We start from the raw sequence: 55,925 nt of genomic DNA on the forward strand, positions 1-55,925 counted from the left end.
CACGAGGTCGGCGAGCGGGTGTGGGCCTGGCTGTTGCCGGACGGCGGGTTCGGTTGGAGCAACGCGGGTCTGGTCGTCGGCGACGGGGCATCGCTACTGGTGGACACGCTGTTCGACTTGCCGTTGACCCGCGAGATGCTGGACGCGATGTCGCCGCTCACCGCGGGCGCACCGATCACGGACGCGCTGATCACCCATTCCAACGGAGACCATACCCACGGCAACCAGCTTCTGGACCCGTCGGTGCGGGTGATCGCCGCGACGGGTACCGCAGATGAGATCGCCCACGGGATGGCGCCTGAGATGCTGGTGATGGCCACGAACGCCGACCTCGGCCCCGTCGCGACGCCATACCTGCGAGAACGGTTCGGCCCCTTCGATTTCGGCGGGATCACGCTGCGCAACGCCGATCAGACCTTCGACGACCGGCTCACCATCGTGGTCGGCGGGCGCGAGGTGCAGATACTCAACCTCGGTCCGGCACACACCGCCGCCGATTCGGTCGTGCATGTGCCGGATGCCGGCGTGCTGTTCGCCGGGGATTTGCTGTTCATCGGCTGCACCCCGATCGTGTGGTCCGGCCCCATCGCCAACTGGGTCGCCGCGTGTGACGCCATGATCGCGCTCGACCCTGTGACGGTGGTGCCGGGCCACGGCCCAGTGACCGACCTGGAGGGAATCCGCGGCGTGCGCGGATATCTCGCCCACGTCGCCGAGCAGGCTGAGACCGCTTATCGCAAGGGCCTGTCGTTCGTGGAGGCGGCCGACGCTATCGATCTCGGCGAGTATGCGAGCTGGCTCGATGCCGAACGCGTAGTGATCAACGTCTATACGCGATACCGCGAACTCGACTCCGACACGCCGCAATTGCCGGCGATGGGACTGTTGGCGATGCAAGCTGATTGGTTGGCCAAACACGGGTAGGGCAGTGCCGTGACCAGCTCGAGGTTGATGTCGTCGGGGTCCTGGAGAGACAACGCCAGGTAATGCTACGCGAGATTGCCCGAAACCCTGTGGCCGGATGGCCGACTAATTCTGATTTCGGTTGCAGCACAGCGTGGTAGCTGATCCGCAATTGTCTCAGTGACTACGTAGCTTGGCGATCAGCTTGTCTTTGGTGAGCGCTGAATAGCCGGTGACGCCCAGTTCTTTGGCGCGCTTTTTCAGATCGGCGACCGACCAGTCGTCGTAGGTGCCGGCTTTGCCGCCCTTGCGGCCTACTGCCTTCGTGCCGCGAGCCGCTGCGGCGTTGGAGATCCGCGCGGACTTCTCCTTCGAATTGCCTTCTTTGCGCAGATCTTCGTACATCTTCTCGTTTTTGATCGACGAGTTCGGCATCGTGCACCTCCATCAAACGATGTTCTACTGCGCAGAGGATTCCCGCGTCGCGCCTGCTGAAACCGGATGGCTGTTTGGGCAAACCCTGCACCGGGCAAACACTCCCATTGGTCATCCCCGATGCGGGCATGCGGCTTGAGCGCGGCCTCCCTGACAACCCTGATCAACTCTTTGGAAGGAACATGCATGTCTGACACCATCACCCTCGCTGATGCCCGATCGGTCATCGCCGCGGCCGAGAAGCGCGCCGAGGAAATTCATCAGCCGCAGAACATCGCCGTCGTCGACGCGGGCGGCAACCTCGTCTCGCATGTGCGAATGGACGGCGCCTGGCTCGGAAGCATGGACATCAGCATCAACAAAGCGTGGACGGCGCGGTCATTCGACATCGAGACAAAGGACCTTGCCGACAACAGTCAGCCCGGCGGACCGTTCTTCGGTATCCACGCCAGTAACGGTGGTCGGGTGATGATCTTCGCGGGCGGAATCCCCCTGCAGCGCAACGGAAAAATCATCGGGGGCAGCGGCGGAGACGGCGATCAAGACCAGACCGTTGCCGAAGCGGGTGCCAGCGCTCTCCAGGAAGGGACAACCACAAGCCATGACTGAACCGGAACTCACCGCCCTTTCGCTGGTGTGCAGCCTGAAACCCTCACCAGCGCCGTCAAGTAGCCAGCTCATCGCCGAGCATGTTCAGGCGGAACTGCAGAAGTACGGTGTCAGCAATGAGACGGTCCGGGTGGTGGACCACGACGTCAGGCCGGGTGTCGAGAAGGACATGGGCGACGGTGACGAATGGCCGGTCATCAGGGACAAAATTCTCGCGGCCGATATTCTCGTCTACGCGACGCCGACCTGGATGGGGCAGACACCCAGTGTGGGTCAGCGCGTACTCGAACGGCTCGATGCCGAGCTCGCCGAAACCGACGACGAGGACCGGCCGATCCTGCTCACCAAAGTTGCCCTCGTTGCGGTAGTCGGCAACGAGGACGGCGCGCACCACATCGTCGCCGATGTGTTCCAGGCGCTCAATGACGTCGGTTTCACCATCCCCGCCCAGGGCTGCACCTACTGGAACGGTCCGGCGATGGGCAAGACCGACTACAACGACCTCGACCAGGTGCCGGATGCCACCGCCTCGGCGACCGCCAATGCCGCCCGTAACGCCGCGCACCTGGCCCGCCTCTTGAAGGCCGCTCAATATCCGCCGTATCCGTCCTGACCTCGGGGGGCGTTCGCTTACGGTTGGCCTATGTCGGCCGTCGAATTGGAAACGCTCGAAGACAGCATTGCCGGAGTGACGTTGAACCGGCCGGCGCGGGGGGTGGCTTCTGCGCGGGTGCTGACCTGAGTGGAACCGGGGAGGCCTGGACGAACAACGCGCCGCACACGCCCGTGTTCAAGAACAGCTACGACGCCCAGGTGCGACTGGCCAACCTTTACCTCCGGCTCTACGAATTGCCGATACCGGTGATCGCCGCCGTCAACGGCGTTGCGGTCGGCGGTGGACTGGCATTCGCGCTGCACTCCGACATCCGGATCGCTTCGGAGAACGCCCGATTGGGCTCGGTGTTCATCAAGGCGGGGTTCTCGTCGATGGACATGGGCACCAGCTATCTGCTGCCCAAGATCGTCGGGGCGGGCGTGGCACGGGAACTGATGCTGACCGGACGCATCATCGACGCTGACGAGGCCTACCGCATCAAATTGGTGCACGAGGTGGTGCCGCCCGACGAGCTGATGGCGGCGGCACTGACGATGGCGCGCTCGATTGTCGAGAACAACGCGTTCGGGGTGTGGCAGACCAAGATCGGGCTGAACACCGCGCTGGATGCGCCGAGCCTGCGGCATGCGATCGAGATCGAGAACCGCACCCAGATCCTGACCGGTTTCACCAACAACCCGTTGGAGGCGGCCAAAGCGCACATGGAAAAGCGCGCGCCGGTGTGGGATCCGATGTAGCCGTTAGGCTTTGGCGATCACGTTCTCCGCGAACATCTCGAGGTTGCGGATCTTCGCGTCCAGCGGCTCGGTGTCTTGTCCCATGATGTAGGGGATCCGGAAGCCGACGATCACGTCGCTGACGCCTTTGTCTTCGAGACGCTTCACGCCGTCGAGAGTGAAGCCGTCCAGTGAGATCACGTGGATCTCAAACGGGCCGGTCTTACCTTCTTCCTCGCGAAGCTGTTTGACCCGCGCGAGGAGTCGGTCGAGTTCTTCCGGGTCGCCGCCGCCGTGCATCCAGCCGTCGGCGCGAGCGGCGCGCCGCAAGGCAGCATCGGCGTGGCCACCGATCAGGATGGGAATCGGTTGTGTCGGAGCGGGAGTCATCTTCGTCTTGGGTATGTCGTAGAACTCGCCGTGAAATTCGAAGTAGTCGCCGGTGGTCAGGCCGCGGATGATCTCGATGCATTCATCGATTCGCTTGCCCCGCTTGGCGAACGGCACGCCCATCAGCTCGTAGTCTTCGGGCCACGGGCTGGTGCCCACGCCGAGACCGACGCGGTTGCCGATCAGCGCGGCCAGCGAGCCGGCCTGCTTGGCCACCAGCGCCGGCGGGCGGATCGGGAGCTTGAGCACAAAGAAATGGAATCGCAGCGTCGATGTCACCGCACCCAGCGCGGCAGTCAGCACGAAGGTCTCGATGAAGGATTTGCCGTCGAGGAACTCGCGGTTGCCATCGGGTGTGTACGGATACTTCGAATCCGACTCGAACGGATACGCGACGCTGTCCGGGATGGTCATGCTGGCGTACCCGGCCGCCTCGGCGGCCTTGGCCAGCGGGATGTAGAACGTCGGGTCTGTCATCGCCTCTGCATAGCTGAACCGCACAGGGTCATAGTAGGGACGGCCGATGACGACATGCTCGAATCGGGCGTCAAGGCTGCTCGGCGCCGGATCCAACGAGCTGCGTCAGCGCCGAGCCGAACTGGCCAGCGGCATGCGATCTACCGCCGAGACCGCGGAGCAAGCGCGGGTGCACGCGCTCGAACGAGGCAGCCAGGCACACCAGACGCTGGCGCGCGTGCTAGGTCAACTGCAGGTGCGCAAGCGGATACGGGGGCGCGCCGACCCCGGCGATCGAGTGCGTGCCCTGCGGTGTCTCGTCGGTGATGCGAGCTGCTGCGGTGTGTTCGCCGACCGTCACGGTCAATTCGCGGGCGCGCACCAGCTCGGCGGGTATCGGGTCGAAAACTGTTCCCTGCCAGTGGTAGTGACCGTCAATCGGTTCGATATGGCCAGTCAGCGCCACTCGGACGTGTTCAGTGGTGTCGGCGGCGGATAGCGTTGCCGGACCGTCGTAGGAGTCGTCGTCTACGTCAGTCGACGACAGCTCGAATGCAGAGGTCTCCAGGTCCCGGGCGAGGCGACCCAGGTGAACCCGCTCGTTGAAAACACCCTGTGAGCTGCGGCGGACCTCGATCCGCCGGTGCCTTCCCAGCAGTTGCAGGCAGCCGACGATGTAACGCATTGCTGCCGCGGAATCGGGACCACTGAGCATGAAGTAGTTCGGGAAATTGTGCACCGCCACCCCGAGGTAGGGCTCGGCTCCGTCGGTCCACGCCTGCTGGATGGTCACGCCGCGGGCGCCCACCAGTGTGTGGTCCGAAAGGCCGGCGCGCACCGCGAATCCGGTGCCGTAGACGATCGCGTCGGCATCGTGGTGCACGCCGTCGACGGTGCGGACACCAACCGCCGTCACCTCTTCGATAGGCGAGGAGATCACTTCGACGCGTCGCCGGCGCGGGATGCGGACGCCGCGACGCAGCCGTGGCACGGCCCGGCGCGGCGCCAACGGGAAGACGTAGACCGTCGCGCCCGAACCGGTCATCCGGTCGATCAACTCGCCAGCACTGGAATCGGCGCCGATAACGGCAACCCGTTTACCGGCGGGATCGAAAGACGCGACGGGCATCGCCGCGTGCATGGTGGTACCGCGAAAGTCTCTGCGGCCCAGCACATCAGGCACCAGAGGCACAAAGGGCGACGCACAGGCGACCACGACGCGCCCGCGGCAGGTCTCGCCGTCTTCGGCGGCGAGCGTCCAAGTGTCGGTGGCGTCGTCGAACACCGAGCTGACCACCTCGCGGTCGAAAATCATGAAGTCATGGATACCGGCGGCCAGCAGCTCGTTGGCGGCGTGCGGGTCGCCGACGAGGACGACGCCGTGAATGCGCTGGGATACCGGCGTTTGGGTCACAGGAATTTGGTGCGCGTCCAACCGCGGCGCGCGAGCGGGCCCATCAACCCGACCTCGGAGAGAAACGCGGCCAACGGCGCGAATCCGGCCACCTGCACCTCTTTTCGGTGCGGGCTGTTGCGGGCGAGTCTGCGGGCCTCCCGGGCGTCGAGGCCGGCGCGGGCATACGGGACCTGGTTGGTGAACAGGTAGCGGAAGAACCACCCGCCCAGTCCATTGATGTTTCCGACGAACCATCGCTCCGGCCGGCGCATCTGAGGCGACCGTTTACGCAGTCCGTCGCGCGCGAACTGGATGTGACGTGCTTCTTCGGTGACGTGAATTCGCATGAGCCGCTGCACAATCGGCTGCAGCTCGGGGTCGTCCATCATCTGGCGCTGTAGTGAGTCGAAGATCTCCTCACCGATCAGCGCAGCGACCCAGAGCACCGATCCACGGAAGAAGAACGGCAGCGTGTTGATGATCATCCTGTGGTAGAGCCGCGGACGCACCGGCTTGGCCCCCACCCGCTCGATGGCCTTGCCGAACATCACCATGTGACGGGTTTCGTCACCGAGTTCGGTCAACGCGTAATGAGTTGCGCTGCTGGTGGGGTCGGTGTGCATGATCTTGCGCAGCAGCGCCTGGTTCAGGATGTTCTCGAACCAGATGCCCGCCGACAGCGTGTTCACCAATTCCTGGCGGGACAACTCAATGCGCTGAGCACGAGTCATGCTGTCCCACAACGGCGTTCCGTACAGCGACACCACGCGCGGGGGAAGGTAGAACTTGTCCGGGTCCAGGGGGGCGTTCCAGTCGATGTCGACCACCGGTTCGTAGGACTTCTTGACCGAGCCCTTGAGGAGACGGTCGGAAAAGTCTTCACGCCCGCGCCCCGCCGGCTTTACCGCACTGGTCATCATGCCGCTCCCTCACGCCGCGTAGCCCACGTCTTCATCGATGTATGTCCAGACGGTAGGGAGCGGACGCGGAGATGTCAATACCCGCGGTACCGGGTACTTGCGGTTCGACCAGATGGAGACGCCGCCCAGCACGGTTGGATTACAGACGCCCAGTTGCTAGGCCACGCGGAGTACCTTCACCCGCATGAGAGCCTTCGTCATCCGCGCCGCGGTCACCGGGTTCGCGCTGTGGGTGGTCACCAAATTCGTCCACGGACTGTACTTCGTCGGCGGCGACAACTGGCTGCAGCGAATCGGCATCATCCTGGTCGTCGCGGTGATCTTCGGTCTGGTCAACGCCTTCATCAAGCCGATCGTGCAGATCCTGTCGATCCCGCTCTACATCCTCACGCTGGGCCTGTTTCACATCGTCGTCAACGCGTTGATGCTCTGGATCACCGCGCGGATCACCGAGAACACCACGCACTGGGGCCTTGCGATCGACCAGTTCTGGTGGACCGCGATCAAGGCCGCCATCGTGTTGTCGATCGTCAGCTGGGTGCTGTCGCTGGTCGTCCGCACTTCCCGTCGCTGAACGGCACACTGGATACATGCCCGAGCTCCCCGAAGTCGAGGCGCTAGCCGACTACCTTCGCCAGCACGCCGTCGGCAAGGCGGTCGGCCGTGTCGACGTCGCCGCGCTGTCGGTGCTCAAGACCTTCGCGCCGCCGATCAACGCCCTGCACGGACTGACCGTCACCGGGGCCGACCGCTGGGGCAAATACTTGGGCATGCGGGCCGGCGAGCTGATCCTGATCACCCACCTGTCCCGGGCCGGCTGGCTGCGCTGGTCGGACAAGCTGTCCGCGACGCCGCTCAAACCGGGCAAGAACCCGATCGCGTTGCGCGTCCACCTCGGCCCACCCGGCGAGGCGCCAGGCTTCGACCTCACCGAGGCGGGCACCCAGAAGCGGCTCGCGGTGTGGCTCGTCGACAATCCGCAGACAGTCCCCGGCATCGCCACGCTGGGACCCGACGCACTCACCCTCAGTGCCGACGACCTGGCCAAGCTGCTCGCCAAAAACACCGGCCGGATCAAATCCGTCATCACCGAGCAGAAAGTCATCGCCGGGATCGGCAACGCCTACAGCGACGAAATCCTGCATGTCGCCAAGCTGTCGCCGTTTGCCACCGCCGCGAAACTCAATGAAGCCCAACTCGCCGCTCTGCACGACGCGATGGTGTCAGTGCTCTCCGACGCCGTATCGCGGTCGGTGGGCCAACAGGCCGCCACGCTCAAGGGCGAAAAGCGTTCCGGCATGCGGGTACACGCCCGCACCGGCTTACCGTGCCCGGTGTGCGGCGACACCGTTCGCGAAGTGTCGTTTGCTGACAAGTCGTTTCAGTACTGCCCGACGTGTCAGACGGGCGGCAAGGTGCTGGCCGACCGGCGGATGTCGCGTCTGCTGAAATAGACGTCGAGCGTCGACTTGTTGTTCCTCGTAGCTGCGATCCCGCCCAGAGACTCGACGTTCGAGGGGCCACCGCGGGCGTCAAGTCTCGCTCGTCGCCACCTCGGCTAAGGATCGCGGTACACCTCGCGTCGGTGAGCGACCCTGATGACAAGAATGCTCAGGACATCGTCCTCGATCTCGTAGACGATCCGGTAATCACCGGCTCGGACCCGCCATCGATTGCGTTGACCTACCAGTTTCGTGGCTCTGGGTGGTCGGGGATTTTCCGCCAACAGTGCGATGACGCCTTCGATACGAAGTCGGTCGCGCTTTTCGATTGCCCGAATCTCGCGTTCGACACGGCGCGTTCTGCGGACCTGATAGGTCACCCGATGCCGAGGTCCTGCTTAGCCAGTTCCCACGGAATCGTGTCGTGATCTTGATGCGAGTCGTGTTCGGCGAGTGCGCGATAGTCGTCGGCATCATCCAGATCGTCAAGAAGTGCCTCGAATGCCTGATATCCCATCAGCACAGCGATCGGCTGGCCGTGCCGGGTCAGCTTGATTGCTTTGCCGTGCACGGCCAACTCGTCGATCACCGCTGCGAGCTGCTCGCGCAATTCGGAGACCGGGATGACACCTGAGGCCATGAACGGCATTGTACAGCAACGTACAAAAGCTCTAACCTGCCCGGCCTCTCTCGGCGCGATACCGGCGGACCAGAGCATCGGTCGAACTGTCGGATTGCGTGGGCGGAGAAGCATCTTCGGTGAGCACCGGCAGTAGTTCTTTGGCCTGCGTCTTGCCCAGCTCGACGCCCCACTGGTCGAACGAGTCGATGCCCCAGACCACGCCCTCGGTGAAAACCTGGTGTTCGTAGAGCGCGACCAATTGGCCCAACACCGACGGGGTGAGCCGGGTCGCCAGGATGGAGGTCGTCGGCCGGTTACCCGGCATCACCTTGTGCGGCACCACATCTGCGTCCGTGCCCTCGGCGGCGATTTCCTCAGCGGTCTTGCCGAACGCCAGCACCTGGGTCTGGGCGAAGAAATTGCTCATCAGCAAGTCGTGCATGCTGCCGGTGCCATCCATGGTGGGCAGGTCGTCGGTGGGCTGGCTGAAGCCGATGAAGTCAGCCGGAACCAGCCGGGTGCCCTGATGCAGCAGTTGGTAGAACGCGTGCTGGCCGTTGGTTCCCGGTTCACCCCAGAAGATTTCGCCGGTGTCGGTGGTAACGGGCGTGCCGTCGGCGCGAGTCGACTTGCCGTTGGACTCCATCGTCAGCTGCTGCAGATACGCGGCGAAGCGGGCCATGTCGTTGGAGTACGGCAACACCGCACGGGCCTGCGCGTCGAAGAAGTCCGAGTACCACAACCCGATCAGGCCGAGCAGCGCCGGTGCGTTCGACTCCAGCGGCGCGGTCCGGAAATGCTCGTCGACAATATGGAACCCAGACAGGAAGTCCGCGAACGCTTCCCGGCCGATCACCGCCATCACCGAGAGCCCGATCGCCGAGTCGACCGAATAGCGTCCGCCCACCCAGTCCCAGAAGCCGAACATGTTGTCGGTGTCGATGCCGAACTCGTCCACCAGTTTCTTGTTGGTTGAGACGGCCACGAAATGCTTGGCCACCGCGTCGTCGCCGAGCGCATCGGTCAGCCAGCGTCGCGCCGCGGTCGCGTTGGTCAGCGTCTCCAGCGTGGTGAAGGTCTTGGATGCGATGATGAAAAGCGTTGTGGCCGGGTCCAAGTCAGCCAGCTTCGCGATCAGGTCGGCCGGGTCGACGTTGGAGACGAAACGTGCCGAAACGCCGGCATCGGCGTAGTGCCGCAGCGCCTGGTAGACCATCACCGGGCCGAGGTCCGAGCCGCCGATGCCGATGTTGACGACGGTGCTGATCCGCTTTCCGGTTGCACCGGTCCACTCGCCGCTGCGCAGCCGGTCGGTGAAATCGCCCATCGCGTCCAACACTTCGTGCACATCGGCGACCACGTTCTGCCCGTCCACGGTCAGGGTGGCGTCACGCGGCAACCGCAGCGCGGTGTGCAGCACTGCGCGGTCCTCCGACACGTTGATGTGCGTCCCGTCGAACATCGCGTCGCGGTGCCGCTCGAGTTCGGCCGCGTGCGCCAGCTCGATCAGAAGTCGCAGGGTGTCGCGGTTGATGCGGTGTTTGCTGTAGTCGATGTACAGGTCGCCGACGGTGACGTTGAACTCGCGGCCACGGTCCGGGTCGTCATCGAAGAACTCGCGCAGATGGGTGCCACCGATCTGCCGGTGGTGTTGTTGCAGCGCACTCCATGCCGGGGTCGCTGAGATGTCAGGGATCTGGTCAACCGCAGTCATCCCTCAGACCCTAGTCAGGTCGACCGGGCCGCGTCGGTGCCGACGCTGAAGGCACGGTGAACGGGTGGCGAACCGGCTTGCTCAGTGACCGAGCCGGCCGCGGCCCAGCCGCAGCAACAACATGGCCAGATCCTTGCCCTCGGCGCCGAGTTCGCTGTAACGCTCGATGACCTGCATCTCGCGGCTGTGCACCAGCCGGGTGCCGCCGGAGGCCATCCGCGCTTTGCCGATCACGCGGGAGACCTCGGCGCGGCGTTTGACCGCGGCCAGGATTTCGGCGTCGAGCCGGTCGATTTCCAGCCGCAGGGCGTCGATGTCGATGGGTTGTTCTGTTTCGATGGTCATGTCAGACTCCGGAATCTCGTTGTGTGGAGGTTGTTGCGGTGTCATCCGGTTTCGGGCCTCACACAAGAGACGAGCCCCGGATCCGGAAACGGACCGCGGGGCTCTGGGAAGCAGCTACACCACGGGCACCGTCGGCCGGTACCCGTAGAAAAATCGCCACTGCGCATTGAGCACGAAACGAGTGTGCCACTTGCAGGCGTTCCGGCGCAAAGGTGTCGGCAAACGGCGGTAGGTTGGACCAGTTATGAGTGTGCAGCACGTGGCCGAATCCGAAGGCGATCAACTTCTCGATGGTCTGAACCCCCAGCAGCGCCGGGCGGTGCTGCACGAGGGCTCGCCGCTGCTGATCGTCGCCGGCGCCGGCTCCGGCAAAACGGCCGTGCTGACCCGGCGGATCGCCTACCTGTTGGCGGCGCGTGACGTCGGACCCGGTCAGGTGCTGGCGATCACCTTCACCAACAAAGCCGCCGCGGAGATGCGGGAACGGGTCGTGGCGCTGGTCGGCCCGCGGGCCAGATCTATGTGGGTGTCGACCTTCCACTCGACCTGCGTGCGCATCCTGCGCAACCAGGCGTCGCTGATCGCGGGCCTCAACTCCAACTTCTCGATCTACGACGCCGACGATTCGCGTCGTCTGCTGCAGATGATCGGCAAGGACATGGGCCTCGACATCAAGCGCTATACACCGCGGCTGATGGCCAACTCCATCTCCAACCTGAAGAACGAACTGATCGACCCACAGCAGGCACTGGCCAACCTGTCCGAGGACGACCTCACCGACGACTTGGCCCGCACGGTGGCCGCGGTCTACGCCGAATACCAGCAGCGCCTGCGGGTGGCCAATGCGCTGGACTTCGACGACCTGATCGGGGAGACGGTCGCGGTCCTGCAGGCCTTCCCGCAAATCGCCGACCACTACCGTCGGCGCTTCCGGCACATCCTGGTCGACGAGTACCAGGACACCAACCACGCGCAATACGTGTTGGTGCGCGAGCTGGTCGGCCGCGACCTCGAACCCGGCGATGATGGTGTGCCGCCCGGCGAGCTGTGCGTGGTCGGCGACGCCGACCAGTCGATCTATGCGTTCCGCGGAGCCACCATCCGCAACATCGAAGACTTCGAGCGCGACTATCCGAACGCCACCACGATCCTGCTCGAGCAGAACTACCGCTCCACCCAGAACATCCTGTCGGCGGCCAACTCGGTGATCTCGCGCAACCCGGCCCGTCGCGAAAAGCGGCTCTGGACCGACGCCGGTGAAGGCGAGCTGATCGTTGGCTACGTCGCCGACAACGAGCACGACGAGGCGCGGTTCATCGCCGAGGAGATCGATGCGCTGGCCTCAGGCGGCGCTCTCACCTACAACGACGTGGCCGTCTTCTACCGCACCAACAACTCGTCGCGGTCGGTGGAAGAAGTGTTCATCCGTGCCGGCATTCCCTACAAAGTCGTTGGGGGAGTGCGGTTTTACGAGCGCCGCGAGATTCGCGACATCGTGGCGTACCTGCGGGTGCTGGACAATCCCGGCGATGCGGTCAGCCTTCGTCGCATCCTCAACACGCCGCGGCGTGGTATCGGTGATCGCGCTGAGGCGTGCGTGGCGGTGTACGCCGAGAACACCGGGTTCAGTTTCGCCGATGCGCTGGAGGTCGCCGCCGAAGGCAAGGTTCCGCTGCTGAACACCCGGTCGGCCAAGGCGATTGCGGGTTTCGTCGAGATGATGGACGAACTGCGCACCAAGCTGGCCTCGTCCGAAGGCGACCTCGGCGAGCTGATCGAGGCGGTGCTCGAGCGCACCGGATATCGCACGGAGCTGGAGTCGTCGTCCGACCCGCAGGACCTGGCCCGGCTGGACAACCTCAACGAACTCGTCAGCGTCGCACACGAATTCGCGACCGACCTGGCCAACGCCGCGGCGCTCGACGACGCCCCGGTGGACGAGGACGTGCCGGACACCGGTGTGCTGGCGCAGTTCCTGGAGCGGGTGTCGCTGGTCGCCGACACCGATGAAATTCCCGAGCAGACAGCCGGTTTGGTGACGCTGATGACGCTGCACACCGCCAAGGGGTTGGAGTTCCCGGTCGTGTTCGTCACTGGCTGGGAAGACGGAATGTTTCCGCACATGCGGGCTTTGGGCGATCCGACGGAGCTTTCCGAGGAGCGCCGACTGGCCTACGTCGGGATCACCCGGGCGCGTGAGCGGCTTTTCCTCAGTCGGGCCAAGGTTCGCTCGTCGTGGGGACAGCCGATGCTCAACCCGGAATCGCGTTTCCTGCGCGAGATTCCGCAGGAGCTGATCGACTGGCGGCGCACCGACCCGACTCCGTCGTTCAGCGCGCCGGTCAGCGGTGCCGGCCGGTTCGGCCTACCGCGTCCGTCGCCGAGCCGAAGCGGCGGGGGCAGCAAGCGTCCGCTGATCGTGCTGGCGCCCGGGGACCGGGTCACCCACGACAAGTACGGCCTGGGCCGAGTCGAAGAGGTGTCGGGCGTAGGCGAGTCCGCGATGTCGCTGATCGACTTCGGCAGTTCAGGGCGGGTCAAGCTGATGCACAACCACGCCCCGGTGGCGAAGCTCTAGCGCGTCAAGAAAGTCAGTCTTCGAGCAGCCAGTCGCGGGTGCGGGGCAGGAACGCCAGCACGGCGCTGCTGACCGGCAGAATCGGCAGCATATGGACAATCCAGCCCACCCGGGCATCCGCGATGAACACACCCAAATATGTCAGGATCGCGACGCCTGCCCCGGCAATGATCAGCCACCGGCTCAGCGGCTGGCGCAGCAGCAGCAGGATCACCCCGGAAATCGTGGACAGGGCGAACACCAGCGCCAAGAACGCGACCGCGACGCAGAAAAGCCGGTCGGAGTGCCACCAGCCAGCGATCAGGTCGGTCGCCACCACCGAGGTGGCCCAGCCGCTGACGATGCTGACCGCCGCCGCGGCCACCGCCGTAGTCCGGCTGGGCTCACCGAAAGGGGCGTGCGCGGGGGCCTGCGGAATTTTTGGCTGCTGAGGCGGGGCGGGCGGGCGCGGGATGTGCGTCGTGCGGGCCTCGTCGGCGGCCTGCGGCATCGGGCCGGTGGGCGCGCGCCGGATGATGCGTGTTTCAGGGTTCGATGGACGCGCTGCCGGGCTGGGATTGCTCGGGTCGGTCAACGGCTCAACCGGCGAAGGTACCGACGGACAGGCCGCGCTTCGCCAGCCACGGCACGGGGTCGACCCGCTGGCTGCCGCCCAGCAGAACTTCGAAGTGCAGGTGCGGGCCGGTGGAGTTGCCGCGGTTGCCGACGGTGGCGATCTGGTCGCCCGCCATCACCCGCTGACCGACGCTGACCATGGTGGTGTTGACGTGGCCGTAGAGCGTCACGGTTCCGTCGGCGTGGCGAAGCTTGACCCACATTCCGTAGCCCGCGGTCGGGCCGGCGGCGATGACGACGCCGTCGGAGACGGCGTGGATCGGGGTGCCGATCGAGTTGGCGAGGTCGATGCCGGCGTGCAGCACGCCCCACCGGTAGCCGAATCCGGACGTGAAGATGCCCTTGACCGGCATCACGAACAGCGGCTGCTGCAGTCGGGCCTCACGCTGCGCGCGCTCCTCGGCGAATGCGACGCCGTGAGCCAACTCGGCGTTGTGCACGGCGACGTTGGCGGCCGGTTGCACGGTGACCATCTGCATGCCGCCGTCGGAGGTGCTGATCGGTCCGGTCGCGGCGGATTGGGCGGCCAGAACCGTCTGCGCTTTGGAGTGCTCCGGGGCTTCGGTGGCGGAGTGAGCGGCGGCTGCGGCGGCGCCGGCGGCCAGTGAGCCGATCAAAATCCGGCCGCGAGTGGGTCCGCCGAGCTGTTTGCGGTGCTGCCCGCGACCGACAGGTGATTCGGCTTCGTCGCGGGCCCGGTTGCTACCCCGCTCGAGCGGGCTGAGGCGGCGCCCGGTTGGACTGGGCCCAGCGAGATCGAAGACGGTGAGGTTGTCCGTGTCGTCGAGATCATCGAGCTCGGGGGCGCTGAGGACCTGCGCCTCTTTCGCGAAAGCGGAGTTGTCGCTGAAGTCCGAATCGGCCAGTTTGCCGAATTCGTTGAACGGGATGATGTCGGTGACTTCGTTGCGGGGATTGGTTGACCTGCGCTGACGCGACGCCGAGTGGCCTCTTTGGACAGCAGCCGGAGCCGGGATTTGCTGGGTCAACGTGATTTGTCCTTCGAGCCGTAACCATAACGTTATCTGGACCCTGAGACGTTAACCGGCGGGCGCGAGGCATCGCAAGTTTAGCCAAAAGTCCACCCGGGAATGTGATTCGAATCACTCCCCGGCCCTCGGTGAGATCTGCCACATCAACCGATGCCGACGATGGAACCTTCTGGCCGTCTCGATACAGTTCCCGCAAGCGAGCAACGGAAAACCTCTGACTCGCTTGCACACAGGCCGACACACAGAAGTGAGCCCATGGATCTTTTCGAGTACCAGGCAAAAGAGCTGTTCGCCAAGCACAGTGTCCCAACCACACCCGGCCGCGTCACAGACACCGCCGAAGGGGCCAAAGCCATCGCCGAAGAGATCGGTCACCCGGTCATGGTCAAGGCGCAGGTCAAGGTCGGTGGACGGGGCAAAGCCGGTGGCGTGAAGTACGCCGCGACCGCCGAAGACGCTTACAACCACGCGAAGAACATCCTCGGCCTGGACATCAAGGGCCACATCGTGAAGAAGCTGCTGGTCGCTGAGGCCAGTGACATCGCGGAGGAGTACTACATCTCCTTCCTGCTGGACCGTGCCAACCGCACCTACCTGGCCATGTGCTCGGTCGAGGGCGGCGTGGAGATCGAAGAGGTGGCGGCCACCAAGCCCGAGCGGCTGGCGAAGGTCTCGGTGGACGCGGTCAAGGGTGTTGACGAGGCATTCGCCCGCTCGATCGCCGAGCAAGGCCACCTGCCGGCCGAAGTTCTCGACGCCGCCGCGGTGACCATCTCCAAACTGTGGGACGTGTTCGTCGCCGAGGACGCCACCCTGGTTGAGGTCAACCCGTTGGTCCGCACGCCTGACGATCAGATCCTCGCGCTGGACGGCAAGGTCACGCTGGACGGCAACGCCGACTTCCGCCAGCCCGGCCACCTGGAGTTCGAGGATCGCGACGCCACCGACCCGCTGGAGCTCAAGGCCAAGCAGCACGACCTCAACTACGTCAAGCTCGACGGCCAGGTCGGCATCATCGGCAACGGCGCGGGTCTGGTCATGTCGACCCTCGACGTCGTCGCCTACGCGGGCGAGAAGCACGGCGGCGTCAAGCCGGCCAACTTCCTCGACATCGGTGGCGGTGCCTCCGCCGAAGTGATGACCGCGGGTCTCGACGTCGTGCTGGGCGACGAGCAGGTCAAAAGCGTCTTCGTCAACGTGTTCGGCGGCATCACCTCGTGCGACGCGGTCGCCACCGGCATCGTCAAGGCGCTGGAGATTCTGGGTGACGACGCCAACAAGCCGATCGTGGTGCGCCTCGACGGCAACAATGTCGACGAAGGCCGGCGGATCCTCACCGAGGCCAAGCATCCGCTGGTGACGCTGGTGCCCACGATGGACGAGGCCGCCGACAAGGCCGCCGAGCTGGCAAGCGCCTGAGACTGAAAGGGACTGCTGACCGACATGGCTATTTTCCTGACAAAGGACAACAAGGTCGTCGTCCAGGGCATCACCGGATCCGAGGCCACCAAGCACACCGCCCGGATGCTCAAGGCCGGCACGCACATCGTCGGCGGCGTCAACGCCCGCAAGGCCGGCACCACCGTCGCGCACAAGAACGTCGACGATGAGCTGGTCGAGTTGCCGGTGTTCGGCGGCGTCGCCGAGGCCATCGAAAAAACCGGTGCCGATGTCTCGATCATCTTCGTGCCGCCGGTCTTCGCCAAGGACGCGATCATCGAGGCCATCGACGCCGAGATCCCGCTGTTGGTTGTCATCACCGAGGGAATTCCGGTGCAGGACAGCGCGTATGCGTGGGCGTACAACCTCTCGAAGGGCAACAAGACCCGGATCATCGGCCCGAACTGTCCCGGCATCATCACTCCCGGACAGGCCCTGGTCGGCATCACCCCGGCCAACATCTCTGGGTCCGGGCCGGTCGGGCTGGTGTCCAAGTCGGGCACGCTGACCTACCAAATGATGTACGAGCTACGCGATTTCGGCTTCTCCACCTCGATCGGCATCGGCGGTGACCCGGTGATCGGCACCACCCACATCGATGCCATCGAAGCCTTCGAGAAGGATCCCGAGACCAAGATCATCGTGATGATCGGCGAGATCGGCGGTGACGCCGAAGAGCGTGCGGCCGACTACATCAAGGCCAACGTGTCCAAGCCGGTCGTCGGTTACGTCGCGGGATTCACTGCGCCGGAAGGCAAGACGATGGGCCACGCCGGCGCCATTGTGTCCGGTTCGTCGGGAACCGCGGCAGCCAAGAAGGAAGCGCTGGAGGCCGCCGGGGTCAAGGTCGGCAAGACGCCGTCGGAGACCGCCGCCCTCGCCCGGGAGATCCTGGAGAGCCGCTAGGAATTGGAACACGTTACAGGTTTCGGTTAGCCTGACGAACTAACACTTGTCAGGAGGCCTGTCATGGACCCACGCACACCCGTCGTCGTCGGGGTGGGCCAATTCACCGAACGCATCGACGACCCCGGTTATCGCGGCATGTCCTCAGTCGACCTGGCGACTGAGGCCGTGCGGGCCGCGCTGGTTGACTCCGGCGCGGACGTGAGCACGGTGGCCGGCGCCGTCGAGGTGTTCGCCGGCCTGCGCCAGTTCGAGATCTGCACCCCGTTCAACACACCGCCGTTCGGCGCGTCGGACAACTACGTCCGATCGGTGGCCAACCGGGTCGGTGCCGATCCGGCGCGCGCGGTGCTGGAGCCCATCGGCGGCAACGGCCCGCAGAAGCTGATGACGGAGTTCGCCGGGGCGATCGCCGCCGGCGGCATCGAGGTCGCACTGATCCTCGGCTCCGAGCCCGGGTCGACGGCGAAGTACTTCTCCGGGCGTGACGACAAGCCGGACTTCACCGAGCGCGTCGGCGGCCAGCTCGACGACCGTGGCTACGGTTTCGAGCAGTACATGAGCGAGTACACCGCCAAGCACGGGCTGACCGGGGCGCCTGTGCAGTACGGGCTGCTCGACAACGCGCGGCGAGGACGGCTCGGGCTCACCGTCGCCGACTATCGGCACGCGATGGCCGAGCTTTTCGCCCCGTTCTCGAAAGTCGCTGCAAAGAACCCTTTTTCGTCCTCGCCGATGGAACGCTCGGTGGAGGAGATCGAAACGGTCACCGACGAAAACCGGATGATCTGCGACCCGTACCCGCGGTTGCTGGTGGCACGCGACACCGTCAACCAAGGGGCTGCTGCACTGCTGATGTCGGTGTCGGCGGCGCGGCGGCTCGGGGTGCCTGAGGACAAGTGGGTCTACCTACGCGGGCATGCCGATCAGACCGAGCAGGACTTGCTGGACCGAGTGGATGTCAGCGTCAGCTACTCCGCCAAACAGGCTGTGGCAGAAGCGCTTCGGGTAGCCGGTATCGGCATCGACGAGGTGGCGACGTTCGACCTCTACAGCTGCTTCCCGTTCCCGGTGTTCGCGGTGTGCGACGATTTCGGGCTCGCCGCCGACGACCCGCGCGGGTTGACGCTCACCGGGGGGCTGCCTTATTTCGGCGGCCCCGGTAACAGCTATTCGCTGCACGGCATCGCGGAGACGGTGGCCGCCGTGCGCGACAACCCGGGTTCGTTCGGGCTCGTCGGCGCCAACGGCGGTGTGATGAGCAAGTATTCGGTCGGGGTGTACTCCACGACGCCTGGCGAGTGGGCGACCGACCACAGCAAGGAGTTGCAGCGAGACATCGCTGCGCTGCCGAAGGTGCCGGTCACGCGAAACACCAACGGCGCGAGCATCGTTGAGACGTATTCCGTGCGCTACGACTGGCCGACGACGACCGGTGTCATCATCGGTAGGCTCGACGCCGACGGCTCGCGGTTCATGGCGCTCACCGAGGACGAGGATCTGGTGGCATTGATGACCGACGGTGACCCGTTGGGTGCCGCCATCGCCGTGAAGTCGACCGACGAGGACGTCAACCGGGCGTCGCTCGGCTAGAACAGTGTCGTCGTGTCCGCGGTCAAGATGAAACCGTGGCCGCCGACGTGGCACGCCACGACCGAGTCCTCGGTCACCAGGCACAACGTGTCGACCGAGTCGACGACGTAGTGCCGTTGTGCCAGAACCTTGTCGGGGTGAGTTCTGCGATTACCGCCCCCGGGCATCACCGATGTCTGGACGCTGGTCGCACCGAAGCGTTCCGCATCGACGGTCCAGGCTCCAGGCCCCCGGTCGGGCCGTGAGCCCGTGCATTCCGCGCCCGCCGACTCCCACGTCGGGAATGTCCCCATCCCGCAGACCAGCCCGTTCGGGGCGGTGAAGACGAAGCCGTACTCCGGGTTGCCGTCGCGGATGTAGAACGAGTCGGAGTCGACCGGTGTGTATCCCGCCGTACCCGGGAAGCCGTCGACGGGCAGGGCGAACCGCGCGACGGCGGTGCCGTGGACAGTCTGGGTGCATCCGGTGAGCGCGACAGCGGCGAGCAGAACGCTCAGGCGGCGCGCTCTCACGGCTCATCCCAGGCGGTCATGCGTTTCAGCCTAGAGCTGATCAACCGCGTCGGTCAGCGCGGCGACCAAGCCCTCGCAATCCTCGACGGTCACGTTCAGCGCCGAATGGTCACGCAGGCCCACCACTCGGTGAATCCGAGGCTCGAAGTGAATGCACACGCCCTGAGTCGCGTTGGTGCCGAACGTCAGACCGTCGTCGGACAGCGACAGCCGCGCGCCCACCGCCGTCCACCACCGATACGGACCGGTGATATGCGCATCCTGAATCTGAGACAGCGGCGCGTCGACCCGGAACGGTCCGTAGCGGACGATCAACTGACCGTCGTCGGTCACGGTGACGCCCTGCCTGCTCGGCCAGGCCCGAAAGACCAGCCACATCGGCGCCAGCCGGGTCTCGTAGCGGTAGGGGAAGTGACGGCCCTGCCCGGCATGAGCTGTCACGATGCGCCTCCCGTAGGTCTCAGCGGCTAGACCGCTGCCGCAAGCTTGCCCGCTAACCGCTCCACGTATGCGGCCACCTCATCTTCGGACTTGTCGGGCAGTCCGAAGAGCACTTCGGTGACCCCGATTTCGGCCCAGTGCGCCAGCTTCTCCGGAATCGGCTTGAAGTCCAGCGCGACGATCTGCGGGGCGCCGTCGCGGCCGGCGGCGGCCCAGGTGTCCTGCAGCAGCTTCACCGGCTCGTCGATGTCGAAGTCGCGGGGGGTGGTGATCCAGCCGTCGGCGCTGCGGGCGATCCAGGTGAAGTTCTTCTCGTTGCCGGCCGCCCCGACCAGAACCGGGATGTGCGACTGCACCGGCTTGGGCCAGGCCCAGCTGGGCCCGAAGTTGACGAACTCGCCCGCATAGCAGGCCTCTTCTTCGGTCCACAGCGCCCGCATCGCCTCGATGTACTCACGCAGCATGGTGCGACGACGGCCGGGCGGTACACCGTGGTCGGCGAGTTCGTCGGTGTTCCAGCCGAACCCCACGCCCAGGCTGACGCGGCCGCCCGAGAGGTGGTCGAGCGTCGCGATGGACTTCGCCAGCGTGATCGGGTCGTGTTCGACGGGCAGTGCCACCGCGGTGGACAGCCGGATCCGCGACGTGACGGCGCACGCCGCGCCGAGGCTCACCCAGGGATCCAGCGTGCGCATGTAACGGTCGTCAGGCAGCGAGCCGTCGCCGGTGGTCGGATGCGCGGCCTGACGCTTGACCGGAATGTGGGTGTGTTCGGGTACGTAAAACGTCCGGAATCCGTGGTTATCGGCAAGAGTCGCCGCCGCTGCCGGAGAGACTCCACGATCGCTGGTGAACAGCACAAGCCCGTAGTCCATGGATGAATTAGAACGTGTTCCAATCCGGCGGGCAACCACCGGGGTGGGTACTGGCGGCCGGAGGTGTGCACCGACGTCGTGGCCGAGGTGCGCTAGCGTTGATGATCCGCTCGCGCCGCAGAGCCCGCGCAGGCCGCTGCTTAGATCGTCGGCCCAGGATTTCCAGGTAGCCTCGCGGGAGCGGTGCGCGGGAGTGACCAGCGCCGCACGACAGTGGCGCCGCAACCGCATCGGAAGGCACAGGAGAAGTCATGACCTACCCGCCCGGCAATCCCGGATATCCGCCCGCGCAGTCGCCTGGTTCCTACGGGGCTCCCGCGTCGTCGTCGTTCGCGAAGTCCGAGGACGCCGACAGTAATCTCAAGCACTACCTGACCATCGCGGTCGCGGTCCTCGGTGTGCTGACCTACCTGGCGAGTTACTTCCCGATGGTCTCGCGCCTGCTGCCCAACGGCGACGAACTGGTCGAGAAGGGCAGCACGCTGCCGGTCGACCTGGTCCTGCTGGCCGGTCTGCTGGCCGGGGTGACCCTGTTGCCCAAGGCCAAGAACTTCCTCGCGACGGTGACCGCGGTATCGGTTCTGGGTGCGCTGCTGCTGATCCAAGACACCATCGACGCGTCGGATCGCGGCGCCGGGTTGTGGATCGCCGTGACGGCCGGTGTCGTGCAGGCGGGCGTGGCGATCGGTGCGCTGCTGCTGGACGCCGGTGTGATCACCGCGCCGGCTCCCCGCCCCAAGTACGACCAGTACTACGGCCAGTACGGCGGCTACTACGGCCAGCAGCAGGCCCCCTATCAGCAGTCCGGCTACGGGACGCAGTACGGCGGCTACCCGTCTGGTCCAACCACCGGCGGCTTCCCCGCGCAATCGGGCCCGCAGCCGAGCTCGGCACAGTCCCAGCACGGATCGCCTACTCCACCAACGGGTTTCCCCAGCTTCAGCCCGCCCCCGTCGTCCGGGTCCGGTACGCCGGGCCAGGGTGGGGCAGGCGAGCAGGGCGGGTCGGCCCACAGCCAGCACTCGTACGGCTCGGGTCAGCAGCCGCAGGCACCGTCCTCGCCGTCGGACCCGTCGCAGCAGTCCTAGCCGGCCGGATTGGGCGCGGCGTTCGCCGACCGGGGGACTCGGTAGGTAACGTCCTCAGACCGTGACGCCGGACAGTCGAACCCCGGGCGCCCACCAGGCGCGCGACCTTCTCCGGGTCGCGTTCGGACCTTCGGCGGTGGCTCTGGTGGTCATCGCTGCAATGACCCTGCTGCAGTTGGTGATCGCCAACAGCGACATGACCGGAGCCTTGGGTGCGATCGCCAGCATGTGGCTCGGCGTCCATCAGGTACCGATCTCGATCGGCGGCCGCGAGCTAAGTGTGATGCCGCTGCTGCCGGTGCTGTTGATGGTGTGGGGGACCGCACGCACCACCGCGCATGCCACGACGACAACGGCGTCCTGGTTCGTCATCCGATGGATCATCGCGTCCGCTCTGGGCGGGCCGCTGCTGATGACCGCCATCGCCTTGGCGGTCATCCACGACGCGTCGTCGGTCATTACCGATCTGCAGACCCCGAGCGCGTCGCGGGCCTTCATCAGCGTGCTACTCGTACATCTCATCGGCGCGTCGATCGGGGTGGGGTCGCGGGTCGGCCGCCGGCTGCTGGCGGCGTCACCGCTGCCCGACTGGCTGGCCGATTCGCTGCGTGCGGCGGTGGCCGGCGTCTTGGCGCTGCTCGGACTGTCGGGTCTGGCAGCAGCCTGCTCGCTGGTCGTGCACTGGGCGACGATGCAGGACCTGTACGGCATCACCGGCTCGATCTTCGGCCAGTTCAGCCTGACGCTGCTATCGGCGCTGTACGTGCCCAACGTCATCGTGGCGACGGCAGCGATGGCGGTCGGGTCCAGTGCTCACCTCGGTTTCGCCACATTCAGCTCCTTCACCGTCTTCGGTGGGGACATCCCCGCGCTGCCGGTGCTGGCCGCGGCCCCGCACCCACCGCTGGGGCCGGTGTGGGTCGCGCTGCTCATCATCGGAGCATCGGCGGGAGTGGCTCTCGGGCAGCAGTGTGCGCGACGGCCGTTGCCGCTGTCCGATGCGGTGGCGAAGGTCGGGATTGCGGCGTTGCTGGCGGCGCTGGGCCTGGCCCTGCTCGGCTATGCCGGCAGCGGACAGCTGGGCAATTTCGGCGGTGTTGGAATCGACCAGGGGACTTTCGGTTTCGCGATCTTCCTGTGGTTCACCGCGATCGGCACGCTCACCGTGGTGATGGCCGGCGGCGTCAGGCGCCGTCCGCGCGCACCCAAGCCGGTCCGGGTCGCGACGCCGCCGGCCGAGCCGCCGCTGCTCGGCGAACCGATGGCCGACTTCGAGGCCGACGATGCCGAGGTGCATTTCGACGCCGCCGAGGCGCCGGGCATCGACGAGCATTCAGACGGGTTCGATGGTCCGCCTCCTCAGCGGGCCGCGGACCGGCCCGCATCGTCGCCGGATAAGGACCGCTAGGCTCTGACCTGTGCAGCAACCGTTTCGCGTGCCTCCCTGTGCACCGGCACGATTGGTCGTGCTGGCATCGGGCACCGGGTCACTGTTGGCCTCGCTGCTGAACGCCGCCGTCGATGACTATCCGGCGCGAGTGGTCGCCGTCGGCGTGGATCGCGACTGCGCCGCCGTCGACATCGCGGCCGCCGCAGCGCTGCCGTCCTTCCGGGTGCCGCTGGCCGACAACCCCAACCGGGCCGCTTGGGATGTCGCGCTCACCGAGGCGACCGTGGCCCACTCGCCGGACCTCGTGGTAGCGGCCGGCTTCATGAAAATCCTTGGGTCAGAATTTCTTTCGAAATTCGTCGGCCGCACACTCAACACCCATCCGGCTCTGCTGCCGGCCTTCCCGGGTGCGCACGGAGTGGCCGATGCGCTGGCCCACGGCGTCAAGGTCACCGGATGCACGGTGCACCTGGTGGACGCCGGCACCGACACCGGGCCGATACTTGCCCAGCAGGCTGTTCCGGTGCTCGACGACGACGACGAAGAAACCCTGCACGAACGCATCAAGGTCACCGAACGGCGACTCTTGGTAGATGTGATAGCCGCGGTGGCGACCGGCGGCGTGACCTGGAGCGGACGAAGGGCGACGATCGGATGAGCACGAGTGACGAGAAGCGGCAGATTCGCCGCGCGTTGATCAGCGTCTATGACAAGACCGGCCTGGTCGAACTTGCCAAGGGCCTCGCCGATGCCGGCGTAGAGATCGTCTCGACCGGCTCGACCGCGAAAACCATTGCCGACAAAGGTATTCCCGTCACAAAGGTGGAGGAGCTGACCGGTTTCCCCGAGGTGCTCGACGGCCGGGTCAAGACCCTGCACCCGCGGGTGCACGCCGGCCTGCTGGCCGATCTGCGCAAACCGGAGCACGCCGCCGCCCTCGAGAAACTCGGTATCGCGGCGTTCGAGTTGGTGGTGGTGAACCTCTACCCGTTCAGCGCGACCGTCGAATCCGGCGCGGGCGTTGACGAATGCGTGGAGCAGATCGACATCGGCGGGCCGTCGATGGTCCGCGCGTCCGCCAAGAATCACCCCAGCGTCGCGGTGGTGACTGACCCGCTCGGCTACGACGGTGTGCTGGCCGCGGTGCGCAGCGGCGGCTTCACGCTTGCCGAGCGAAAGAAGCTGGCATCGTTGGCCTTTCGGCACACCGCTGAGTACGACGTCGCGGTGGCCGGCTGGATGGAGTCGACGCTGGCGCCCGAGGAGCCGGCCGCGGCATTCCCGGAATGGGTGGCTGGCACATGGCGACGGTCGACCCAGCTGCGCTACGGCGAGAACCCGCATCAGCAGGCCGCGCTTTACGTCGACGACGGTGGCTGGCCCGGTCTGGCGCAGGCCGACCAGTTGCACGGAAAAGAGATGTCGTACAACAACTTCACCGACGCCGACGCAGCCTGGCGGGCGGCTTTCGACCACGATCAGATCTGTGTGGCGATCATCAAGCACGCCAACCCGTGTGGCATCGCCGTCTCGTCGGACTCGGTCGCCGATGCGCACCGCAAAGCCCACGAGTGCGACCCGCTCAGCGCATTCGGCGGGGTGATCGCGGCCAACACCGAGGTCAGCGTCGAGATGGCCGAGTACGTCAGCACGATCTTCACCGAGGTGGTCGTGGCGCCCGCCTACGCGCCGGGCGCAGTCGAGGTGCTGGCCCGCAAGAAGAACGTCCGGGTGCTGGTCGCCGCAGACGATGTGGCACCGATTGGTGCCACCACGGAGCGTCGCCAGATCAGCGGCGGGCTGTTAGTGCAGCAGCGCGACCGGATCGACGCGCCCGGCGATGACCCGGACAACTGGACGCTGGCCGCCGGAGCCGCGGCCGACCCGGCCACGCTCGCGGACCTTGCGTTCGCCTGGCGAACCTGCCGCGCGGTGAAATCCAACGCGATCGTGATCGCCGGCGGCGGCGCCACCATCGGCATCGGCATGGGTCAGGTCAACCGGGTCGACGCCGCGAGGTTGGCGATCGAGCGTGGTGGGGACAGGGTCAGCGGTGCGGTCGCCGCGTCCGACGCGTTCTTCCCGTTCCCGGACGGACTGGAGACGCTGACCGCCGCGGGAGTCAAGGCAGTCGTGCACCCGGGCGGTTCGGTCCGCGATGACGAGGTGACCGCCGCGGCGGAGAACGCGGGCATCACGCTCTACCTGACCGGCGCCCGGCACTTTGCTCATTAGTTACCGCGGAGCGGATAACGTCGCGACTTCGTCGGCGGCGCGACGGGCGTCGGGGTTGACGTCGAAGCGAACCCGCTGCAGGACGTCGGGGCGTGGGTATCGGTCAGCTGCCTCGGGGTGACGCGACGGCGGCTGGTTGAACGTCCGCCGACCGTTGAGCAAAGCATCGCGCGCTACTGACACGACGTCAATCAATCCCTTCCGAACAAGATCAGATCGGCCTAGAGTCAAAATTCGGGCCCGTCTATCGGGACGAGCCCGTTGAGATTCAAAAGCGTAATCGAGAGGAAATAATGCGCGCGATATCAAGAAGAACAGCGTCGTTCTCCGTCGCCATCGCAGTCTTCGCGTTAGTCGGAGCAGGTTGTCACCAGTCGGACAACAAGTCCAGCACGTCCTCGAGTTCGGCGGCGTCCTCCGCCGCCATGTCGACATCGGCCGCGGCGGAACCGACGACAAGCGCCGCGGCGGCACCCAGCTCAACGCAGATTCCCGGCAAGAACGGCACGGAGTACACGGTTGAGGGGCCCATCCTGGCTAAGTTCGACACCCTCAACGACGAGCAGAAGAAGGACCTGGGCGCCCCGTACGACAACCAGAAGAACACCCTGAACAACACGGGTGTCTACCAGCAGTTCGACGGTGGCGTCCTGATTTACAAGAACGGCGGACCGGTCTACTTCGTCTGGGGCAAGATCCGCGATGCGTGGAACGACGTCCAGGCCTCGCAAGGCAAGCTGGGTTACCCGACCGCTGACGAGATCAAGGAGTCCGACGGCACCTACAAGTCGACGTTCGAGCACGGCACGGCCACCTGGAAAGAGGGCGACGAGAAGGCCACTGTCACCATGAGCTGATTGCTCCCTGCATTTCACCTCGGAAGGCCGGGCGATTGACACGATTGCCCGGCCTTTCGATTTGTCAGTAGCGTGGTGTGGTGACCGCTGCGAATAATTTGCCCCGCACCGTTGGTGAACTACGTGCCGCCGGGCACCGTGAACGGGGTGTCAAGCAAGAAATTCGGGAAAACCTGCTGACCGCTCTCTCTTTGGGGCCGGATGCCCCGGAAATCTGGCCGGGCATTCTGGGCTTCGACGACACCGTGTTGCCGCAGCTCGAGCGGGCGTTGATCGCCGGCCACGACTTCGTGCTGCTAGGCGAACGAGGCCAGGGCAAGACCCGCTTGCTGCGCGCGCTGACCGGCCTGCTGGATGAGTGGACGCCGGTGATCGCCGGCGCCGAACTCGGCGAGCACCCGTACAGCCCGATCACCCCGGAGTCGATCCGCAAGGCCGCCACGCTCGGCGACGACTTGCCGGTGGAGTGGCGGCACCGCAGCGAGCGCTATGCCGAGAAGCTGGCAACCCCCGACACCAGCGTGGCCGACCTGGTCGGAGACATCGACCCGATCAAGGTCGCCGAAGGCCGCAGCCTGGGCGACCCGGAGACCATTGCCTACGGCCTGATCCCGCGGGCGCATCGCGGCATCGTCGCCGTCAACGAACTGCCCGACCTGGCCGAGCGCATCCAAGTATCGATGCTCAACGTGATGGAGGAGCGCGACATCCAGGTCCGCGGCTACACGCTCAGGTTGCCGCTCGACGTCCTCGTCGTCGCCAGCGCCAACCCCGAGGACTACACCAACCGTGGCCGCATCATCACCCCGTTGAAGGACCGGTTCGGCGCTGAGATCCGCACGCACTATCCGCTCGAACTCGACGCCGAAGTTGCCGTGATCACCCAGGAGGCGCACCTGAGCGCCCAGGTGCCGGAGTATCTGACCCAAGTGATCGCCCGGTTCGCCCGCAACCTGCGCGAGTCCAGCTCGGTCGATCAGCGATCCGGCGTCTCGGCCCGGTTTGCGATCGCCGCGGCCGAAACCATCGCGGCCTCTGCGCGGCATCGCGGCGCTGTACTGGGCGAGACCGATCCGGTGGCCCGGGTGGTCGACTTGAGCACCGTGATCGACGTGCTGCGGGGCAAGCTCGAGTTCGAGTCCGGCGAGGAGGGTCGCGAGCAGGCGGTGCTGGAGCACCTGCTGCGCCGCGCCACCGCCGACACCGCGTCGCGAGCGCTGGGCGGCATCGACGTCGGCCCGCTGGTCTCCGCGGTCGAGGGTGGATCGGCTGTGACGACCGGTGAGCGGGTGTCGGCCAAGGATGTGCTGGCGGCGTTGCCGGACCTGCCGGTGATCGAGGCCATCGCCAAGCGGCTCGGCGCCGAGTCCGAGGGCGAGCGCGCCGCGGCTCTCGAATTGGCCTTGGAGGCATTGTATTTGGCCAAGCGCATCGATAAGGCGTCCGGGGAAGGCGAAACCGTCTATGGCTAGAAGTCACTCGTCGCGTTACTCGGCGTATACCGGTGGGCCGGATCCACTGGCGCCCCCGGTGGATCTGCGTGAAGCGCTCGAACAGATCGGCCAGGACGTCATGGAGGGTACGTCGCCGCGCCGGGCGCTGTCGGAGTTGCTGCGCCGTGGCACGAAGAACCTGACCGGGGCCGACCGGCTGGCCGCGGAAGCCAACCGTCGACGCCGAGAGTTACTTCGCGAGAACAACTTGGACGGCACCCTGCAAGAGATCAAGAAACTGCTCGACGAGGCGGTGCTGGCCGAGCGCCAGGAACTGGCCCGCGCGCTGGACGACGACGCACGGTTCGGTGAACTGCAATTGGAATCGCTCTCGCCGTCACCGGCCAAGGCCGTGCAGGAGCTCTCGGAATACGGCTGGCGCAGCGAGGAGGCGCGCCAAAAGTACGACCAGATCAAGGATCTACTCGGCCGTGAGATGCTCGACCAGCGTTTCGCCGGCATGAAGGAGGCCCTGGAAGGGGCCACCGACGAGGACCGCCAGCGGGTCACCGACATGGTCAACGACCTCAACGACTTGCTGGACAAGCACGCTCGCGGCGAGGACTCTCCGCAGGATTTCCAAGACTTCATGGACTCCCACGGCGAGTTCTTCCCGGAGAACCCGCAAAACGTCGAGGAGTTGCTGGACTCGCTGGCCAAGCGGGCCGCCGCCGCGCAGCGGTTTCGCAACAGCCTGAGTCCGGATCAGCGCGCCGAGCTCGATGCGTTGGCGCAGCAGGCATTCGGGTCACCGGCGTTGATGCAGGCACTGGGCCAGCTCGACGGCCACCTGCAGGCGGCCCGTCCCGGAGAAGACTGGGACGGCTCGTCGGAGTTCAGCGGCGACAATCCGCTCGGCATGGGTGAGGGCGCGCAGGCGCTCTCCGATATCGCCGAGCTGGAGCAGCTCGCCGAGCAGCTGTCGCAGAGCTATCCGGGCGCGACGATGGACGACGTCGACCTCGACGCGCTGGCCCGCCAGCTCGGCGACCAGGCCGCCATCGATGCTCAGACGCTGGCCGAGCTCGAACGCGCACTGGTCAATCAGGGCTTCCTGGACCGTAACTCGGACGGGCAGTGGCGGCTTTCGCCGAAGGCGATGCGGCGTCTCGGCGAGACGGCGTTACGCGATGTGGCGCAACAGCTTTCCAGTCGACACGGCGAACGCGAACTGCGGCGGGCCGGCGCGGCGGGTGAGCTGACCGGCGCGACCCGGCCCTGGCAGTTCGGCGACACCGAGCCGTGGAACGTTACTCGGACGCTGACCAACGCCGTATTGCGACAGGCCGGAACGCCAAGGGATAGTGCAGATTCCGCGATCCGGGTCACCGTCGACGACGTCGAGGTGTCCGAGACCGAGATGCGCACCCAGGCCGTGGTGGCGCTGTTGGTGGACACCTCGTTCTCGATGGTGATGGAGAACCGCTGGCTGCCGATGAAGCAGACGGCGCTCGCGCTCGACCACCTGGTGCGCACCCGCTTCCGTTCAGATGCCTTGCAGATCATCGCGTTTGGCCGCTATGCCCGAACCATGACCAGCGCGGAGCTGATGGGCCTGGAAGGTGTGTACGAGCAGGGCACCAACCTGCATCACGCGCTGGCGCTGGCCGGCCGGCACCTGCGCCGGCACCCGAACGCGCAGCCCGTGCTGCTGGTGGTCACCGACGGCGAGCCGACTGCGCATCTCGAGGACTACAGCGACGGCCGGGGTTCGTCGGTGTTCTTCGACTACCCGCCGCATCCGCGAACCATCGCCAACACCGTCCGCGGCTTCGACGAGTTAGCGAGACTGGGCGCGCAGGTGACCATCTTCCGCCTGGGCAACGATCCCGGGCTGGCCCGGTTCATCGATCAGGTCGCGCGCCGGGTCGAGGGCCGGGTAGTCGATCCCGATCTCGATGGGCTGGGCGCGGCCGTGGTCGGCGACTACCTGCGTTCCCGCCGTCGGCGTTAGCGCGGAAACCTAGCTCTGGGCTTTGCGGTTCTTCCGTCGGACGCCGACGCCGCCCCACAGCGAGAAGCCGCGGATCCGCACGGTCGGCGCACCGGGCGTGCCTTCGCCGTCGACGTCGTGGTCGAACCCGCCCATCACGCCGTGGCCCTTGATCACGACGTTGACTTCGGGCGGCAGCAGGATGGTCTGCCCGCCCATGATCGAGGTGGCGTTGATCTCGACATCGGTGGAGGTGAAGTCGGCGTAGCGCAGGTCGATCACGCCGCCGCCCCACAACGCGAACGTCGTCAGCTTCTTGGGAACGTTCCACCGGCCGCGACGCTCGAACGCGCTCATGATGGCCAGCAGCAGCATCGAGGGCGCGGGCTTGGTCGCGCCACCGCGTTGGGAATTGACCGAGGAGCCGATCAGATCCGACCGCAACTGGTCCAGTTCGTCGTAAGTTTTCGCCGCGTATGCCTTGGTGAGCCGGTCCTCGTAGTCGCTCATCTGGAGTCGGCCTTGAGCGGCGGCGTCGGTGAGCAACTGAGCCACCTGGATGCGATCCGTCTCGGCGGCACGCGTCGCTGCGTCCGGCCGGTCGCGCGCCCCTCGTTGCGCTGACTTGCTCATTACTGACGAGCGTACGTCTAACAAAATCTGCTGCAAGGATCTTCGCCAAACCGTTTCGCCACCCTCAGACTTCGCTCAGGTGGCGCGGGCGGCATTGCTTGCCGCGCGCTCGGCCAGTCGGTCGTAAATCGACGTCGATCGCAGTGCCACCGCGACAAGCATGGCGACGGCGCACGCACCCAGCATGGGTGGCAATTGGTTGGTGTTGCCCGTCATCTCGGTGGCGAGGATGAGCCCGGTGACCGGGGCGTGGACCGACGCGGCGAAGAACGCGGCCATTCCGATCAGCGCGCACGCCGGCAGGCTGGGCACGGCGTGCGGCGTCAGATGCACGGCGATCAGCCCGACGATCAAGCCGGCCTGCGAACCCAGCACCAGCATCGGCGCGAACAACCCACCGGGTGTCGCCGCGGCGTAGGAGACAACGCCCAGCGCAAACCGCAGCGTCAGCGCGCCCGCGACGGCGAGCAGCGCGCCGTGGCCGGAGAGCGCCCGCTGGGTCAGACCGTCGCCGCCGCCGACCAGATCGGGTGTGAACCACACCAGCATGCCGACCAGCGCGCCGGTGCCGGCGGCGCGGACCTCCTTGGGTACGCGGCTGGCGTCGGCCCGGTGCAAGGCGGCCATGACCGCACCGTTGTACAGCACGCCGAGCAGACCGGTGACGACTCCGATACCCAGGATCCAGCCGTACTCCACGAGCCGCGGATCCGGAATCGGTGTCATGTCGAAGTCGTATCGGGATTGCACCAGCAGATGGGCGGCGATGAAACCGGACGCGGACGCCACCAGGGTGGCGATCGTGGTGCGTGGATCGAACCGCTTGAGGAGCTCTTCGAGAACGAAAACGCCACCCGCGATCGGTGCGTTGAACGCGGTGGCCAGCCCGGCGGCCGCGCCGGCGGCGACCAGGACACGCAGATCGACGAGGTTGCGCCGGGTCACGGTGGCAACGATGACCGCCGCGGACGCGCCCATCTGCACCGACGGCCCCTCGCGACCCAGCGCCATACCGCTGCTGATGGACAGGAGGCCACCGACGTATTTGACCGGTAGCAGCCGGAACCGGTCGGGCCGGACGCGGCCGTCGGCGACCGCTTCGACGCGCGGGATCCCGCTGCCTTCGGCGTGCGGTTCGACCCGATGCACCAGGGCGGCTGCGAGGGCGGCGGCGGCCGTGCAGACCAGCACCACGACGATCACGCCCCACCAATGGCCGTGCGACCAGCCGGCCAGGCTCCCGCGCAGACGCGCGCCCTGTTCGAGCAGAAGCCGGAAACTCGCGGCGCTGAGGCCGGTCAGCACTCCGACCGCCGCGGCCGCCAGCACGAACCCGATCAGGCTTTCGGCACCCTCGCCCTCGTCATCGACCGGGTGTGTCGTCGGGCGCTTGTATCCGGTGAGCAGGCTGCGAAGAACGTCCCGGGCAGCCACCTCAGGGATCCTATTGCCCGGCCCGGATCGTCGTCAGATGGCCCAGCGCGGCGGCCGTTTCTCCAGGAACGCCAGCATGCCTTCGCGGGCTTCGTCGGAGACGAACAGCCGGGCCGATTCGGAGCCGAGTCGCTTGGCGTCGCGATCGAATCCATCCAGCACGGCGGCCGTGGTCAGCGCCTTGGATGCCGCAAGACCCTGCGGCGAGCCGCGGCCGATGTCAGCGACCAGCGACGCCAGCGCGGAGTCGACATCGTCGGTTGCCACCGTGATCAGACCGATCGCCGCGGCGGTGGCAGCGTCGAACGTCTCACCCGTCAGGTAATAGCGCGCGGCAGCGCGGGCAGACAGCTTCGGCAACAGGGTCAGCGAGATGATCGCCGGCGCCACGCCGATCCGGGCCTCGGTCAGCGCGAAGGTGCTGCGCGGTCCGGCGACGGCGATGTCGGCCGCGGCCACCAGACCCATACCGCCGGCGCGGACGTGGCCGTCGACCGCGACGATTACCGGCAGCGGGGCCTCGACGATGGCTCGCAGCAGCGCCGCCATTTCCCTGGACCGCTGCGCCGTTGCTTCACCCGGGTCCGAGCTGGCCGACGAGCCCTGGGAGAGATCGGCGCCGGCGCAGAAGGTGTTGCCGGTGTGGCCGAGGACGACGACCCGCACCGCGGGATCGTCCGCCGCATCGCGCAGGCCTTGATGCAACTGGCCGACCAACGCAGCCGACAGCGCGTTGCGGTTATGCGGCGAATTCAGCGTCAGCCGCGCGACATGCGCGTTGACGGCATATTCGACCAGGGTGTCCATCAGTAGCTGCGGGGCAGGCCGAGCGATGTCTGCGCGACGAAGTTGAGCACCATCTCCCGGCTGACCGGCGCGATCCGGCCGAGCCGGGCCGAGGCCATCATCGCCGCCACGCCGTACTCCTTGGTCAGCCCGTTGCCGCCCATTGACTGCACGGCCTGATCGACCGAGCGGGTAGCCGCTTCGGCCGCAGCATATTTGGCCATGTTGGCTGCCGTCGCCGCGCCACCGTCGTCGCCGCTGTCGTAGAGCGTCGCAGCTTTCTGCATCATCAGCTTGGCCAGCTCGACCTCGATGTGGCACTGCGCCAACGGATGTGACAGTCCCTGGTGCGCGCCGATCGGTGTTCCCCACACCTGGCGGGTCTTGACGTAGTCAGCGGCCCGGTCGAGCGCGAAGCGGCCCATGCCGACGCTGCTGGCTGCGCCCATGATGCGCTCGGGGTTCAGTCCGGCGAAAAGCTGTGCAATTGCTGCATCTTCGGCGCCGACGAGCGCGTCGCTGGGCAGCCGAACGTCGTCGATGAACACCTGGAACTGCCGTTCCGGGCTGATGATCTCCATGTCGATCGGGGTGTAGGTGAAGCCGGGTGTGTCGGTGGGCACCACGAACAATGCGGGCCGCAACTTGCCGGTCTTGGCCTCCTCGGAGCGCGCGACCACCAGCACCGCCTGCGCCTGATCGACTCCGGAGATGTAGACCTTCTGCCCCTTGAGGATCCAGTCGCTGCCGTCGCGGCGGGCCGTGGTGGTGATCTTGTGCGAGTTGGATCCGGCGTCGGGTTCGGTGATCGCGAACGCCATCGTGACGCTTCCGTCGGCGATACCGGGGACCCAGCGCTTCTTCTGCTCCTCGGTGCCGAACTTGGAGATGATCGTGCCGTTGATGGCCGGCGAGACGACCATCAGTAGCAGTGCGCTGCCGGCGGCCGCCATCTCCTCCATCACCAGCGACAGCTCGTACATTCCGGCGCCGCCGCCGCCGTACTCCTCGGGCAGGTTGACGCCCAGAAAGCCGAGTTTGCCTGCCTCGGACCACAGTTCGTCGGTGTGCTCCTGAGCGCGGGCCTTCTTCAGGTAGTATTCGCTGCCGAACTTGGATGCCCACTCGGACACCGACTTGCGCAGCGCCTGGCGGTCTTCGTTCTCGATGAAAAAGCTGTCGGTCATGATGGTTCTCCTTCTGCTTCGCGATCATGGGGCGCGTCCACGCGCGCCAGGACGGCGCCGACTTCGACCTGTTGGCCGGTGTCGACATCGAGTTCAGCCAGCACCCCGTCGGCCGGCGCGGTGATGGTGTGCTCCATCTTCATCGCCTCCAGCCAGATCAGCGGCTGGCCGGCGGTGACGGTGTCGCCGACCGCGGCGCCGAGCCGGATCACGTTGCCGGGCATGGGCGCAACGAGCGAGCCCTTCTCAACAGCCGATCCCGGTTCGGGGAAGCGCGGCAGCGCGACAAGGTGCACCGGCCCTTGCGCGGAGTCGACATAGACGTCCTGATCGTGGCGGGCGACGGCGAAGCGGCGCGCCACGCCCTGGTCGTCGGCCAGCACCACCCCATCCGCAGATGCCGACACCAGCTCGACGGTGTCGTCGCCTGCCAGCATCAATCCCGTTCGGCCGAAACGGTATTCGATGTGATGCTCGTCGCCGGCGTCGTCAACGTAGGTCTTGACCTGATAACCCGACGCCAGGTTGCGCCAGCCGCTGGGCAGTGAGCCCAGCACGACGGCTTTTGCACGGTTGTCGGCCGCGTCAGCCAGCGCCGCCGCGACCGCCGACAGCCGCACGACCGCCTCGTCGGCCAGTGGAGCGGCCAGTTTCGCCAAGCCGTGCGTCTCGAAGAACGCTGTGTCGGTGGCGCCGTCGAGGAATGCCGGATACCGCAGCACGTTCACCAGCAGGTCGCGGTTGGTGCGCAGACCGTGCAGTTGTGCCCGGGCCAGCGCGTCGGCCAGCACCAGAGCCGCCTGCTGCCTGGTCGGGGCGTACGAGATCACCTTGGCCAGCATCGGGTCGTAGTGAATCGACACCACCGACCCGTCGACGATTCCGGAGTCCAGCCGGATTCCGGTGCGTGCCCTGAGCGTGGCGAATTCGGTTCGGGCCGCGGGAATGTCGATGCGATGAACCGGACCGGCCTGGGGCTGCCAATTCTGCGCGGGGTCCTCGGCGTACAGCCGGGCCTCGATCGACGAACCATGCGCCGCAGGCGGTTCGGCGCCCAGGCGGCCACCGTCGGCGACCACAATCTGCAGCTCGACCAGATCGAGGCCGGTGGTCTCCTCGGTGACGGGGTGCTCGACCTGCAGCCGGGTGTTCATCTCCAGGAAGAAGAATTCGCCGTCATCGTCGGCGAGGAACTCCACCGTCCCCGCACCGGTGTAGGCGATCGCGCTTGCCGCCAGCCGGGCGGCCTCGAACAGCCTGGCCCGCATCCCCGGTATGCGCTCCACCAAGGGCGACGGTGCTTCTTCGATGATCTTCTGGTGGCGGCGCTGGATCGAGCATTCCCGCTCGCCGACCGCCCAGACCGTGCCGTGCGCATCGGCCATCACCTGGACTTCGACGTGGTGTCCGGTCGGCAGGTAACGCTCGCAGAACACCGTGGGGTCACCGAACGCAGACTGGGCCTCGCGCTGCGCCGCAGCGACTTCGCTTGGTAGCGCGTCCAATTGGTCGACCACCCGCATTCCGCGCCCGCCGCCGCCGGACGATGCCTTCACCAGCACCGGCAACTGGCCGGCGGTGACGGCGTCGGGATCGAGTTCCTCGAGCACCGGAACGCCGGCCGCGGCCATCATCTTCTTGGATTCGATCTTGGAGCCCATGGCGCGCACCGCCTCCACCGACGGCCCGATCCAGGCCAGCCCGGCGGCTTGCACGGCGGCGGCGAAATCGGCGTTCTCCGAGAGGAATCCGTAACCCGGATGAATCGCGTCGGCGCCGGCCGCGCGGGCCGCCGCAATGATCGCCTCGGCGTTCAGATAGTCGCCTGCCTGCGGCAGTCGCACCGCGGCGTCCGCCTCGGCGACGTGTGGGGCGGCGGCGTCGGGGTCGGTGTACACCGCGACGGTACCCAGGCCGAGATTACGACAGGTCGCGAAGACCCGTCGCGCGATCTCGCCGCGATTGGCCACCAGAACTCGAGTGATTCCCATGAGCGTCACATCCGGAAGACGCCGAAGTTCGACGTCCCTTTGATCGGGCCATTGGCGATGGCGGACAAACACATTCCCAACACCGAGCGGGTGTCGCGGGGGTCAATCACCCCGTCGTCGTAGAGCATCCCGGACATCACCAACGGCAGCGACTCGGCTTCGATCTGGCCTTCGACGGCGGCGCGCATCGCCGCGTCGGCGTCTTCGTCGACCTGTTGGCCGCGGGCTTCCGTCGCGGCGCGGCTCACGATGGAAAGCACGCCGGCCAGTTGAGCCCCGCCCATCACCGCGGATTTAGCGCTGGGCCAGGCGAACAGGAACCGCGGGTCGTAGGCCCGGCCGCACATGCCGTAGTGGCCGGCGCCGTAGGATGCGCCGATCAGCAGCGAGATATGCGGGACGGTCGAGTTCGAGACCGCGTTGATCATCATCGAACCGTGCTTGATCATGCCGCCTTCCTCGTAGTCCTTACCGACCATGTAGCCAGTCGTGTTGTGCAGAAACAACAGTGGCGTGTTGGAGCGGTTGGCCAGCTGGATGAACTGGGTGGCCTTCTGGGATTCCTCGCTGAACAGCACGCCCCGGGCGTTGGCCAAGATGCCCAGCGGATAGCCGTGCAGCCGGGCCCAGCCGGTGACCAGTGACGAGCCGTACATGGCCTTGAACTCGTCGAATTCGGAGCCGTCCACGATGCGCGCGATCACCTCGCGGGGGTCAAACGGGATGCGCAGATCCGCCGGGACGATGCCGATCAGCTCCGCGGCGTCGAACAGTGGAGCGACCACCGGTGCGGGCGTCGGGCCCTGCTTCACCCAGTTGAGCCGGGCGACGATGCGGCGCCCGATCCGGATCGCGTCCAGTTCGTCGACGGCGAAGTAGTCGGCCAAACCCGAGGTCCGGGCGTGCATTTCGGCGCCACCGAGCGATTCGTCGTCGGATTCCTCACCGGTCGCCATCTTCACCAGCGGGGGACCGGCCAGGAACACCTTCGAGCGTTCCTTGATCATCACCACGTGGTCGGACATGCCTGGCACGTAGGCCCCGCCCGCGGTCGAGTTGCCGAAAACCAAAGCGATGGTCGGGATTCCGGCCGCTGACAGCCGGGTCAGGTCGCGGAACAACTGGCCACCGGGAACGAACACTTCCTTCTGGGTGGGTAGGTCCGCACCGCCGGATTCCACCAGCGAGATCACCGGGAGTCGGTTCTGCAGCGCGATCGCGTTGGCCCGCAGCACCTTTTTGAATGTCCACGGGTTGCTGGTGCCCCCTTTGACCGTCGGGTCGTTCGCGACGATAACGCATTCCACGCCGCCGACGACGCCGATGCCGGTCACCATGCTGGCACCGACGTGAAAGGCGCTGCCGTAGGCCGCCAGCGGACTCAGTTCCAGGAACGGTGCGTCCGCGTCGACCAGCAGCTCGATGCGCTCCCGGGCGGTCAGCTTGCCGCGGTCATGATGGCGCTCAACATATTTCGCGCCACCACCGCCCAGCGCCGTGGCCAGTTCGGCGCCGATCTCCTCGAGCCGCGACTCCGCAGCCGACGCCGCCGCGGTGTAAGCGTCGCTCTTGGGGTCGAGTGTGGACTTCAGGGCGGTCACGACTGGAAGCCCAGCAGTTTGGCGGCCAGCGAGGTCAGGATCTCGGTGGTCCCGCCGCCGATGCCCAGGATCCGCATGTCGCGGTATTGGCGTTCGATTTCCGACTCGGCCATGTATCCCATGCCGCCGAACAGTTGAACGCCTTGGTTGGCCACCCATTCGCCCGCCTCGACCGCGGTGTTCTTGGCGAAGCACACCTCGGCGATCAGGTTGGTCTCGCCGGCCATCTGTCGCTCGACCACGTGGTGCGAGTAGACGCGCGCGACGTCAACCCGGCGGGCCATCTCGGCCAGCGTGTTCTGCACGGACTGCCGCGAGATCAGCGGCCGGCCGAACGTCTGCCGGTCGCGACACCACTGAACGGTGATGTCCAGGCAACGCTGGGCGCTCGAATACGCCTGCGCGGCAAGGGCGATGCGCTCAGAGACGAACGCCTCGGCGATCTGGGCGAAGCCGGTGTTCTCGGCGCCGACCAGATTCTCCACCGGAACGGCCGCGTCGGCGTAGGACAGCTCGGCGGTGTCCGAGGACCGCCAGCCCATCTTGTCCAGTTTGCGGCTAACCTCGAACCCGGGCGTGCCCTTCTCGACGAGTAGTAGCGAAACCCCTCCTGCGCCAGGGCCGCCGGTGCGCACTGCGGTGACGACGAAGTCGGCGCGCACCGCGGAGGTGATGTAGGTCTTGGCGCCGTTGACGATGTACCGATCACCGGAGCGGGTCGCCGTGGTGCGCAGGTGTCCGACATCGGAGCCGCCGCCGGGTTCGGTGATGGCCAGCGAGCCGATCTTTTCTCCGGCCAGCGTCGGTCGGACGAATTCCTCGATCAGCCGCCGGTCGCCCGAGGCGATCATGTGCGGCACCGCGATGCCGCAGGTGAACAGCGAGGCGAACACGCCACCGGGTACGCCGGCCTGGTGCAGCTCTTCGCAGACGATCACCGCGTCGGCGCTGTCGCCACCGCCGCCGCCGACCTCCTCGGGGAAGTTCGCGCCCAGCAGGCCTGCTTCTCCCGCGGCGCGGTGCAATTCGCGCGGCAGGTCACCGCTGCGTTCCCACTCGTCGATGTGCGGCAGGATCTCCCGTTCGGCGAACGAGCGCACGGTCTTACGGAGCGCATCGCGCTCCAGCGTGGTCCAGATGCTCACAACTACCCTTCTCTCACAGCAACGCTGCTGGAATGTCGACATGGCGGCTGCGCAGCCACTCGCCGAGTCCTTTGGCCTGGGGGTCGAACCGTGCCTGGTAGGCGACGCCCTGGCCGAGGATCTCCTCGATGACGAAGTTCACCGCGCGCAGGTTGGGCAGCAGATGCCGGGTCACCGGCAGAGCGGCAGTCTCGGGCAACAGCTCTTGCAGCAGCTCGACGGTCAGCGTGTTGGCCAGCCAGCGCCACTGCTCGTCGGTGCGGACCCAGACACCGACGTTGGCCGACCCGCCCTTGTCGCCGCTGCGGGCGCCGGCGATCCGGCCGAGCGGCACCCGCTGCGTCGGCCCGCCGGCCAACGGCTCCGGCAACGACGGCACCGCTGCTGGCATCAGCTCGAGAGTGTCTGTGGCGCAGGCGATTTCAACGCGCGCGCCGTCGGCGTGGACGGCGGCGTGCGCGACCTCGGCGGCATCGACATAGCCGGGCGTGTAAATCCCGTACACCTGGCCGTCTCCCGGCGGCGCGGTGACGGTGAAACCCGGGTAGCTGGCCAGCGCCAATTCCACTGCGGCCGCGGAGAATGGGCGTCCGACGTTGGCGGGGTCGGGATCGCGGACGACGCAACGCAGCAGCGCGCTGGCCGCTTCCTCGGTGTCGGCGTCGGCGTGGTCGGTCCTGGCCAGCGTCCACTCCAACTCGGCTGGTTTGACGCTCAGCGAGGATTCCAGCTGCCGCCGGACCAGATCCGCCTTGGCGTCGATGTCCAGACCGGTCAGCACGAACGTTGTCGCGTTGCGGAAGCCGCCGATGCTGTTCAGCGACACCTTGTAGGTGGGCGGCGGCGGTTCGCCGGTCACGCCGGTGATCCGCACCCGGTCGGCACCGTCGGAGGAGAGCTCGATGCTGTCCATCCGGGCGGTCGCGTCGGGGTTGGCGTAGCGTGCGCCGGTGATCTCGTAGAGCAGCTGCGCGGTGACGGTGTCGACGCTGACCAGCCCGCCGGTGCCCGGTTGCTTGGTGATCACCGACGAACCGTCGGCGTGGATCTCAGCCAGCGGGAAGCCGGCATAGGTCAGTTCGGGCACTTCGGTGAAGAACGAGAAGTTGCCGCCGGTGGCCTGGATGCCGCATTCGATGACGTGCCCGGCGACCACCGCGCCGGCGAGGCGGTCGTAGTCGGTCCGGCTCCAGCCGAAGTGGGCGGCCGCGGGCCCGACCGTCACCGAGGCGTCGGTCACCCGGCCAGTGACGACGATCTCCGCGCCGTCGTTCAGGCAGTCGACGATGCCCCAGGCGCCCAGGTACGCGTTGGCCGTCAGCGGTGTGCCCAGCCCCAGTTCTTCGGCGCGGCCCGACAGGTCGTCCCCGTCGACGTGGGCCACCCGGACCGGCACGCCCAAGCGCTGGGCCAGCGCGCGCACCGCGTCGGCGAGCCCGGCGGGATTGAGGCCGCCGGCGTTGGCGACGATCCGCACGCCGCGGTCCTGAGCGAGACCCAGGCATTCCTCGAGCTGGGTCAGGAAGGTCTTGGCGTAACCGCGCTCAGGATGTTTCATCCGGTCGCGGCCGAGGATCAGCATGGTCAGCTCGGCCAGATAATCGCCGGTCAGGTAGTCGAGCTCGCCGCCGGTCAACATTTCGCGCATCGCAGAATGCCGGTCACCGTAGAACCCCGAGCAGTTTCCGATCCGAACCAGCGCCGCCACTCGTGTCTTACCCTTCATTGGGATGTACCAACCAACCGGTAGGTTAGCCGGTACCGGCGGTGCCGCGTCAAGGCGGCAGGCGAACTCAACGGCTCATTTTTGACCGCAGCAGGTCAGCCATTACCATTGTCCCAGACGTCGCTGTCGAGGAATTTTTCGCGGCGACCCCCCTACCAGGAGTAAGGCCTGATCATGGCTGTGCCAAAGCGGCGGATGTCGCGCTCGAACACCCGTAGCCGACGCGCGCAATGGAAGGCTGAGAAGCCGGAACTGGTGAGTGTGACGGTGGCCGGTAAGCAGCACAAGGTGCCGCGTCGGTTTCTGAAGGCGGCGCGCCTCGGTCTGATTGACCTCGACCGACGCTAACTTGTTTGCTGTGAGCATCGTCTCCCGGCTTTTGTGTGAGCAATTTGCGGCAGTCGGTTTTGCCCACCTCTCAGCGCGTTCACAGGAGATTGGATAAAACTGGTGGCCGTGCGAATTCTTGTCGTCGACGACGACCGCGCTGTGCGCGAGTCATTGCGTAGGTCGCTGTCCTTCAACGGCTACTCGGTCGCGCTGGCCGAGGACGGCGTTGAAGCCCTGGAAATGATCACTGCGGACCGGCCCGACGGGCTCGTCCTCGACGTGATGATGCCCCGGCTGGATGGCCTGGAGGTGTGCAGGCAGTTGCGCAGCACCGGCGACGATCTGCCGATCCTGGTGCTGACCGCCCGCGACACCATCTCCGAGCGCGTCGCCGGCCTCGACGCCGGCGCCGACGATTACCTGCCCAAGCCGTTCGCTCTGGAAGAGCTGCTGGCGCGGATGCGAGCATTGCTGCGCCGCACGAGAATCGACGACTCGTCGGAGTCCGTGGCGATGACGTTCGCGGACCTGACACTCGATTCGGTGACGCGTGAAGTCACCCGCGGTCAACGTCAGATCAGCCTGACCCGCACCGAATTCGCGTTGCTGGAGATGTTGATCGCCAATCCGCGACGGGTATTGACGCGCAGCCGCATTCTCGAGGAGGTGTGGGGTTTTGATTTCCCCACGTCGGGTAATGCGCTCGAGGTGTATGTCGGCTACCTGCGTCGCAAGACCGAGGCCAACGGCGAGTCACGATTGATCCACACCGTGCGCGGTGTGGGTTACGTGCTTCGCGAAACTCCTCCCTGATGCCCCTGAGATCCCTGCTCCGTCGGCGAAGCAGGGTTCCGCTGCGGACCAGTACGTCCCTGTCACTGCGGTGGCGGGTGATGATGCTGGCCATGTCGATGGTGGCCATGGTGGTCATCCTGATGGCCGTCGCGGTGTACGCAGTGATCTCCGCCGCGCTGTACAAGGACATCGACAACCAGCTGCAGAGCCGGGCGCAGCTGCTGATCGCCAGCGGGTCGCTTGCTGCTGATCCGGCGAAAGCCATTGAGGGAACGGCATATTCGGACGTCAACGCGATGCTGGTGACGCCAGGCCGGTCGATCTTCACTGCCAACCAGGAGGGCCAGACGCTGCCGGTCGGGCAGCAGGAGAAGGCCGTCATCCGCGGCGACCTGTTCATGTCCCGGCGCACCGCCGCCAACCAGCGGGTACTGGCCGTGCATCTGCCGAACGGTAGTTCGTTGTTGATCTCCAAGAGCCTCGCGCCGACCGACGCCGTGATGACCAAACTGCGCTGGGTGCTGCTCATCGTCGGCGGGGTCGGCATGGCCGTCGCCGCGGTGGCCGGTGGCATGGTCACCCAGGCCGGCCTGCGACCGGTGGGCCGACTGACTGGCGCCGCCGAGCGAGTGGCGCGCACCGACGACCTGAGGCCCATACCGGTCTATGGCAGCGATGAATTAGCAAGGCTCACTGAGGCTTTCAACATGATGCTGCGGGCTCTCGCCGAATCCCGGGAACGCCAGACCCGGCTGGTCGCCGACGCGGGTCACGAGCTGCGGACTCCGCTGACCTCGCTGCGCACCAACGTGGAGCTGCTGATGGCTTCGAGCGCACCCGGTGCCCCGCCGATACCTGAGCAGGAAATGGTTGACCTGCGGACCGACGTGATCGGACAAATCGAGGAATTGTCCACGCTGGTAGGCGATTTGGTGGATCTCACCCGCGCCGATGCCGGCGAAGTGATTCACGAGCCGGTCGATATGAGTGAGGTCGTCGAGCGGTCGCTGGAGCGGGTTCGGCGGCGCCGCATGGATGTCGAGTTCGACGTCGAGGTCGCGCCCTGGCAGGTCTACGGCGACTCCGCGGGCCTGTCGCGGGCGGTGCTGAACTTGATGGACAACGCCGCCAAGTGGAGCCCGTCGGGGGAGCATGTCGGTGTACGGCTCCACCAGCTCAACACGACGCATGCCGAGCTGGTGGTGTCCGACCACGGACCGGGCATTCCGGAACAGGAGCGCGAACTGGTCTTCGAGCGGTTCTTCCGCTCGATAACGGCGCGGGCCGTGCCCGGTTCGGGGCTGGGGCTGGCGATCGTGAAACAGGTGGTGCTCAAACACGGCGGCAAGCTTCGCGTGGAGGAGACCGTTCCGGGTGGTGAGCCGCCGGGAACGTCCATCTACGTCTTGCTCCCGGGACAGCCGATACCGGCCGCGGTGGAGTACCCGTCAGATGGTGACGCCGCGCCGAATGTTAACGAGCCAACAATTCCGGGGAACTCTGTCGGACCGAAGAGCGTTATCTCAGTCGAATCACAGACCACGCAGGCAAGGTAGTAATCCAGTTACTCTCTGGATCTGTACGACCGCACCTGAACACAGGAAAGAGCACTAGCGACATGACGAATCACCCGAGGTATTCGCCACCGCCGCAGCAACACGGATACCGTCCGGCGTCCGATCAGGGTGGGACTGCAGGCCATTCCGGTTATGGGCAGCAGCAAACCTACCCGCAGGGCTACGAGTGGCGGCAGGGCCAGCAGCCGCAATACCGGCAGGCGTACGGTCCGTTCGCCGGGCAGGCCGGGCACTCCACGCACCCCGCCGGCGGACCGCCGCCCCAGTTGTCCGCGCCTCGAAAGCGTTCTCGCGCAGGCGCATTAACAGTCGGTGCGGTAGTCGTCGCCGTGGTCTCGGCCGGCATCGGCGGTGCGGCCGCCTCGGTGATTGCGCATCACGGGCAGCTCTCCTCGATCGCCGACGGTGCGATGCCCGGTGGGGCCACGCCCGGCATGCCGGCCTCGAACGCGCCGGTCGGCAGTGTCGAGCAGGTGGCAGCCAAGGTGGTGCCCAGCGTCGTCATGCTCGAGACCAACCTCGGGCGTGCGTCCGAAGAGGGCTCCGGCATCATCCTGTCCGCGGATGGCCTGATCCTGACCAACAACCACGTCGTCGCCACGGCGGCCAACCCCGGCAAGGCACCTGCGCCGTCGCACGGGCGTCCGAACCCCGAACACCAGGGTCCGGGTCCCGATGACGACCCCAACGGCCCCGGTCCCGATCCCGACCAGCCGGCCCCTCCCGGTGGCGGCGGTGGCAAGCCGAAGACCACGGTGACGTTCTCTGACGGGCGCACCGCGGAGTTCACCGTCGTCGGTGCGGACCCCACCACGGACGTCGCAGTGGTTCGCGTGCAAGGTGTTTCGGGTCTGACGCCGATCAACATCGGGTCGTCGGCCAATCTGCATGTCGGCCAGCCTGTGATGGCGGTCGGTTCACCGCTGGGCCTGTCGGGCACGGTGACCACCGGTATCGTCAGCGCGCTCAACCGGCCGGTGTCGACCACCGGAGAGAGCGGCAACCAGAACACCGTGCTGGACGCCATTCAGACCGACGCCGCGATCAACCCCGGTAACTCCGGTGGCGCGCTGGTCAACATGAGCGGACAGCTGGTCGGCGTCAACTCGGCGATCGCCACGCTCGGCGGTGACTCGCCGGACGCTCAGAGCGGTTCGATCGGGCTGGGTTTCGCGATTCCGGTCGACCAGGCCAAGCGCATCGCCGACGAGCTGATCAGCTCTGGTACCGCGTCACACGCTTCGTTGGGTGTGCAGGTCACCAACGACAAGGACACCCCCGGCGCCAAGGTCGTCGAGGTCGTCCCCAACGGCGCGGCCGCGGCCGCCGGCCTGCCCGGCGGAGTCGTCGTCACCAAAGTCGACGACCGCACGGTCAACAGCGCTGATGCGCTGGTGGCCGCGGTCCGATCCAAGGCGCCCGGCGACAAGGTGACGCTGACGATCAAGGATCCGTCCGGCCAAACCAAGAAGATCCAGGTCACCTTGGGCAAGGCCCAACAGTGACCAGAGCCGCCGCGCCATCGTCGGACGCCAGATATACGGTTGCAGCCATGGAACAGGGTGCGGACTTGATCGGCAGGGCACTGGTCGTCGTTGTCGACGATCACGGCGACGAGGACCACGCCGGTCCGTTGGTCACCGAGCTGCTCACCGAAGCCGGCTTCGTGGTCGACGGCGCGATCGCCGTCGCCTCCGACGAGGTGGAGATCCGCAACGCGCTCAACACCGCGGTGATCGGGGGAGTGGACCTGGTCGTGTCGGTCGGCGGCACCGGGGTGACTCCCCGCGACGTCACACCGGAGGCGACGCTGGACATCCTCGACCGCTTGGTCGCCGGGATTGCCGAAGCCATCCGCGCCTCGGGGCTGTCGGCGGGCATCATCGAGGCGGGTCTGTCGCGCGGTCTGGCCGGCATCTCCGGCAGCACGCTGGTGGTGAACCTCGCCGGTTCCCGGTATGCGGTGCGCGACGGCATGGCAACGCTCAATCCGTTGGCGGCCCAGATCATCGGCCAGCTCTCCAGCCTGGAGATCTGACGCTCGCTATGAGCAGGCCGGCCGGCGACGACCGCGACGCGTCACCCCAGACGTCGGCAGACGAACGTGACCCGGACGTGAGTCGAGACGTCGAGGCTCACGAGCGGTGGCTGCGCGACAACGCGCCCCCCCATCACCTCTGACTCGTCTGCGCGAACTACCTGTCTTCGATTGTGGGGCTCTCCGGGGCGTTGGCGGAGTGATGGCCCGTTGCGCCGCCGCTGGATTCGGCGAGCTGATCCCGGATCTGGGTGAGCAGTGAGAGTTCGGTGTCCTCGGCCTGCTTGACCTCACCGCGCTTGCGCAGCGTGTTGTAGGGCAGCACGACCAGGAAGTACACCACCGCTGCGATGATAATGAAGTTGATTGCGGCCGATATTGCGACGTTGAAGTCGATGAACTTGCCATCGCCGATGCCGACTTTCAAAAGTCCGACATCTGACTTTCCGCCGGCGCCGATCCGGTCGATCAACGGCTGGATGACACTTTCGGTGAATTTGGTGACCAAACCGGTGAACGCGGTGCCGATCACGACCGCGACAGACAGGTCGATGATGTTGCCGCGTGCGAGAAATTCCTTGAAGCCCTTGAACATCGGGATGTCCTTTCCACAGTGGGTCAGCCATGAACCAATTTCGAGCCCAAGAAAAAGCTAGCCGAGTCAAGCGGGTCACGCGAGAGATTGCTGGTTATCCGGCCGCGCGGTCAGTGCAGGGTGAGTGTCACCGTCGCGACCAGGGCCGCGCCGGCCACCGCGGTGGCTGAGCTTGCCGGCAGCGCGACCAGCACCACCCGCTCACTGTTTGCGCTCTGAGCTTTGGGTTTCGCCGACACCGAGACGACGATCGCGTCGGTGGCCACCACGTGCGGAGTGGCCTGGGCGCTGCCTTCCGCTGCTGCCACGACGTCGACGACGTCGCCTGGTCGCACCAGGTCGATCAACGCACTGTCGGCCGGATGCACCGGCACGATGCGGGCATCGGGGCCCGCGGCGGATTCGGCGAGGCGACGGCCGAGGAGTCGCACGTCGGTAAGCACCTCGCCGCGCCGGGCGGGCCCCGCCAGTGTCGAGCCGACGACCGCGTCGAGATCGGATGGTGATCCATCGGGAACCGTTGGCGCTGAACGTGTTTCGACGCGAACATCGTCGTCGGTCAATTCGGCGCCCGGGCCCAGGTCGTGCGACGCCACCACCACGCGCGTGCGGTCGTCGTTGGGATCGGGCCGTAACGCCGCAACACCAGCGAGCAACACCAGACCGCCCGCCGCGATGCGTCGCGCCCGCACGGTTCGCGACCAGTCGGGGCGCAGCCACTGCGAAAGACGGTTCGGCAGCGAAGGATTCAGCGATGTTCGGGCGTCGCCCACGCGCTCACCGTAGGCGCTACAGGCCAATGAGCGTGGCAGCTGAAGCGCCGCCTGTGGATAACCGGCTAGCTGGAGGTGGTCGCCGGCGACTTCGTCAATGACGACGACGAATCGGACGAGGACTTGTCGCTCGACGAACTCGGCTTCTCCGAGGAGCTGGACTTCTCGCTCGGACTACTGCTATCGGAGCTGGAGCCCTCTGAACCCGTCGACGAATCTGCGCTCGACGAGCTGCTGCTGCTCGAGCTCTTGGCTGCCTCGCGGCTGTCGTTGCGGTAGAACCCGCTGCCCTTGAACACCACGCCGACGTTGCCGAACAGCTTGCGCAGCCGCCCCGAGCACTTTCCGCACTCGGTCAGCGCGTCATCGCTGAACGCCTGCACCACATCGAAGCGGTTGTCGCACTCGGTACACGCGTAGCTGTAAGTCGGCACACATTCCTCCAGATGGTCTAAACGCTTAGCACTCTACAGTCTCAAGTGCTAAAACCGCTATGTGGCGGTGGTCATTCCCGGAGCCCGGATCGCTGCTTGGTTTCGCCGGCGCCGGCGCGCAGTAGCAAGAGTGTGTATATTAGTGTGTATGGCTCGATTGAACGTATATGTGCCCGACGATTTGGCGAAGCGCGCCAGGGCGCGGGGCTTGAACATCTCGGCGCTAACTCAGGCCGCGATCAGCGACGAGCTAGAGAACTCTGCAACCGAGGCATGGCTGCAGGGGCTGGAGGCCAGAACCACCAGCGCTCGGCACGACGACGTGTTGGATGCGATAGATGCCGCTCGCGATGAATTCGAAGCGTGAGCGCCCCATCCCCCTCGCCGCCGGAACATGTGGTCATCGACGCGAGCGCCATGGTCGATCTAGTTGCTCGCACTGGTGACAGGTTCCCGGCGGTGCGCGCACGGCTGGCTCGAACCATCATGCATGCGCCGGCACACTTCGACGCCGAGGCGTTGTCAGCGCTTGGGCGCATGCACCGCGCCGGTGTACTCACCGTTGCGCAGGTCGATGCGGCACTCGATGAACTGCGGCAGGCGCCAGTGACTCGACACGGCCTCTCATCGCTGCTTGCTGGCGCGTGGGCGCGTCGTGACGCCCTCCGCCTCACCGACGCTCTCTACGTCGAGCTGGCCGATACAGCAGGTCTTGTGTTGTTGACCACGGACCAAAGATTGGCACGCGCTTGGAGTTCGGCTGACGCCATTGCCTGAGCGATATGCAAGGCACGTCCCCGGAGCGCCGTCGCCAGATAATGGTGCGCACCATGCACTCGCATCGGATACTGCTAGTCGGAGGCATAACGGGAGGTGTCGTGGGCGCAGCCAAGGCCGGATCGATGTTCGGCAAGTACCAGCTCACGAGGCTGCTCGGGCAGGGCGGTATGGGTGAGGTGTATGAGGCTCATGACACCAGCAAGGACCGCACGGTAGCGCTGAAGATCTTGCGCGAAGAGGTTTCTCGGGATGAGGGGTTCCGCACGCGGTTTCAGCGAGAGTCGCGTGCCGCGGCGATGCTGGAAGAGCCCCACGTCATCCCGATTTACGACTGGGGTGAGATCGACGGAAACCTCTACATCGACATGCGACTGGTGCGCGGCCACGATCTTCTTGAACTGCTCCAACGTGGCCCCCTTGAGCCGGAGCGTGCGGTCGGGATCATCCGCCAGATCGGCGCAGCGCTCGACGCTGCGCACGCGCAGGGTTTGATCCACCGCGACGTCAAGCCGCAAAATATCCTGATCACAGCGGCAGAAGATTTCGCCTACCTGATCGACTTCGGAATCGCCGAAAATCGTGGCGACACCCGATTGACGGTCGCTGGCAGCGCAATCGGATCCTTCGGGTATATGGCGCCGGAGCGCTTCGAGGGTCGTCCCACGACGCCGGCGGTTGACACCTACTCGCTGGCCGGTGTGCTCTACGAGGCGCTCACCGGGGAGCCGCCATTCAAAGTCGGCTCCATGGAGCAGGTGATCGCCGCCCACCTGTCCTCGCCACCGCCGCGACCCAGCGCCGTAAATCCGCGTGTGCCGGCCGCGTTCGACGACGTGATCGCGCGCGGCATGGCGAAAGATCCCGACGATCGCTACGGCAGCCCCGGAGCGTTGGGCCGGGCCGCCCAACGCGCGCTCGGAGCAACATCGTCGGCACCCAGCACCGGGCCCACCGCGGTGACCCAGGCCGCGCCGACTTACCTGGCTCCTTCGGTGCCGGGTGATTCCGGACCCAGCCTCGCGGCATGGCAAGTCGGACAACAACACTCACCCGAGCCCCCAGCAACGATCGGCTAGTCAGGCTCGCCCGTGGCTGGTGCCGGCAGTAGTGATCGTGGCGGCAGCGTTGATCCTGGGAGGCATCGGTATCGTGATCGGATTGATTGCCCGGCAGAATTCCGCCCCACCCACCAGCGCTGCACCCTCGATCGCTTCCGCGGCACCGCCACCGGCGCCGTCCTATCAGCCCGAGGAGCCTCCTTCCCCGCCCAACCCGGCTCAGCCCTGCAGTTCAGCCGACCATCGTGGGCCCGCCCGGAACCGACGCGCAAGGTTGGATCGCTTACCCAGTCGCGCGGTGTGACATGGGAACTCAGCTGGCAGCGATCGCCCGCACGACACAGTCAGTGTTGGTAGTCTGCGAAATTCAGCCCGGAACCTTCTACTACCGCGGTGTTCGCCTCAGCGACGGCGCGAGCATCGAACTCGCCAATGCGGTGCGCTCTTCTGTCGGTTTCGACGTCACGAACCCGACAGATGGGACGCGGTACCTGATCAGGCCGACGAGTCTGACTATCGCGCCGTCAGACGGAAACGCATCGACCGAGACGGTACTGGAGTACGCGACAAGCTAGTCCACCCCCCGCTTTCGGCGCCGTTCGAGACAAAGTCAGCTAGGCGACACCGGCGGCGCTGGCTTTGGCGGAAAGATTTGGTTACCGACGTCCACAGCCAGAAGGTGGCTTGTGACAGCATTTCCGTATGACTGAGGTGGAAAAGTCTTTTCAGCGCGAGAACATGATCTACCAAGTCGTCGCTTCGCGCCGCCTCCAGTGGGACTACCTTCTGTGGCAGGTACCCGTGCTGAGCCTCACTGCGCAGGCATTTCTATTCACAATCGCCGTCGGCGGGGCGTCTAGCCAGTTCGCGCGCATCGTCTCGTCACTTCTAGCGATGGTGATCACGTTCCTGTGCTTGACGCTCATGGCTCGCCATCGTGAAGCCGAGATACACGATGCTCATTGGCTCGAAGACTTCGAAGAGGATGAGTGGGGCAGCGACCCACGACAGCGCTTCAGGATCCACGGTGAAGCCTTTGCCCGAAAGCGTCCGGAGCTTGGAATCTACGGAGGTTGGACAGAGCGAATCGTGGCGCCTTTGCCTGGGCGCAAGACGTTGCCAGGCTTTAAAACCTGGGTCTTGGGTTTGCTTTGCTTCGGCATCGCCGCGTTTACGGTGCTTGTCGTCTCGATCTTCGCCCCCGAAGCATTTCTGGCACCTCAACAGCCTTCGGGACCTGCAAGTTTGAGCGTCACAGGGCGGTCATACCCTCTATCCGATGCTGAGTGCGAATGGGATTATTGGTGTCGGTGAAGGAACTCGGCCTACGCGAATCACTCCACACGGGCTGAGTCGAGGCACGACTGCGCCCGCATTGGTAGAGGCTCGCGACGCATTGGGCAATTGATCCGAAAAGTTATCGGGGATGGTCGATTTCGTAGGTTCCCTGGTCATCTGAGACGGCGACGGTAACCTGACGGCGGGCACCGTTGACGGTGGCGTCGCAGGTGAATGTCGTTCCTTGGCGAGCGCTGGGGTTGCGGCCGCCGTTGCAGCTGACGTCGGTCACGTTGTTGGCGCCGTAGCCGCTGGCGGAATCGGAGAGGGTCTGCAGAACGCCGGCCTGAACTTTGGTGACGTCGAGGACCGTACCGCCGGTGATGCCCAGGTTGGAGACGTTGGCCAGGAGCACCGCAACCGCGATCAGCGCTGCTACGGCGCCTACACCGACCAGGAGCCAGGGCATGAGTCCCTTGCCGCGGGAGGTGTCAGTACTTGTGGGTTCGGTTGGCGGAGTTCGGTGTTCGACTGCGGGTGGTGGTGACGGCGTGGCGCGGTCTGGTCGCTGCAGGTACCAGGGGATGTCGGGGGGTGGACGGCGTGCCGGCGGAGGCGCGGGTACCGGGTGGCCCCGTTGAGGAGTCGGCCGCGGTCGGGCGATGCTGGTGTGGTCGTCCGAGTTCGGGCGGCTCAGATACCACGGTGTGTCCGATCCGGGTTCGCGTTCGGGCCCGGGCTGAGGAGGGCGGTTCACGGGAAGTTGCCGTAGCAGTGGGCGGTGTCACCGACGAGGCCGGAGCGGAAAGCGGTGATCCGGGTGAATCCGGCGGGCACGCTGTCACCATTGGTGTCGCTGGCGACCAGGTGGTTGGTGAGTAAGCCCGAGATCGCTTCGTCGAGGTCGCCGGCGTTGAGCACCAGGGTGCGACCAGATGGCAACGCAACGGGTGCTGCCATGTCGCGCTGGGCAACCCCGGTCAGGCATGCGGTGCGGAGTGCGGCGCGTTCGCCGGTCAGCGTGACGCCTTGTTGGTGCTGGACGGCGAGCATGTATCGCGATGTGACGACGGAGAACGCGGTGTCGTCGCCTTGCAAAAGTTCCCGACTCTTATTGTCGGCGTATGTGCCGATCCGTTGCAGGCCAGCAAGATCGACGTTGACGGTGTTGGTTGCGGGGCAGTACGACGCTGGTGGGCTTGAGCGCGTGTCCGCGCACGTAACGTTGCCGCCAACAGTCAGAGTGGGCACCTCGTCCGGGTGAAAAATCTGGGTGAGGGTTTCCATCAGCAGTGCCAACGAGTCCTCGGTGATGGACATTTCGCCAGCTTCGGCGGAGGAGTAATCCTGCAACGCCGGGGGGAGGCCGACGTGGCGGCGGGCGATCTCGTTTTTGTCGATCGCGGCGCAAGTGGCGGCATCGCCGTCGAATCCCTCTTGAAAGGCGCCGATGCGGTCGAGCGCGGAACCGTGTGCACCAGGAGCCTTTTCGGATTCATCGATGGGATCGCGTAGTGTGATTCCGCCGGCGAGGACGTGGTCGAGACCATCGGTGGTGTTCATGGCAAAATGGGTTGATCGGCCTTGCGCTACCCAGTGCAGATAGACCCCGGCGAAGCAATCGGCCTGCTGTTCTTTGACGATGGTGCGAGATAGCCGGTGCACGGTGTGTGCTCTGGTCTGCACGGCGTGGCCGAGCTCGTGTGCCAGCACCGCTGCCACGGACACGTCTCCGAAGTACTTGCGTGCGTCGGGGATGAGAACGCCGCGGTCCCACGAAATCGAATCGTCGCGAAGGCAATACGACGCATTGGGATCTGAGTATATGACGGTCGTGCCGCACACCCGCCCGCTGGCGGGATTGCTGGCGTCGTAGGACCGCGTGGCGGACACCGGCCGGTATTCGCTACCGAAATACTGCGGGTAGGTGACAGTCCAGAATTCCTGAATGTCGTTGACCGCCAACAGGGCAAGGCGATCGTTGTCACCGCCATCGGTTCGCTCGACATGGCCTCGTGGTGGAGGCGCGTCGGGGCGCACCCCGCTAAAGCCGCCAGCGGACGGCAAGCCGCCGACGCGGTCAGGGTCATACAGCATCGATGCAGCCCGGCCCTGAATCATGTTGGGGGCACACGCGGTAGCCGACAGGGCCAGGCACGCTGCGAACAGGCAGCCGGCCCAGCTGCGGCCGCGGAATTGCCGATCGGTGGGGCCGCGTAGACGGTGCGACATGACATACCTCCCCGAGTCGCAGGCAGCGGCGGCCGGTGTCGCCGACGTTATCCCAACACTTACATGTCGTGCTCAATATCCGAGTCGCCGCCGACGGGACCGCACAGGATACTGGCGCGCGTCCTCCGGCTTTATCGTCGGACGCGGCGGCATTAGAAGCCAGTGCCCTTATTGTTAACTAAATTTTCCCTTAATTTTCTTAACCTCAGTGTACGGTTCGTTGGATGGATGTCAGGCAAAGGATGGCGGTCGAATGACCACGATCGGCCGTAAACACGCGGTGGTGCTGGGTGCGGGAATGGCCGGTCTATTTGCGACGCGAGTGCTTTCGGAGTTCTACGACTCGGTCACCGTCGTGGAACGTGACACCTTGCCCGATCATCAGGATCACCGAAGAGGCGTGCCCCAAGACCGCCACTTGCACGCTCTCCTGGGCCGCGGTGTGCAGGTGCTGTCGGAGTTGTTTCCGGGGGTACTCGATGAGATGGACGCAGCTGGTGCCGTCATCGTCCGAGACGGGGACCTGTCACGGCTCTACGCACGGATGGGCGATTGGGAGCTGGCCCGCTCGGGCAGAATCGCTGACCCGACGGCATTGACACTGTGTCTGGCAAGCCGTCCGTTCATGGAATTCCATCTGCGCCGGCGGGCAATGGCACTGCCCAACGTGACGTTTTTGGACGACCATGATCTCCTTGAGATGCTCGCGAATGCTGACGCGGTGACCGGTGTGCGAATTGTCCACCGCAGCAGCGAGCTAACGACAGCTCTGGATGCTGATCTTGTCGTCGACGCGACGGGGCGGGCGACGCGTACACCTGTGTTTCTCGAGCGCCTGGGATATGGACGCCCGGCAGAGGAGCGGTGTCCGACTCCGGTCGGTTATTCCAGTCAACGGTTCGTCATCTCAGACGGCGGAATCGACCAACAGTTGGTCATATCGAACCGAGGATCTCGACATCCCTCGGTGCTTCTGTCGGCCTGCGAGCACAACACGTGGATGTTAGCTGTCGGTCGCTCGATCGAAAGTGGCGGGGCGCCTGAAGGTTTCGCCGAGATGCTGGCCCTGGCCGGAGAAGTTCTCCCTCGAACCATTAGCGAGCAACTGTACGCGGCTCTTCCCCTCGGCGATATCGTAAAGTTTCGCAACCCGGCCTCGGTATGGCGGCGTTACGACCAGATGCCGCAATTCCCAACGGGCTTATTGGTGATCGGTGATGCGCAGTGCAGCCTCAACCCGATCTACGGACAAGGCATGACCATGGCAGCGCTGCAGGCGCTGGCGCTGCGTGATTGCCTCTACAGCGGGGCCGCTGGGTTGGCACGCCGCTTCTTCCCAAGCGCCGCACAACCCATCGCTCAAGTCTGGGCGCGCAACCGATCCAACGAACGCATGCCCCTGACAACTGGCAGGCGGTCGCTGCGTAAGCGGCTGCGCAGTCAGATCATCAAGAGCACCTTGGTCGCCGCGTCCGAAGACCCCGTGGTGACGGAAAGTCTCCTCCGGGTCGCGCACCTCATCGGACAGCCTAACCAACTCAACAACCCCAAATTGCTCTTACGCATCGCAATCGTCAGCGCGCGCCACCTCTTCGTGAAGTTGCGGGACCCGCAAGCCGAGCCGTCGCCTCAGCTAGCCCATGCGGTCGCGCCCACCTAAATGAACTCCATCACGGGGACCCTGCAAGGCCAGTAGCCAGTTCGTCAGGAGATCGCGTAGTATCTAGGCAGTCGAAATTCTAAGTGTTCGTGTTCAAAACACGCTCGCGCAGAAACTTGGTGCGGGCGTTTCTTTCTCCTTGCAGGGCAAGTCAGAAGCAGCGTCTGATCATTCGGCCGCCGGTTCGCACGGTGCGACCGGTATCTCTGACATAGGAGAATTAAATGGCACAGGGAACTGTGAAGTGGTTCAACGCCGAAAAGGGCTTCGGCTTTATCGCGCCCGAAGAGGGTCCGGACGTCTTCGTTCACTACTCCGAGATTGATGGCGGCGGCTTCCGCAGCCTCGAGGAGAACCAGAAGGTTGAGTTCGAGATCACTCAGGGCGCGAAGGGTCCGCAGGCCTCTAAAGTTCGCGCCATCTGACCCACCCCCAGACAAAGAAACCGCACCCGCTCTGTTGTGAGCGGGTGCGGTCTCGTTTGACGGCCTGCTGCATGACCCGTACACCGCGGCGAGCATCGGCTTCGTCCGCGGCCCGGACACCTCGTCGACCGTGCAGATCGACCACGTGGTGTCGCTGTCCGACGTCGCCGCGACTTCGCGAACGATCCGCGCAACCTGCTGGCCGTCGGCGGACAAGTCAACTCAGACAAAGCATTTCGCGACATCGGGTCGTGGCTGCCGCCGAACGCCGGCTTTCGGTGCGCCTTCGTCGCCCGGGTTGTCGAGGTGAAGACGGCCTACCAGCTATGGGTGTCGGGCAACGAGAAACGCGATGCGCCGGGTGCTGCGGGACTGCTAACCCGCCAGCTCGACCAAGCCCAGGCCCGGGGTCAGCGCATGGGTCATCGGCACATCATGCGACTCGTAGGGCACCTCGTCGAGCAACTCCTCGTCGCGGACAATGGCGATCAAGCGGGCCCGCGGATCCCGCAACCCCAGCGTGCGGTCGTAGAAGCCCCGGCCGCGGCCCAGTCGGGCCCCGGAGCGGTCGACCGCCAGCGCCGGAACCAGAACGACGGCGGCCTCGGCGACGGTGCTCGCCGGCAGCCAGGGCCCGGGCGGTTCGAGCAGCCCGAACCGCGCGGTCACCAATTGACCCGGCCGGTACTCACCCCACTGCAGCGCCACCGCGTCGTCGTCCGCCGTGGTCCGCGCCACCGGCAGCAATACCCGGTCGGCACGGCGCTGCAGTACATCGAGCAGTTCGATGGATCCCGGCTCGACACCGACGGGGACGTAGGCGCACACCGTGCCGCCGTCGATCGCCAGCCCGCTAACATGCCCGGCCAGCGCGGAGGCTTGCTCCAGGCGGACGCCGTCGGACAGTGAGCGACGAGCGGCCAACAGCCGCTCCCGCAATGCGGCCTTGCCCTCGGTCGCCACAGGGTCAACGATATGGTTTCAACAATGGCAACTTCACCCAATTCGGTTCCGCGCACGGCGATCGTGCCCGCGGCCGGTCTGGGCACCCGTTTCCTGCCCGCGACCAAGACCGTGCCCAAGGAACTGTTGCCGGTCGTCGATACGCCGGGCATCGAGTTGGTGGCGGCGGAGGCGGCCGGCGCCGGCGCCGAACGACTGGTGATCATCACCTCCGAAGGCAAAGACGGCGTCGTCGCGCACTTCGTCGAAGACCTGGTGCTGGAAGGCACGCTGGTGGCGCGCGGCAAGGACGCCATGCTGGCCAAAGTCCGCCGCGCCCCGGCTTTGATCAAGGTCGAGTCCGTCGTGCAGGGCGAGCCGTTGGGTCTGGGGCACGCGATCAGCTGCGTCGAGCCGGTGCTATGGGACGACGAAGACGCGGTCGCGATCCTCCTTCCCGACGACTTGGTGCTGCCGACCGGCGTGCTCGAGACGATGTCGAAGGTGCGCGCCCAGTACGGCGGCTCGGTGCTGTGTGCCATCGAGGTGACGCCGGAAGAGATCAGCTCCTACGGCGTTTTCGACGTCGAGGCGGTGCCCGGAGCTGACAAGGACGTCCTCAAGGTCAACGGCATGGTGGAGAAGCCGAAGACCGAAGATGCGCCGTCGTTGTATGCCGCTGCAGGGCGCTACGTCCTGGATCGCGCGATCTTCAAAGCGTTGCAACGCATTCAGCGTGGTGTCGGTGGCGAGATGCAGCTGACCGATGCGATCGCATTGCTGATCGCCGAGGGGCATCCGGTGCACGTTGTGGTTCACCGCGGCTCCCGACACGACTTGGGAAATCCCGGCGGCTACCTCAAGGCTGCGGTTGACTTTGCCTTGGACCGTGACGACTACGGGCCAGATCTACGGCGTTGGCTGGTGACTCGACTGGGTCTGGCCCAAGGCTAGGGGCCGAAAGGCCAGCAAGCGCCGCCCAACCGACGAGAA

56 protein-coding genes and 3 pseudogenes (1 of these 59 running past the window's edge) are annotated in these 55,925 nt (G+C 65.9%); 31 read left to right on the top strand and 28 right to left on the bottom strand.

Features of this window, described 5'->3' with window-relative positions:
- Positions 1-924, top strand: partial view of a fumarylacetoacetate hydrolase family protein gene (locus tag ACQY5A_RS13075; RefSeq protein ID WP_428340779.1) — the 3' portion only. It extends 1,008 nt beyond the left edge of the window; only the last 924 of its 1,932 coding nucleotides appear in the window; its start codon lies off the left edge, out of view; its stop codon occupies positions 922-924.
- A gap of 156 nt (positions 925-1,080) precedes the next feature.
- Here ACQY5A_RS13075 and ACQY5A_RS13080 read toward each other — a convergent pair whose 3' ends face one another.
- Positions 1,081-1,338, bottom strand: coding sequence for a DUF7218 family protein (locus ACQY5A_RS13080; RefSeq protein ID WP_428340780.1), 258 nt, complete (start codon positions 1,336-1,338; stop codon positions 1,081-1,083).
- 186 nt (positions 1,339-1,524) lie between these two features.
- On the opposite strand from ACQY5A_RS13080, the gene ACQY5A_RS13085 reads away from it, so the two are divergent.
- From ACQY5A_RS13085 to ACQY5A_RS13095, 3 genes and pseudogenes are all read left to right on the top strand, one after another.
- Positions 1,525-1,947 (top strand): GlcG/HbpS family heme-binding protein, encoded by a 423-nt coding sequence (locus ACQY5A_RS13085; RefSeq protein WP_428340781.1) that lies wholly within the window; start codon positions 1,525-1,527, stop codon positions 1,945-1,947.
- Positions 1,940-2,560 (top strand): flavodoxin family protein, encoded by a 621-nt coding sequence (locus ACQY5A_RS13090; protein ID WP_428340782.1) that lies wholly within the window; start codon positions 1,940-1,942, stop codon positions 2,558-2,560. The genes ACQY5A_RS13085 and ACQY5A_RS13090 overlap by 8 nt, the downstream gene beginning before the upstream one ends.
- A gap of 92 nt (positions 2,561-2,652) precedes the next feature.
- Positions 2,653-3,300, top strand: a pseudogene (locus tag ACQY5A_RS13095) (enoyl-CoA hydratase/isomerase family protein); the annotation flags it as partial.
- 3 nt (positions 3,301-3,303) lie between these two features.
- Here the strand turns inward: ACQY5A_RS13095 and ACQY5A_RS13100 are convergent.
- The 3 genes from ACQY5A_RS13100 to ACQY5A_RS13110 all read right to left on the bottom strand — a co-directional run bounded on the left by ACQY5A_RS13100 (position 3,304) and on the right by ACQY5A_RS13110 (position 6,438).
- On the bottom strand, positions 3,304-4,170 hold the full coding sequence (locus ACQY5A_RS13100; RefSeq protein ID WP_428340783.1) for a TIGR03619 family F420-dependent LLM class oxidoreductase: 867 nt from the start codon (positions 4,168-4,170) through the stop codon (positions 3,304-3,306).
- Between the two features lie 196 nt (positions 4,171-4,366).
- Complete coding sequence (locus tag ACQY5A_RS13105) at positions 4,367-5,539, bottom strand: DUF4873 domain-containing protein (RefSeq protein ID WP_428340784.1); 1,173 nt, start codon at positions 5,537-5,539, stop codon at positions 4,367-4,369.
- On the bottom strand, positions 5,536-6,438 hold the full coding sequence (locus ACQY5A_RS13110; protein ID WP_428340785.1) for an AurF N-oxygenase family protein: 903 nt from the start codon (positions 6,436-6,438) through the stop codon (positions 5,536-5,538). The genes ACQY5A_RS13105 and ACQY5A_RS13110 overlap by 4 nt, the downstream gene beginning before the upstream one ends.
- 187 nt (positions 6,439-6,625) lie before the next feature.
- Here ACQY5A_RS13110 and ACQY5A_RS13115 point away from each other — a divergent pair, with 187 nt between their 5' ends.
- The 3 genes and pseudogenes from ACQY5A_RS13115 to ACQY5A_RS13125 all read left to right on the top strand — a co-directional run bounded on the left by ACQY5A_RS13115 (position 6,626) and on the right by ACQY5A_RS13125 (position 7,895).
- The gene (locus ACQY5A_RS13115; RefSeq protein WP_428340786.1) at positions 6,626-7,015 is read left to right on the top strand and encodes a phage holin family protein; all 390 of its coding nucleotides are present in this window, start codon (positions 6,626-6,628) and stop codon (positions 7,013-7,015) included.
- Positions 7,016-7,031: 16 nt separating this feature from the next.
- Positions 7,032-7,274, top strand: a pseudogene (locus ACQY5A_RS13120) (DNA-formamidopyrimidine glycosylase family protein); the annotation flags it as partial.
- Between the two features lie 126 nt (positions 7,275-7,400).
- Positions 7,401-7,895 carry a zinc finger domain-containing protein gene (locus tag ACQY5A_RS13125; protein WP_428341500.1) on the top strand — a complete coding sequence of 165 codons (495 nt, stop codon included), beginning with the start codon at positions 7,401-7,403 and terminating at the stop codon, positions 7,893-7,895.
- 104 nt (positions 7,896-7,999) lie between these two features.
- Here ACQY5A_RS13125 and ACQY5A_RS13130 read toward each other — a convergent pair whose 3' ends face one another.
- The 4 genes from ACQY5A_RS13130 to ACQY5A_RS13145 form a co-directional block, all read right to left on the bottom strand.
- On the bottom strand, positions 8,000-8,263 hold the full coding sequence (locus tag ACQY5A_RS13130) for a type II toxin-antitoxin system RelE family toxin (protein ID WP_428340787.1): 264 nt from the start codon (positions 8,261-8,263) through the stop codon (positions 8,000-8,002).
- Positions 8,260-8,523, bottom strand: coding sequence for a type II toxin-antitoxin system Phd/YefM family antitoxin (locus ACQY5A_RS13135; RefSeq protein WP_428340788.1), 264 nt, complete (start codon positions 8,521-8,523; stop codon positions 8,260-8,262). Before ACQY5A_RS13135 ends, ACQY5A_RS13130 begins: the two co-directional genes overlap by 4 nt.
- A 31-nt stretch (positions 8,524-8,554) precedes the next feature.
- On the bottom strand, positions 8,555-10,219 hold the full coding sequence (pgi, locus tag ACQY5A_RS13140) for a glucose-6-phosphate isomerase (protein WP_428340789.1): 1,665 nt from the start codon (positions 10,217-10,219) through the stop codon (positions 8,555-8,557).
- A gap of 81 nt (positions 10,220-10,300) precedes the next feature.
- Positions 10,301-10,609, bottom strand: a complete 309-nt coding sequence (locus tag ACQY5A_RS13145; protein WP_428340790.1) for a chorismate mutase — start codon at positions 10,607-10,609, stop codon at positions 10,301-10,303.
- A 199-nt stretch (positions 10,610-10,808) separates the two neighbouring features.
- Here ACQY5A_RS13145 and pcrA point away from each other — a divergent pair, with 199 nt between their 5' ends.
- A complete protein-coding gene (pcrA, locus tag ACQY5A_RS13150) occupies positions 10,809-13,142 on the top strand; it encodes a DNA helicase PcrA (RefSeq protein WP_428340791.1) in 2,334 nt (777 codons plus the stop codon).
- A 13-nt stretch (positions 13,143-13,155) separates the two neighbouring features.
- Here pcrA and ACQY5A_RS13155 read toward each other — a convergent pair whose 3' ends face one another.
- Together ACQY5A_RS13155 and ACQY5A_RS13160 are read right to left on the bottom strand one after the other, a co-directional pair.
- Entirely contained in the window at positions 13,156-13,716 is a 561-nt protein-coding gene (locus ACQY5A_RS13155) for a hypothetical protein (RefSeq protein ID WP_428340792.1), read from the bottom strand.
- Positions 13,717-13,720: 4 nt separating this feature from the next.
- On the bottom strand, positions 13,721-14,746 hold the full coding sequence (locus tag ACQY5A_RS13160; RefSeq protein WP_428340793.1) for a M23 family metallopeptidase: 1,026 nt from the start codon (positions 14,744-14,746) through the stop codon (positions 13,721-13,723).
- Between the two features lie 258 nt (positions 14,747-15,004).
- Here ACQY5A_RS13160 and sucC point away from each other — a divergent pair, with 258 nt between their 5' ends.
- From sucC to ACQY5A_RS13175, 3 genes are all read left to right on the top strand, one after another.
- Positions 15,005-16,168, top strand: coding sequence for an ADP-forming succinate--CoA ligase subunit beta (gene sucC, locus ACQY5A_RS13165; RefSeq protein WP_428340794.1), 1,164 nt, complete (start codon positions 15,005-15,007; stop codon positions 16,166-16,168).
- A gap of 24 nt (positions 16,169-16,192) precedes the next feature.
- A complete protein-coding gene (gene sucD, locus ACQY5A_RS13170) occupies positions 16,193-17,095 on the top strand; it encodes a succinate--CoA ligase subunit alpha (protein WP_428340795.1) in 903 nt (300 codons plus the stop codon).
- Positions 17,096-17,158: 63 nt separating this feature from the next.
- Positions 17,159-18,688 carry an acetyl-CoA acetyltransferase gene (locus tag ACQY5A_RS13175; RefSeq protein ID WP_428340796.1) on the top strand — a complete coding sequence of 510 codons (1,530 nt, stop codon included), beginning with the start codon at positions 17,159-17,161 and terminating at the stop codon, positions 18,686-18,688.
- On the opposite strand, the gene ACQY5A_RS13180 is transcribed toward ACQY5A_RS13175, so the two are convergent.
- From ACQY5A_RS13180 to ACQY5A_RS13190, 3 genes are all read right to left on the bottom strand, one after another.
- Complete coding sequence (locus ACQY5A_RS13180; protein ID WP_428340797.1) at positions 18,685-19,200, bottom strand: hypothetical protein; 516 nt, start codon at positions 19,198-19,200, stop codon at positions 18,685-18,687. The two genes, ACQY5A_RS13175 and ACQY5A_RS13180, sit on opposite strands and share 4 nt — an antisense overlap.
- Before the next feature lie 30 nt (positions 19,201-19,230).
- Positions 19,231-19,578, bottom strand: a complete 348-nt coding sequence (locus ACQY5A_RS13185; RefSeq protein ID WP_428341501.1) for a hypothetical protein — start codon at positions 19,576-19,578, stop codon at positions 19,231-19,233.
- A gap of 89 nt (positions 19,579-19,667) precedes the next feature.
- A complete protein-coding gene (locus ACQY5A_RS13190) occupies positions 19,668-20,516 on the bottom strand; it encodes an LLM class F420-dependent oxidoreductase (protein ID WP_428340798.1) in 849 nt (282 codons plus the stop codon).
- A 251-nt stretch (positions 20,517-20,767) separates the two neighbouring features.
- Between ACQY5A_RS13190 and ACQY5A_RS13195 the strand changes: the two genes are divergently transcribed.
- The 4 genes from ACQY5A_RS13195 (at position 20,768) to purH (ending at position 25,229) form a co-directional block, all read left to right on the top strand.
- On the top strand, positions 20,768-21,604 hold the full coding sequence (locus ACQY5A_RS13195) for a DUF5336 domain-containing protein (protein WP_428340799.1): 837 nt from the start codon (positions 20,768-20,770) through the stop codon (positions 21,602-21,604).
- Between the two features lie 61 nt (positions 21,605-21,665).
- On the top strand, positions 21,666-23,012 hold the full coding sequence (locus ACQY5A_RS13200) for a cell division protein PerM (RefSeq protein WP_428340800.1): 1,347 nt from the start codon (positions 21,666-21,668) through the stop codon (positions 23,010-23,012).
- Between the two features lie 10 nt (positions 23,013-23,022).
- Positions 23,023-23,652, top strand: coding sequence for a phosphoribosylglycinamide formyltransferase (purN, locus tag ACQY5A_RS13205; protein ID WP_428340801.1), 630 nt, complete (start codon positions 23,023-23,025; stop codon positions 23,650-23,652).
- Positions 23,649-25,229, top strand: coding sequence for a bifunctional phosphoribosylaminoimidazolecarboxamide formyltransferase/IMP cyclohydrolase (purH, locus tag ACQY5A_RS13210; protein ID WP_428340802.1), 1,581 nt, complete (start codon positions 23,649-23,651; stop codon positions 25,227-25,229). Before purN ends, purH begins: the two co-directional genes overlap by 4 nt.
- Here the strand turns inward: purH and ACQY5A_RS13215 are convergent, their stop codons facing one another.
- Positions 25,230-25,412, bottom strand: coding sequence for a hypothetical protein (locus ACQY5A_RS13215; RefSeq protein WP_428340803.1), 183 nt, complete (start codon positions 25,410-25,412; stop codon positions 25,230-25,232).
- Between the two features lie 242 nt (positions 25,413-25,654).
- Here ACQY5A_RS13215 and ACQY5A_RS13220 point away from each other — a divergent pair, with 242 nt between their 5' ends.
- The 3 genes from ACQY5A_RS13220 to ACQY5A_RS13230 all read left to right on the top strand — a co-directional run bounded on the left by ACQY5A_RS13220 (position 25,655) and on the right by ACQY5A_RS13230 (position 29,533).
- Positions 25,655-26,086 (top strand): LGFP repeat-containing protein, encoded by a 432-nt coding sequence (locus ACQY5A_RS13220; RefSeq protein ID WP_428340804.1) that lies wholly within the window; start codon positions 25,655-25,657, stop codon positions 26,084-26,086.
- Positions 26,087-26,163: 77 nt separating this feature from the next.
- Positions 26,164-27,558 (top strand): sigma 54-interacting transcriptional regulator, encoded by a 1,395-nt coding sequence (locus ACQY5A_RS13225; protein WP_428340805.1) that lies wholly within the window; start codon positions 26,164-26,166, stop codon positions 27,556-27,558.
- The gene (locus tag ACQY5A_RS13230; RefSeq protein ID WP_428340806.1) at positions 27,551-29,533 is read left to right on the top strand and encodes a vWA domain-containing protein; all 1,983 of its coding nucleotides are present in this window, start codon (positions 27,551-27,553) and stop codon (positions 29,531-29,533) included. Before ACQY5A_RS13225 ends, ACQY5A_RS13230 begins: the two co-directional genes overlap by 8 nt.
- Before the next feature lie 9 nt (positions 29,534-29,542).
- On the opposite strand, the gene ACQY5A_RS13235 is transcribed toward ACQY5A_RS13230, so the two are convergent.
- The 8 genes from ACQY5A_RS13235 to ACQY5A_RS13270 all read right to left on the bottom strand — a co-directional run bounded on the left by ACQY5A_RS13235 (position 29,543) and on the right by ACQY5A_RS13270 (position 40,015).
- Positions 29,543-30,145, bottom strand: a complete 603-nt coding sequence (locus ACQY5A_RS13235) for a DUF1707 SHOCT-like domain-containing protein (RefSeq protein ID WP_428340807.1) — start codon at positions 30,143-30,145, stop codon at positions 29,543-29,545.
- 75 nt (positions 30,146-30,220) lie between these two features.
- Entirely contained in the window at positions 30,221-31,579 is a 1,359-nt protein-coding gene (locus tag ACQY5A_RS13240) for a ClC family H(+)/Cl(-) exchange transporter (RefSeq protein WP_428340808.1), read from the bottom strand.
- A gap of 33 nt (positions 31,580-31,612) precedes the next feature.
- Positions 31,613-32,386: an enoyl-CoA hydratase family protein gene (locus tag ACQY5A_RS13245; protein WP_428340809.1), complete on the bottom strand. Its 774-nt coding sequence runs from the start codon at positions 32,384-32,386 to the stop codon at positions 31,613-31,615.
- Positions 32,386-33,552: an acyl-CoA dehydrogenase family protein gene (locus tag ACQY5A_RS13250; RefSeq protein ID WP_428340810.1), complete on the bottom strand. Its 1,167-nt coding sequence runs from the start codon at positions 33,550-33,552 to the stop codon at positions 32,386-32,388. The genes ACQY5A_RS13245 and ACQY5A_RS13250 overlap by 1 nt, the downstream gene beginning before the upstream one ends.
- Entirely contained in the window at positions 33,549-35,543 is a 1,995-nt protein-coding gene (locus tag ACQY5A_RS13255) for a biotin carboxylase N-terminal domain-containing protein (protein ID WP_428340811.1), read from the bottom strand. The genes ACQY5A_RS13250 and ACQY5A_RS13255 overlap by 4 nt, the downstream gene beginning before the upstream one ends.
- A 5-nt stretch (positions 35,544-35,548) precedes the next feature.
- Entirely contained in the window at positions 35,549-37,144 is a 1,596-nt protein-coding gene (locus ACQY5A_RS13260; protein ID WP_428340812.1) for an acyl-CoA carboxylase subunit beta, read from the bottom strand.
- On the bottom strand, positions 37,141-38,289 hold the full coding sequence (locus tag ACQY5A_RS13265; RefSeq protein WP_428340813.1) for an acyl-CoA dehydrogenase family protein: 1,149 nt from the start codon (positions 38,287-38,289) through the stop codon (positions 37,141-37,143). The genes ACQY5A_RS13260 and ACQY5A_RS13265 overlap by 4 nt, the downstream gene beginning before the upstream one ends.
- Positions 38,290-38,302: 13 nt before the next feature.
- Complete coding sequence (locus ACQY5A_RS13270) at positions 38,303-40,015, bottom strand: acyclic terpene utilization AtuA family protein (protein WP_428340814.1); 1,713 nt, start codon at positions 40,013-40,015, stop codon at positions 38,303-38,305.
- Positions 40,016-40,189: 174 nt separating this feature from the next.
- On the opposite strand from ACQY5A_RS13270, the gene rpmF reads away from it, so the two are divergent.
- From rpmF to ACQY5A_RS13295, 5 genes are all read left to right on the top strand, one after another.
- The gene (gene rpmF / locus ACQY5A_RS13275) at positions 40,190-40,363 is read left to right on the top strand and encodes a 50S ribosomal protein L32 (protein ID WP_428340815.1); all 174 of its coding nucleotides are present in this window, start codon (positions 40,190-40,192) and stop codon (positions 40,361-40,363) included.
- A gap of 108 nt (positions 40,364-40,471) precedes the next feature.
- Positions 40,472-41,158 (top strand): response regulator transcription factor, encoded by a 687-nt coding sequence (locus ACQY5A_RS13280; protein ID WP_428341502.1) that lies wholly within the window; start codon positions 40,472-40,474, stop codon positions 41,156-41,158.
- A complete protein-coding gene (locus ACQY5A_RS13285; protein ID WP_428340816.1) occupies positions 41,158-42,696 on the top strand; it encodes an ATP-binding protein in 1,539 nt (512 codons plus the stop codon). The genes ACQY5A_RS13280 and ACQY5A_RS13285 overlap by 1 nt, the downstream gene beginning before the upstream one ends.
- A gap of 62 nt (positions 42,697-42,758) precedes the next feature.
- Complete coding sequence (locus ACQY5A_RS13290) at positions 42,759-44,222, top strand: trypsin-like peptidase domain-containing protein (RefSeq protein WP_428340817.1); 1,464 nt, start codon at positions 42,759-42,761, stop codon at positions 44,220-44,222.
- 47 nt (positions 44,223-44,269) lie between these two features.
- Positions 44,270-44,755 (top strand): MogA/MoaB family molybdenum cofactor biosynthesis protein, encoded by a 486-nt coding sequence (locus ACQY5A_RS13295; RefSeq protein WP_428340818.1) that lies wholly within the window; start codon positions 44,270-44,272, stop codon positions 44,753-44,755.
- A gap of 157 nt (positions 44,756-44,912) precedes the next feature.
- Here ACQY5A_RS13295 and mscL read toward each other — a convergent pair whose 3' ends face one another.
- The 3 genes from mscL to ACQY5A_RS13310 all read right to left on the bottom strand — a co-directional run bounded on the left by mscL (position 44,913) and on the right by ACQY5A_RS13310 (position 46,557).
- Positions 44,913-45,350, bottom strand: a complete 438-nt coding sequence (gene mscL / locus ACQY5A_RS13300) for a large-conductance mechanosensitive channel protein MscL (RefSeq protein WP_428340819.1) — start codon at positions 45,348-45,350, stop codon at positions 44,913-44,915.
- A 110-nt stretch (positions 45,351-45,460) separates the two neighbouring features.
- Positions 45,461-46,123 (bottom strand): SAF domain-containing protein, encoded by a 663-nt coding sequence (locus ACQY5A_RS13305; protein ID WP_428340820.1) that lies wholly within the window; start codon positions 46,121-46,123, stop codon positions 45,461-45,463.
- 65 nt (positions 46,124-46,188) lie between these two features.
- Positions 46,189-46,557 carry an FmdB family zinc ribbon protein gene (locus ACQY5A_RS13310; protein WP_428340821.1) on the bottom strand — a complete coding sequence of 123 codons (369 nt, stop codon included), beginning with the start codon at positions 46,555-46,557 and terminating at the stop codon, positions 46,189-46,191.
- Positions 46,558-46,705: 148 nt separating this feature from the next.
- Between ACQY5A_RS13310 and ACQY5A_RS13315 the strand changes: the two genes are divergently transcribed.
- The 5 genes and pseudogenes from ACQY5A_RS13315 to ACQY5A_RS13335 all read left to right on the top strand — a co-directional run bounded on the left by ACQY5A_RS13315 (position 46,706) and on the right by ACQY5A_RS13335 (position 49,709).
- Positions 46,706-46,924, top strand: coding sequence for a type II toxin-antitoxin system CcdA family antitoxin (locus ACQY5A_RS13315; RefSeq protein WP_428340822.1), 219 nt, complete (start codon positions 46,706-46,708; stop codon positions 46,922-46,924).
- Between the two features lie 50 nt (positions 46,925-46,974).
- Positions 46,975-47,334, top strand: a complete 360-nt coding sequence (locus ACQY5A_RS13320; protein ID WP_428341503.1) for a type II toxin-antitoxin system VapC family toxin — start codon at positions 46,975-46,977, stop codon at positions 47,332-47,334.
- 125 nt (positions 47,335-47,459) lie between these two features.
- Positions 47,460-48,615: pseudogene (locus ACQY5A_RS13325) on the top strand (serine/threonine-protein kinase); the annotation flags it as partial.
- An 85-nt stretch (positions 48,616-48,700) separates the two neighbouring features.
- On the top strand, positions 48,701-48,970 hold the full coding sequence (locus tag ACQY5A_RS13330; RefSeq protein WP_428340823.1) for a hypothetical protein: 270 nt from the start codon (positions 48,701-48,703) through the stop codon (positions 48,968-48,970).
- Between the two features lie 127 nt (positions 48,971-49,097).
- Positions 49,098-49,709 carry a hypothetical protein gene (locus tag ACQY5A_RS13335; protein ID WP_428340824.1) on the top strand — a complete coding sequence of 204 codons (612 nt, stop codon included), beginning with the start codon at positions 49,098-49,100 and terminating at the stop codon, positions 49,707-49,709.
- A gap of 103 nt (positions 49,710-49,812) precedes the next feature.
- Here the strand turns inward: ACQY5A_RS13335 and ACQY5A_RS13340 are convergent, their stop codons facing one another.
- On the bottom strand, positions 49,813-50,142 hold the full coding sequence (locus ACQY5A_RS13340) for a DUF4333 domain-containing protein (protein WP_428340825.1): 330 nt from the start codon (positions 50,140-50,142) through the stop codon (positions 49,813-49,815).
- 284 nt (positions 50,143-50,426) lie between these two features.
- A complete protein-coding gene (locus ACQY5A_RS13345) occupies positions 50,427-51,905 on the bottom strand; it encodes a peptidase (RefSeq protein WP_428340826.1) in 1,479 nt (492 codons plus the stop codon).
- Positions 51,906-52,185: 280 nt separating this feature from the next.
- On the opposite strand from ACQY5A_RS13345, the gene ACQY5A_RS13350 reads away from it, so the two are divergent.
- Both ACQY5A_RS13350 and ACQY5A_RS13355 read left to right on the top strand, forming a co-directional pair.
- The gene (locus ACQY5A_RS13350; RefSeq protein WP_428340827.1) at positions 52,186-53,565 is read left to right on the top strand and encodes an FAD-dependent oxidoreductase; all 1,380 of its coding nucleotides are present in this window, start codon (positions 52,186-52,188) and stop codon (positions 53,563-53,565) included.
- Positions 53,566-53,789: 224 nt separating this feature from the next.
- Positions 53,790-53,990, top strand: a complete 201-nt coding sequence (locus ACQY5A_RS13355) for a cold-shock protein (RefSeq protein ID WP_428340828.1) — start codon at positions 53,790-53,792, stop codon at positions 53,988-53,990.
- A 375-nt stretch (positions 53,991-54,365) separates the two neighbouring features.
- On the opposite strand, the gene ACQY5A_RS13360 is transcribed toward ACQY5A_RS13355, so the two are convergent.
- Entirely contained in the window at positions 54,366-54,953 is a 588-nt protein-coding gene (locus tag ACQY5A_RS13360) for a 5-formyltetrahydrofolate cyclo-ligase (RefSeq protein ID WP_428340829.1), read from the bottom strand.
- 24 nt (positions 54,954-54,977) lie between these two features.
- Between ACQY5A_RS13360 and ACQY5A_RS13365 the strand changes: the two genes are divergently transcribed.
- Positions 54,978-55,886 carry a UTP--glucose-1-phosphate uridylyltransferase gene (locus tag ACQY5A_RS13365; protein WP_428340830.1) on the top strand — a complete coding sequence of 303 codons (909 nt, stop codon included), beginning with the start codon at positions 54,978-54,980 and terminating at the stop codon, positions 55,884-55,886.
- Positions 55,887-55,925 lie beyond the last annotated feature (39 nt).

Origin of the sequence: Mycobacterium sp. (assembly GCF_965277065.1) — a bacterium.
In the GTDB taxonomy this organism is placed as follows: domain Bacteria; phylum Actinomycetota; class Actinomycetes; order Mycobacteriales; family Mycobacteriaceae; genus Mycobacterium.

Excerpts from the sequence above, each read along its gene's own strand:
- ACQY5A_RS13195 (WP_428340799.1), top strand. The coding sequence starts at position 20,768 with ATGACCTACCCGCCCGGCAATCCCGGATATCCGCCCGCGCAGTCGCCT.
- ACQY5A_RS13190 (WP_428340798.1), bottom strand. The coding sequence starts at position 20,516 with ATGGACTACGGGCTTGTGCTGTTCACCAGCGATCGTGGAGTCTCTCCG.
- ACQY5A_RS13110 (WP_428340785.1), bottom strand. The coding sequence starts at position 6,438 with ATGACCAGTGCGGTAAAGCCGGCGGGGCGCGGGCGTGAAGACTTTTCC.
- ACQY5A_RS13090 (WP_428340782.1), top strand. The coding sequence starts at position 1,940 with ATGACTGAACCGGAACTCACCGCCCTTTCGCTGGTGTGCAGCCTGAAA.
- ACQY5A_RS13250 (WP_428340810.1), bottom strand. The coding sequence starts at position 33,552 with ATGACCGACAGCTTTTTCATCGAGAACGAAGACCGCCAGGCGCTGCGC.
- sucC (WP_428340794.1), top strand. The coding sequence starts at position 15,005 with ATGGATCTTTTCGAGTACCAGGCAAAAGAGCTGTTCGCCAAGCACAGT.
- ACQY5A_RS13145 (WP_428340790.1), bottom strand. The coding sequence starts at position 10,609 with ATGACACCGCAACAACCTCCACACAACGAGATTCCGGAGTCTGACATG.
- ACQY5A_RS13295 (WP_428340818.1), top strand. The coding sequence starts at position 44,270 with ATGGAACAGGGTGCGGACTTGATCGGCAGGGCACTGGTCGTCGTTGTC.
- ACQY5A_RS13355 (WP_428340828.1), top strand. The coding sequence starts at position 53,790 with ATGGCACAGGGAACTGTGAAGTGGTTCAACGCCGAAAAGGGCTTCGGC.
- ACQY5A_RS13135 (WP_428340788.1), bottom strand. The coding sequence starts at position 8,523 with ATGGCCTCAGGTGTCATCCCGGTCTCCGAATTGCGCGAGCAGCTCGCA.
- ACQY5A_RS13365 (WP_428340830.1), top strand. The coding sequence starts at position 54,978 with ATGGCAACTTCACCCAATTCGGTTCCGCGCACGGCGATCGTGCCCGCG.
- ACQY5A_RS13315 (WP_428340822.1), top strand. The coding sequence starts at position 46,706 with ATGGCTCGATTGAACGTATATGTGCCCGACGATTTGGCGAAGCGCGCC.
- pcrA (WP_428340791.1), top strand. The coding sequence starts at position 10,809 with ATGAGTGTGCAGCACGTGGCCGAATCCGAAGGCGATCAACTTCTCGAT.
- ACQY5A_RS13115 (WP_428340786.1), top strand. The coding sequence starts at position 6,626 with ATGAGAGCCTTCGTCATCCGCGCCGCGGTCACCGGGTTCGCGCTGTGG.
- ACQY5A_RS13270 (WP_428340814.1), bottom strand. The coding sequence starts at position 40,015 with ATGAAGGGTAAGACACGAGTGGCGGCGCTGGTTCGGATCGGAAACTGC.
- ACQY5A_RS13085 (WP_428340781.1), top strand. The coding sequence starts at position 1,525 with ATGTCTGACACCATCACCCTCGCTGATGCCCGATCGGTCATCGCCGCG.
- mscL (WP_428340819.1), bottom strand. The coding sequence starts at position 45,350 with ATGTTCAAGGGCTTCAAGGAATTTCTCGCACGCGGCAACATCATCGAC.
- ACQY5A_RS13335 (WP_428340824.1), top strand. The coding sequence starts at position 49,098 with ATGACTGAGGTGGAAAAGTCTTTTCAGCGCGAGAACATGATCTACCAA.
- ACQY5A_RS13330 (WP_428340823.1), top strand. The coding sequence starts at position 48,701 with ATGGGAACTCAGCTGGCAGCGATCGCCCGCACGACACAGTCAGTGTTG.
- ACQY5A_RS13175 (WP_428340796.1), top strand. The coding sequence starts at position 17,159 with ATGGACCCACGCACACCCGTCGTCGTCGGGGTGGGCCAATTCACCGAA.
- rpmF (WP_428340815.1), top strand. The coding sequence starts at position 40,190 with ATGGCTGTGCCAAAGCGGCGGATGTCGCGCTCGAACACCCGTAGCCGA.
- ACQY5A_RS13235 (WP_428340807.1), bottom strand. The coding sequence starts at position 30,145 with ATGAGCAAGTCAGCGCAACGAGGGGCGCGCGACCGGCCGGACGCAGCG.
- ACQY5A_RS13080 (WP_428340780.1), bottom strand. The coding sequence starts at position 1,338 with ATGCCGAACTCGTCGATCAAAAACGAGAAGATGTACGAAGATCTGCGC.
- ACQY5A_RS13185 (WP_428341501.1), bottom strand. The coding sequence starts at position 19,578 with ATGTGGCTGGTCTTTCGGGCCTGGCCGAGCAGGCAGGGCGTCACCGTG.
- ACQY5A_RS13245 (WP_428340809.1), bottom strand. The coding sequence starts at position 32,386 with ATGGACACCCTGGTCGAATATGCCGTCAACGCGCATGTCGCGCGGCTG.
- ACQY5A_RS13290 (WP_428340817.1), top strand. The coding sequence starts at position 42,759 with ATGACGAATCACCCGAGGTATTCGCCACCGCCGCAGCAACACGGATAC.
- purH (WP_428340802.1), top strand. The coding sequence starts at position 23,649 with ATGAGCACGAGTGACGAGAAGCGGCAGATTCGCCGCGCGTTGATCAGC.
- ACQY5A_RS13285 (WP_428340816.1), top strand. The coding sequence starts at position 41,158 with ATGCCCCTGAGATCCCTGCTCCGTCGGCGAAGCAGGGTTCCGCTGCGG.
- ACQY5A_RS13255 (WP_428340811.1), bottom strand. The coding sequence starts at position 35,543 with ATGGGAATCACTCGAGTTCTGGTGGCCAATCGCGGCGAGATCGCGCGA.
- ACQY5A_RS13345 (WP_428340826.1), bottom strand. The coding sequence starts at position 51,905 with ATGTCGCACCGTCTACGCGGCCCCACCGATCGGCAATTCCGCGGCCGC.
- ACQY5A_RS13230 (WP_428340806.1), top strand. The coding sequence starts at position 27,551 with ATGGCTAGAAGTCACTCGTCGCGTTACTCGGCGTATACCGGTGGGCCG.
- sucD (WP_428340795.1), top strand. The coding sequence starts at position 16,193 with ATGGCTATTTTCCTGACAAAGGACAACAAGGTCGTCGTCCAGGGCATC.
- pgi (WP_428340789.1), bottom strand. The coding sequence starts at position 10,219 with ATGACTGCGGTTGACCAGATCCCTGACATCTCAGCGACCCCGGCATGG.
- ACQY5A_RS13320 (WP_428341503.1), top strand. The coding sequence starts at position 46,975 with ATGGTCGATCTAGTTGCTCGCACTGGTGACAGGTTCCCGGCGGTGCGC.
- ACQY5A_RS13340 (WP_428340825.1), bottom strand. The coding sequence starts at position 50,142 with ATGCCCTGGCTCCTGGTCGGTGTAGGCGCCGTAGCAGCGCTGATCGCG.
- ACQY5A_RS13220 (WP_428340804.1), top strand. The coding sequence starts at position 25,655 with ATGTCGACATCGGCCGCGGCGGAACCGACGACAAGCGCCGCGGCGGCA.